The following is a 57,260-nucleotide window of genomic DNA, read 5'->3' on the forward strand; positions in this document are numbered from 1 at the left end:
GGAGCCATCCTCTGTCAGGTCCAACGCGCTCTCGGCGTTAGCACGACCGAAGTTTTTGCGCAGAAAATAGACAACCTTTCCCTGAGTTGCCTTTCGTTTGACGAAGGCTGGCGGGCGACCAGCATCAATCAAATTATGTGATACCAATTATTCGATTAATTCGCTTCGTGAACCGCGGAATTCTAGCTACAGTTTTGGCATGACATATTTACTTGCATTGGGCGATCGCGCCTACTCCAGTTGGTCCCTCAGGGGATGGCTGCTCTTTGAAAAATTTAACATTCCTGTGCAAACTCGGTTCGCGCGTCTCTATTCAGACGCCTTCCCAAAGATGCTAAAAGAATTCGCGCCCGCGCGGCTAGTGCCAACGGTGAAAACGCCCGATGGCGTGGTTATTTCCGAGTCCCTCACCATTGCCGAAGAACTCGCTAGCCGCCACCCAGAAGCCAAGATATGGCCGAGCAACCCAACGCATCGCGCCATCGCGCGCAGTTTAGCCGCGGAAATGCACGCCGGATTTGGCGCGCTTCGCGACGCTTGCCCGATGAACATGCGTGTTTCCTATAGTGATTTTGTACCCTCCGAGGCCGTCGAAAAAGACCTTCGCCGACTTGAAGTCATCTGGGATCGCGCCCGCGAGGAAACCTTAAGCGAAACACCATGGCTCTGTGGAGAATATAGCGCCGCCGACGCGTTCTATGCGCCAATTGCCGCGCGCATTGCGGGCTATGGCCTCAAAGTTTCGCCCTCGGCACAGGCCTATGTCGATGCACATTTGAGTGACCCTGCCTTTCGCCGCTGGCGAGCAATGGGCATGGTCGATGGCCCTGATCAACCCTTCTATAAGCGCGATTTTGCATTACAGGATTGGCCACATGCCTCATCGCTGGCCGTCGAAACCATTGAGCACGGCCCCTCAGAAAACGCCATGTGCCCCTATTCTGGAAAACCTGTAACCCATTTTGCAAAAATTGAGGGGCGTATCTTTGGGTTCTGCAATGCGTTATGCCGCGATAAAACGGTTATAGACCCCGCAGCATGGCCAGCATTTATGGCACTTTTGGCGGACTAAAAGGTCGCATCCGAACATGCGTTAACTCTTCGTAAACTATGATCATCGTAGTCCTAAAGGAGAGTTAACACTTGTTAAGGCGGATAAAATGGTCGCGCGCACTTACACAGTTGCATTTGAAGGTATCGACGCGCGACTGGTCGAGGTGCAATGCTCCCTTGCGCCTGGCCTGCCTGCTTTCTCAATTGTCGGCCTTCCGGGAAAGTCCGTGTCCGAAGCGGGAGAGCGGATTCGCGCGGCGCTTACGGCGATGTCTGTGGCCCTGCCGTCCAAGCGGATCACCATTAATCTTACGCCTGCTGACCTGCCAAAATCAGGGCCGCATTACGATCTCCCGATTGCAATCGCCCTCCTCGCCGCGCTGGATATTATCCCCCAAGACACAGCACAAGACTATGTTTCGATTGGAGAACTTTCACTGGATGGCACCCTTGCCTATGTGAATGGTTCCCTGCCTGCGGCCCTAACAGCAGCGGCCGAAGACAAAGACCTTTTGTGTCCAATTTCATGTGCCTCCGAGGCGGCATGGGTCAGTACAACCCGCGCCCTTGGCGCGACAAACCTTACGGCTTTGGTTCAGCATTTCACGGGAAAAACACTCCTAACGGCCGCAGAACCCGGACAATCCACACATACCCCCGCTCTAAAAGACATGCGGGATGTCAAAGGCCAAGAACGCGCCAAACGCGCGCTGGAAATCGCAGCGGCAGGGCGTCACCACACGTTGCTTCTTGGCACGCCTGGATCGGGAAAATCGATGTTGGCGGCCCGTTTACCCGGAATTTTACCGCCTCTCACTCCGCGCGAAGTCCTCGAAACGTCAATGGTGCATTCCGTCGCGGGCTTGCTTTCGGGAGGTGGCCTTCATCGCGACCGCCCCTTCCGCGACCCGCATCATACAGCGTCAATGGCGGCGATTGTCGGCGGGGGCCGCACCGCTTTGCCCGGCGAAATTTCCCTCGCGCACAACGGGGTCCTGTTCATGGACGAATTCCCTGAGCATAATCGAAATGTTTTGGATTCTTTGCGCCAACCTCTCGAAGCGGGCGAAGTCATGGTGGCGCGGGCGAATGCACACGTGCGCTACCCATGTCGGTTCATGCTGATTGCCGCGGCGAACCCATGTAAATGTGGCTATCTTCCTGACCCCTCTCGAGCCTGCAGCCGCGCACCTATTTGTGGCCAAGACTATCTCGGGAAAATTTCTGGCCCGTTAATGGATCGGTTCGACTTGCAAATCGAAGTCCCGCCGGTTCCGTTTTCGGATTTTGATTTGCCACAAAATGGAGAGAGCAGCGCGGCCATTGCAGAACGTGTAAGTGCCGCACGGGAAATTCAAGCCGACCGGTTCAGCACAATTGACGGGATGTATCAAAATGCCGATGCCCAAGGCGACATCCTTGAGAAGATCGCCGCCCTAGATACCGAAAGCAAAGAGTTGCTATCCAGAGTTGCCGATAAATTTGGGCTTTCGGCGCGAGGATACCACCGCGTATTACGCGTGGCGCGTACGATCGCGGATTTAGGCGAGCAGGAAAACGTTCAAAAACAACATGTTTCCGAAGCTGTCAGTTATCGTTTCCCTGCCCAACGGCGTCATTAAGAGCACTTCGCCTCAATTGCTTCCCAAACTTGAGCCGCAACATTCCCACCATTGAATTTTTCAAGCTCAAGAATGCCCGTGGGCGAAGTCACGTTAATTTCGGTGAGGTAATCGCCGATAATATCAATGCCCACAAAAATCTGCCCTTTTTCGCGCAGCAACGGGCCGATTGCCGCACAGATTTCCAAATCGCGCTCCGTAAGTCCAATTTTCTCAGGGCGCCCACCAACATGCATATTCGACCGTGTTTCTCCCGCCGCAGGAACGCGGTTGATGGCTCCAACAGGAACCCCATCAACCAAAATCACGCGTTTATCGCCATTTGAAACATCGGGTAGAAACTTTTGAACGATCAGCGGCTCGCGATTAATGCCCGAAAACAACTCATGCAGGGAAGCCAAGTTTCGATCATTTGCATCCAACCGGAATACGCCCGCCCCGCCATTTCCATAAAGCGGCTTAAGAATCACATCTTTGTGGCGCTCTTTAAAGGCGCGTATCGTGGCCAAGTCGCGCGCGATTGTGGTTGGCGGAGTCAAATCGGGAAAATCCAAAACCAATAGTTTTTCGGGATAATTCCGCACCCAAAACGGGTCATTTACCACAAGGGTGGTCTCTTTGAGGCGATCCAAAAGATGCGTTGTTGTGATGTAGCCCATGTCAAACGGAGGGTCCTGACGCAACCAGACCACATCGAAATCAGCAAGATCAACTTCTGTTTCTTCACCCAAAGAATAATGATCGCCAACGACACGCTGAACTGTGAGAGGCCAACCCCGCGCTGTGATTTTCCCCTCTTGGTAGGCGAGTTTGTCCGGCGTGTAGTAAAACAACTCATGCCCGCGCGCTTGCGCTTCTTCTGCAAGCCGAAAAGAACTGTCCCCAGAAATATCGAAATGCTCGATTGGGTCCATTTGAAACGCGATTTTAAGTGCCATGTGAAATCTCCTTGTTGGCCAATAGATGGCCTAGCAAGGGTGTATTTTCAATGGGAGATTACATCTGGCCGAATGCGTTTTCCAAGATGCGGATTTCCCCAACGCCATTCACCAAGGCAACGTCAAATCGCACATCCGTGTTTTGCCCTTTAGGTTCCCCTGCGAGAAATTCGGACGCTGTTTGATAAATTCGCTGCATTTGCCGCCGTGAGAGACGTTCCGCCGCAGCGGAGAAACTCTTGCTCTTTTTCACTTCGATAAAAACGACGCCGTCCCCATTTCGAGCAACAAGATCAATTTCGCCCGCGGCCCCTCGCCATCTTGTTTTATCAATCTGCATCCCTCGACGGACATATGACCGCGCGACAGCCTCTTCGGCGGCAAAGCCCGCGTGGTAATTCATTTGTCCGTTCATTCAGAGCGACCTTTGTTCATGGCAAGCGCGGTTTGATACACATCCCGACGTGGGATATTCAAAGCTTCGGACACAATAGTTGCAGAATCTTTAACCGAATGAGACTCGAGGGCTTGTTTCAAGGCGTCTTCAATCGACGTCGTGGAAATTTCTTCCTGTGCACCACGATCGACCACGACGACAATCTCGCCCTTTACGCTTCGCTCGGAAAAGCTGGCGGCAAGTTCGTCGAGTGTTCCACGGGACACCTCTTCGAATTTCTTGGTGATTTCGCGACAAACCGCGGCTCTTCGCGCGCCCCCTAGGACTTGGGCAAGATCTGCCAGCGCTGCGGCAATCCGTTTGGGGGATTCATAAAAAACCAACGTGGCGTCAATTTTCGCCAAAGACTGCATATAGGTTTGGCGCGCTTTTTGCGTATTCGGGGAAAAGCCTGCGAAGTGAAACTGATCGGTGGGAAGGCCCGCAATTGTGAGGGCTGCAACAACCGCACTAGGGCCAGGCGCTGACGTCACTGTAAATCCAGCTTCAATCGCGGCCACCGACAGACCGTATCCGGGGTCCGCAACAAGGGGCGTTCCGGCTTCTGAGGCATAAGCCACAGATTTCCCCTCCTCCAGATACCGCATCAGGCGTGGACGCGCTTGGGCACCGTTGTGATCATGGTACGCAACAAGCTGCCGTTCGCCCAAGGGCACCCCGTGAATGTCCATCAACTTGCGCGCGGTACGGGTATCTTCTGCGGCGATCACATCCGCATTCGCCAAGACATCCAACGCCCGCAACGTGATATCACGCGCGGTTCCAATCGGAGTCGCGACAAAATACAGCCCAGCAGCGAGCTTCTTTGTTTCAAAATTCATGATTTGGCGCCTTCCATGACGTTTACTAATGAGGCGCAAGCGCTTAAGTTCGTTCCAAACGTGGAAACTGCTTTGCACACTTTTGCAATTTGGAGCGAGACCAACTTATGTTTGCTTTTTTAAAGAATGCCCGCAAGGGTTTTAGTCTTATTTTTCCCATATTTATTGTGCTTTTTGTGGCCGCGTGTCAGCCATCGTCGACAAGTTCGGGTCCGACGATCAATACGTCGAAGCCTGTGCGCGTTGCTCTGCTGATTCCCGGAGAATCAGCGAGTGCGGGCGACAACATCATTGCACGCTCCCTTGAAAATGCCGCGCGCCTCGCGATTTCGGACCTTGAAGGGGTTCAAATCGATCTGAGAGTTTATAGTACTTCGGGCAATGCCGAGAAGGCTGCCTCCGTGGCCGTGGCTGCAGTGGATGACGGCGCTCAGATCATTCTGGGGCCTCTATACGGTGAGTCTGCCAATGCTGTTGGCTTGGCTTTGTCCAACAAAAACATAAACATCCTCGCGTTTTCAAATAAACCTTCCATTGCAGGCGGAAACGTTTTTGTTTTGGGCAACACCTTCCAAAATACCGCCGAACGCATCGTTTCATATAGTGTAAATCAGGGCCGCCGGAACGTCATGATCGTTCACGGCGCCGACAATGTTTCAGAAGAAGCGGGCCGCGACGCCTTGGTGCAAGCCGCGAACCGCAATGGCGCAACGATCACCGGCGTGCCCTCCTTTGAGATGAGCCAGCAAGGCGTGATCAATGCGATTCCTAACATTGCCGCACAAGCGCGCAATTCGGGGACCGACGCAATTTTGTTCGCGTCAGGGACGGAAGGGGCACTCCCGCTTCTGACGCAACTTCTTCCTGAAAATGGCATAAACACGGAAACGACCCAATTTATCGGCCTCACGCGGTGGGATATTCCAACCGCGACGTTGTCCCTCCCTGGAGTTCAGGGAGCATGGTTTGCCTTGCCCGATCCAGGTCTTTCAAACCGTTATATCGCACGATATTCAGCCGCCTTTGGCGAGCCTCCCCATCCGATCTCGGGCCTTGCCTATGATGGAATCGCGGCTATTGGGGCGCTGGTTAAGAGCGGAAGTTCCAATGCCCTCACCTCGGCAGCCCTCACACAATCCTCCGGTTTTGTGGGTGTGAACGGTGTCTTCCGCCTTCTCCCCGATGGAACAAATCAACGTGGCCTCGCAATTGCGCAGGTCCAAGAAAATCAGGTAATCGTCATTGACCCCGCTCCAAGAAGCTTCTCCGGCTCTGGTTTCTAGTACCGCCGACAAAAACGCCTCAATCACATATCCTGCCAAAAAGCTGATCTGTGACCCTGCTGACATCTTCAATCTTGAGGAATCACGCAGGGCGCTTTTTAAACAACTTGAAGAGATCAGCGATAACTCTGAGAAACGCACCCTCACGGTTGCGTTTCTTTTGGAGGCTCGCTCCAAAGGAACGGCAGCAATTGAAGCCGCGTTTTTGGCTCGCCCATTTGACGCGAAGCCCGTCACCAGCGCCTATAGTTACCTAACCGATTGCATTGTGATTTTGACCCATGGGGTCGCTACGCAATTGCTTCATCCAAACCCGAACCCCACCGAGGGCGAACGCCTCGCCTTACTGGCGGTGGGCGGGTATGGACGCGCAGAAATGGCACCGCACTCGGACGTCGATCTGTTGTTTTTGACACCCTACAAGATAACACCTTGGGCCGAGAGCGTGATTGAAAGCATGCTCTATATTCTTTGGGATTTGCATTTCAAGGTCGGCCACGCCAGTCGAACGATCAAAGATTGTATCCGTCTGGGCCGCGAGGATTTCACCATTCGCACCGCTCTTTTGGAGCATCGCTTCATTGCAGGCTATGAACCCTTGCTTGGGGAGTTCGACGAAAGTTTAAAAAAGAACCTCTTCAAAGGAACTGCTCCGGAATTCACGGAGGCAAAACTTGAGGAACGCGACCGGCGTCACAAAAAACAAGGCGGACAGCGCTATGTTGTTGAGCCGAACGTCAAAGAAGGCAAAGGGGGTCTTCGCGACCTTCAAACGCTGTTTTGGGTGGCGAAATACCTACATGGTGTGGATTCTACCGCCGAGCTCGTTGAACTGGGCATGTTCAACCAAGATGAATATGACAGCTTTGAACGTGCAGAATCTTTCCTTTGGGCCATTCGTTGCCACCTTCACTTGATCTCGCGGCGCGCGATGGACACGCTGAGTTTTGACATGCAAGTCGAGGTTGCCGCCCGCATGGGGTATGTCGACAAAGCCGGACGTCGGGCGGTTGAAATTTTCATGCAAGACTATTTCCGGCACGCAAACCGCGTAGGTGAATTGACACGTATTTTCCTCACGTCGCTCGAAGCGTCGCAGGTTAAAAAAGAACCTCGGCTCGTAGGCTTTTTCCGCCGCAAACGCAAAGTCCGCGATGGCTTCGAAATTGAGCAAAACCGGCTTACATTTTCCCCCGACATGGAACTCGCTGAAAACAAGCTTAATATCCTGCGGATATTTGAAGAAGCCCTGCGCACAGGGATGCTGCTCCACCCGCAAGCGATGCGGTTGATTGATGCAAACCTTGGTTTAATTGATGACGAGGTGCGCAACGACAAAGAAGCCCGCCGAATTTTCCTCGACCTTATGCTCAAACATGGCAATCCGGAACGCGCCCTGCGGCGGATGAATGAAATTGGCGTTTTGGGGGCCTTTATCCCTGAGTTTCAAGTCATTGTCGCAATGATGCAATTCAATATGTATCATCACTACACGGTCGACGAACACACGATCCAATGTATCAAAACACTTGCAAAAATTGAGCGTGGAGAGTTGATCGAAGAATTGCCCGTGGCAAGCGGAATTCTGAAAGGGGGCGTGGATCGTAAAGTTCTTTATGTTGCCCTTCTCATGCATGACATCGGTAAAGGTCGCGACGAAGACCACTCGATTTTGGGGGCCAAGATCGCACGTAAAGTGGCCGAACGGCTTGGTCTCAAACCTGCCGATTGCAAAACCGTTGAATGGCTCGTGCGCAACCATCTGGTGATGTCAGACATCGCCCAAAAACGCGACATTTCCGATCCCCGTACTGTGCGTGGGTTCGCCAAATCGGTCCAAAGCAAGAAACGGCTCGACCTTCTCACCGTTTTGACGGTTTGTGATATTCGCGGTGTTGGGCCGAATACATGGAACAATTGGAAAGCCGTGCTCATTCGCGATCTCTATGCGCAAACCTCCATGGCGCTTGAGAACGGACTCGAAGAGGTGAATCGATCCACGCGAGAAGAGGTCGCCAAAAAAGCGCTCCGCATCGCGCTTTCGGATTGGGACAAAAAAGATATTCGCAAGGAAACCTCGCGCCATTACCAGCCCTATTGGCAAGGGGTGCAGTCTGCGGATCACATCGTATTCGCCAATCTTCTAAAGAACCACAACGATAGCGAAGTCGGTATCGACCTAAGCCTAGATGTAACTCGCGATGCCACGCGAGCGTGCTTCTGTATGGTCGATCATCCCGGAATTTTTTCCCGTCTCGTGGGAGCTTTGGCCCTTGTTGGGGCGAATGTTGTCGATGCGCGCAGTTACACCACCAAGGACGGTTATGTGACCGCGATTTTCTGGATTCAGGACGCCGAGGGGCACCCCTACGCGAGTAATCATATGACGCGGCTACGCAATATGATCCAGAAAACCCTCAAGGGCGAAGTGGTTGCTCGCGATGCACTCGCAGGGCGAGACAAGCTGAAGAAGCGGGAAAAAGCCTTCCGCGTGGCGACCAATATCACCTTCGACAACGAAGGCAGTGAAATTTACACAATTATCGAAGTCGACACGCGCGACCGTCCGGGTTTGCTCTATGATTTGTCGCGCACGTTGGTGAATGCGAACGTGTATATTGCCTCGGCAATCATCGCGACCTTTGGGGAGCAGGTGGTCGACACCTTCTATGTAAAAGATATGTTTGGCATTAAATATCACACGGTCGCCAAGCAAAAAGCCCTTGAAGATAAAATTCGCGCCGCGATTTTGAGTGGCGCCGAGAGAGCAAACAAAGAATGAAATCCAGAGGGATGATGTCGGGCTTTATGACGGTCGGTTTTTGGACCCTCATGAGCCGTGTTTTAGGCTTTGTACGCGATATACTTATTGCGAGCTATCTGGGAACGGGGCCCGTCGCAGAGGCGTTTTTAGTCGCTTTCTCGCTGCCCAATATGTTTCGTCGGTTCTTTGCCGAAGGGGCTTTCAACATGGCCTTTGTACCGATGTTCTCCAAGAAGCTGGAGGGCGGCGAAGGCGCACATACATTCGCGCGGGACGCGATGTCTGGGCTTGCGGGAATCCTCATTGTCTTCACAATTATCGCCCAGTTTTTCATGCCTTGGCTGGTGCTTGCGATGGCCAGCGGATTTGCCAATGATGCACGGTTTGACTTGGCTGTTTTCTATGGTCGGATCGTTTTCCCCTACATCCTGTTTATCTCCCTCGCAGCACTTCTGTCCGGCGTTCTAAATTCGTCCGGACGGTTCGCCGCCGCCGCCGCTGCGCCTGTTTTACTCAACATTCTTTTGGTCACCTCCATGCTGACGGCACATAGGGCGGGATGGGACATGGGGACGACCATTTCCATCACGGTGCCCATTGCAGGTATCGCACAAATGGCCATCGTTTGGGTGGCCGCTTCGCGCGCGGGATATCGGTTGATCCCCCGCCGTCCACGCATGACGCCTGACCTTAAACGCCTGATGATTATCGCCGCCCCCGCCGCCCTCGCGGGGGGCGTCGTACAGATCAACTTGCTGGTGGGACGCCAAGTCGCGAGCCATTTTGAAGGCGCCGTTGCGTGGCTATCTTATGCGGATCGCCTGTATCAATTGCCCCTTGGCGTTGTCGGAATTGCCGTTGGAATTGTGCTGCTGCCGGAGCTTTCGCGCAGATTACGCGCCGAAGACTTTGCGGGCAGCCGCGACGCCTTGAGCCGCGCGGGCGAGATTTCCCTCGCCCTCACCATTCCTTCCGCCGTGGCGCTAGTTGTGATCCCAATCCCCCTAGTGAGGGTATTGTTTGAACGCGGTGCATTCGGCACGGACGATACCGCAGCGACCGCCGTCGCCGTTGCGATCTACGGCCTTGGCCTGCCTGCGTTTGTCCTGCAAAAGCTGCTGCAACCCGTTTATTTCGCGCGGGAAAACACGAAAACACCGTTCTACTTCGCGCTGTTCGCGATGGTGTTAAATGCCGCCATTGCCATCGGTCTTGCGCCGTTCATTCAGTTTTGGGCCGCTGCCCTTGCGACAACAGTCGCAGGGTGGACCATGGTGCTTATGCTAGCGCTTGGTGCGCGTCGCTATGGCGAAACCGTGCGTTTTGACCGCCGGTTTTGGCGCCGCTTAATCCGCATTGTCATCGCCTCGCTGTTTATGGGCGTATGTCTTTGGGCCGCAAACCTTATGCTCGGGCAGCTTTTTGGCACGGGTGGATTTGAAGTCTTAGCGCTACTCTTGCTCATCACAGCCGGAATAGTCAGCTATTTCGGCTTCGGGCACCTGATTGGGGCCTTCCGCCTTGGGGATTTCAAAGCATCATTGCGCCGCTAGCCTAGCTCCGGCGCAACTTCACCAAAATCGCCTTCGCCCCTCCGGGCACCAAAACGAATGACAAGAAAAACCCCACAAAGAAGCCAATAAGCTCGGCAACCCAATCGTTGGATCCGCCAAAAAGCATGCCAAAAACTAACCGCAGCCCCATAAACATGCCGATGAGATAGAAGGCTTGATACTGTTTGCTCCCCTTCAACGACAAGCTCACCCAACGCACAAAGGTAAAGGCTCCGATAAGGCCAAATGCCCCCACGTAGCCGCCGATCAACACGGCCTCTTCGCGGAAAATCATCCAATAGAGCACCGCACCAACGATGGCCGAGGCAAAGTAAATGAGCAGAAACGCGAAGTTACCAAAGGCTTCAGCGGTCATTTTCCCCAACGCCAAGATAAATACCGCGACGAAGGCCATGGACGTGAAGTTTTGGTGCACGAAAGAATAGGTTAGAAAACGGCCAAGGACTTCTGGCTCGTAGCGCCCCGTTTCAAGGTAGGGGGTGATGATTTGGCCAAGGACGCTATAATCCAAAATCGCGTCGCGACGCCATGCAATGGCCTCCGGTCCGCCAATCAAACCGCTACTAGCCAAGCTCAGGATGATTTCGACCGCGACAATCACCATCACCAAACCGACAACCGCGATGGGCAGGGCATTGAACGGCGATGCATTGTGATCGAAATCGTTGTCGTTTTGGGGTGTGCTCATTTACTGACCTCATGAAACAGGCTTACATTGACGTGCCTTTGTCCTATCGGTAAGCGAAAGGACATTAAAAATCCAGATGGAGTATTCATTATGACCGAGGTGGTCCAAACACCCTCGCAGCCCGGCACTCAGTTTGTACCGCGCGTTTTTTCAGGTATCCAGCCAACAGGCGGACTGACCCTTGGCAACTATCTCGGGGCGATCAAACGCTTTGTGGATATGCAAGCAAGCGGCAGTGAGACGTTTTATTGCATGGTCGATTTGCACGCGATCACGACGCCGCAAAAACCGGATGACCTGCGACGCGCGACGCGCGAGTTGGCCGCAGGCTATCTTGCAGCTGGCCTTGATCCCGCCAAATCGTCGCTGTTCAATCAAAGCCAAGTCCCCGAGCACACTCAACTCGCGTGGGTTTTCAACTGTGTAGCACGCATGGGTTGGCTGAGCCGTATGACCCAGTTCAAGGACAAGGCTGGCAAAAACCGCGAGGCCGCTTCTGTAGGTCTATTCGCCTATCCGAATTTGATGGCCGCCGATATTTTGGTGTACCACGCCACACATGTTCCCGTGGGCGAAGACCAAAAACAACATATCGAATTGACCCGCGACATCGCGACAAAGTTCAATCACGACTACGGTGTCGACTTTTTCCCGATCCCCGAACCCGTTACCGAAGGGGCAGCGACGCGCGTTATGAGTTTGCGCGATGGGTCCAAAAAGATGTCGAAATCTGATCCCTCTGCAGCCAGCCGGATTAACATGACGGACGATTCAGACATGATCGCCCAGAAAATTCGCAAAGCCAAGACGGATCCTGATGCGCTGCCAAGTGAAGCCTCTGGCCTGAATGAACGTCCAGAAGCGCGCAACCTCGTCAACATTTATGCCGGTCTTGCCGACATGACTGTGGATGATGTGCTTGCGGATGTTGGTGGCAAAGAGTTCTCGGTGTTCAAACCGATGTTGGCTGAACTTGCGGTCTCTAAATTGTCTCCGATTGCAGCCGAAATGGCGCGTTTGATGCAAGACACCGCCGAGATCGACAAAATCCTGCGTCAAGGGGCCCAAAACGCTCGTACTGTTGCGGGACCAATCCTTGAGAAAACCTACGATATCATTGGCATGGTGCGCTAAACCACGCCTTATACAATTTCCACAGATTACGGGGTGCCTTCGGGTGCCCCGTTTTTGTTTTCACATCCCACGCTATGTGCAAAGATGAACCAACCCTGCGCGCCAATCGGCATTTCGTTTCCCTGCGCACATCCCTAAATTGACATGTGAAAACAGGAGCAAGCCATGACATCGAACAAACACTTCGAAAATAAGCCTGTCCATCCCCAGACCCGGATAGGCCACGTTCATCTAAAAGTTTCGGACCTTGACCGCGCCATTGCCTTTTACAGCGGCATTTTGGGGTTTGGCATTGTGCAACGTTACGGCCCGCAAGCGGCCTTTCTCGCGGCGGGTTCCTACCATCATCATATCGGCCTCAATACATGGGAAAGCCTCGGTGCGACTCCGCCCCCCAAAGGGCATACGGGTCTGTATCATACGGCGTTTCTCTATCCCTCCCGCGCAGAACTTGCCGATGCGCTGCACCGTTTGATCGCAGCCGATTGGCCCCTCACGGGGGCCGCAGATCATGGCGTCAGCCAAGCGATCTATCTTGACGATCCCGATGGAAACGGGGTCGAACTTTACTGGGACCGCGCCGAAAACGAGTGGCCACGGGATAAGGACGGCACGCTGACAATGAACAATACACCGTTCGACCTTGACGCATTGCTGGCCGAATTCCCCCGCTGAACTGTCACAAAAAAGATTCAGAATCGGCCTACCTTAAACCTGTGGGTTGGAAAACTTTGCCCAAGTCCCAACCAGCCCCACATCGCCCTACCGCCTCTGGTTCCCCGACCAGAGGCGGCTTTCCTTTCGCCAATGAGACTACGACGCAGTGGTATCTTTCATTGTGCTTGCAGCAGGCCCCCAAAATCGGCCATCATCACGCCGTTAAGGGAGAATTTTATGCGCAAGTTTTTGGTCGTACTCGATGATAGCCGCGAATGTTTAAACGCTATGCGTTTTGCGGCGATGCGGGCAGCCCATACTGGGGCCGGAGTGGAAATCCTATCTGTGATCCCGCCAGACGAGTTCAATCACTGGATTGGCGTGGCCGACATCATGCGTGCCGAGGCCCGCGAGCGGATTCAAGTTCATTTTGACGTTTTCGCAAAATGGATGCGCGACCGCCAAGGCATTGATCCATCGTTGATCATTCGCGAGGGCGAACCTATGCACGAAATATTGGCACAAATCCGCGACGACCCACAGATCGGTGTCTTGGTTCTTGGAGCAAGTACTGGGAAAAGTGGCCCCGGCCCCTTGGTCTCGGCGCTGTCAAAATCGGCGGGCAGTTTGCCCATTCCCGTGACTATTGTTCCTGGTGACTTGACTAAAGAGCAACTTGAAGCCATCACATAAGTACCGTAGTGTTTCTGTCAGAATAGGATGTTTAGAACAGTTCTAAACCTTGACACTTAGGACGCGCAGGCGCATATCTAGGTTCAAACGGAGGCCCCTATGTTTATTCAAACCGAGTCCACACCAAATCCCGCGACCTTAAAGTTCTTGCCCGGCCAGACCGTGCTTGAAGTTGGAACGGCGGATTTCCCAAGTGCTGAAACTGCAAATACCTCTCCTCTTGCCCAACGCATCTTTGCGGTTGGCGGCGTGACGGGTGTGTTTTTCGGCTCTGATTTTGTGACTGTCACAAAAGACGACGCAACTGAGTGGGATCATGTCAAACCTTCGATCCTCGGCGCGATCATGGAACACTACCAATCCGGCCAATCCGCGCTTAGTGGTGATGTGAAACCAGCGTCTGGACATGCCGAACATGAAGGCGAAGATGGCGAAATTGTTGAGCAAATCAAGGAGCTCCTCGACACGCGCGTCCGCCCTGCGGTTGCCCAAGATGGTGGCGATATTACGTTCCACGGCTTTGATCGCGGCATCGTATATCTTCATATGCAAGGGGCCTGTGCGGGCTGTCCAAGTTCGACGCTGACGTTGAAAATGGGCATCGAGAACCTGCTGAGGCACTATATCCCCGAAGTTCTTGAGGTGCGGCCTGTTGCTGCCTGATCGACTGGTTTTAGGATTTGATACGTCGGCCGCCCATTGTGCGGCCGCGTTGCTGTTTGGCGACCAAGTTTTGGCGCAAACCTATGTTACGATGCACAAAGGACAGGCCGAAAACCTCGTGCCCATCCTTGAAGACGTCCTCGCGCAAGCGGGACACAAGTGGGCTGACCTTGCCGCGATTGGTGTGGGAACCGGCCCCGGAAATTTTACCGGCATTCGGATTTCCGTCGCCCTTGCCCGTGGGTTGGCGATGACCCTTGGTATTCCGGCGGTGGGCGTCACGGCGCTCGAAGCACAGGCCGATGGTCTAGAGCGCCCGATCTACTCCTTGATCCCTGCCCCGCGGGATACATATTACATCCAAAGTCTCGGTGCTGATGTGGACGTTATCGAGCAAATTCCCCTCGTTGAGGCTCAGGCGCGTGTCTTGGAAGAGCCATCGGTCGGCCCCGTTGATACCACCGAATTTACACCCTCAAATGTCCCACTCGCGGTCGCAATTGCCAAAATCGCGGCACGTCGTTTTGAGTTCCAATCCGAAGGTCAACGACCAACCCCGTTTTATGTACGCTCCGCCGATGCTGCTCCCGCAAAGGACGCGCCGCCGGTGCTCCTTGACTAGCCTCAAAACACCACAGGCCCTCGCGGCGCTGCACGCGCGCTCCTTCACGTCGCCGCGTCCATGGTCGGCGGACGAGTTTGCCTCGCTACTTTCTCAAAAATTGGTATTCCTCGTGACGGTCCCATCGGGCTTTGCTCTTGGGCGCGCCATCGCGGGAGAGGCCGAATTGCTTACGATTGCCGTCGAGCCAAATGCACGTCGAACAGGCGCGGGAAGCACCTTGATGGAACTCTTTGAAAACGAGGCCATCGCACGCGAATCCACAGAATCATTTCTTGAGGTCGCCGAAGATAACCTAGCGGCACTTTCCCTATATCGGGGAGTGGGTTACCGCGAATCTGGGCTTCGACGCGGATACTACCGTTCGCAAAGCGGTACTATTTTAGACGCTCTGGTTTTTCGAAAAACCATAGGAGCCTGAAAACACGGCACTTAACCCAATATTTTCACGGGTATTTCAAGTTTTATTACCAAATGGTAAAATTTTTGTTGACCAACGGTCGCCTCTCTCCCCTAAATACCCGATGATCTTCTTGTGATCTGCTCTTAACAAAGGGTAACGTCATCCATGGTATGACACCCTAAAAAAACACAACTGGGAGAGTATAATGACCCTCATGAAATCCATTCTCGGCGCAACCGCGACTTTGGCCCTATCGGCTGGCGCTGTTTTGGCTGATCCCGCGATCATTTTTGATCTTGGCGGAAAATTTGACAAATCCTTCAACGAAGCGGCCTTTAATGGTGCTGAGCGTTGGGTAAAAGAAACAGGCGGCTCTTACGATGAGTTCGAACTTTCTGCTGATGCACAGCGCGAACAGGTTCTTCGTCGCTTCGCTGAAGGCGGCAACAACCCTGTTGTTATGGCCGGCTTCTCGTTTGCTTCTGCGCTTGAAACAGTTGCTCCCGACTTCCCAGATACAAAATTCGTTTTGATCGACATGGTTGTAGACCAGCCAAACGTGCGCAGCATTGTTTTTGACGAGCACACAGGCTCCTACCTTGTGGGTGTTCTGGCGGCCTTGGCGTCCGAAACTGGCACTGTTTCCTTCGTTGGTGGCATGGATATTCCATTGATCTCCAAATTTGCATGTGGCTATGCACAGGGCGTCAAAGCGACGAACCCTGACGCGAAAGTCATCGTCAACATGACAGGCACAACGCCTTCTGCTTGGAATGATCCCGTAAAAGGTGGCGAGCTTACACGCGGCCAAATCAGCCAAGGCTCCGACGTTGTGTTCGCAGCAGCTGGCGGCACCGGTCTTGGTGTGCTTCAAACTGCGGCCGACGAGGGTATCCTTTCGGTTGGTGTCGATAGCAACCAAAATTACCTTCAGCCAGGGTCGGTTTTGACCTCCATGATGAAGCGCGTCGATAACGCTGTATACGAAAGCTTCCTTGCTGGCGAAGCCGTTGAGCCAGGTTTCAACGCAATGGGCCTTGCGAACGATGGCGTGAGCTATGCGATGGACGAGCACAATGCGGCACTCATCACCGAAGACATGATCGCGCAAGTTGAAGCGGCAAAAGCTGGCATCATTGCTGGCGACATCACGGTACATGACTACATGTCCGACGAAACTTGCCCAGCGTACTAAGCTAGAATGGCTTTGGCACCAGAAAAGGGGCGGCAGGAAACTGCCGCTCCAACATCCCCCGCTCCCGCTATCGAGTTGCGCGGCATTTCCAAGGCTTTCGGCCCTGTTCAAGCCAACAAAGACATCTCGATCACCGTCCAAAAGGGCACCGTTCACGGAATTATTGGCGAAAACGGCGCTGGTAAGTCGACGCTGATGTCGATCCTCTATGGGTTCTATAAGGCCGATGCGGGCGAGATTATTATTAGCGGAAAACGAACGGTCATTCCTGACAGTCAGGCCGCCATCAAGGCTGGCATTGGCATGGTGTTCCAGCACTTTAAACTGGTAGATAATTTCACGGTTCTTGAGAATGTGGTCCTTGGGGCCGAAGATGGCTGGCGCCTGACGCCGTCGTTGCGCAAGGCGCGCAAGCTGCTCACGGAATTGGCAGAAGAATACGAGTTGAATGTTGATCCGGACGCGTTGATTGAAGACCTCTCGGTGGGGCATCGTCAGCGGGTTGAGATCCTGAAAGCTCTGTATCGCAAGGCGGATATCCTTATTCTCGACGAGCCCACGGGGGTTTTGACACCCGATGAGGCTGACCACCTGTTCCGCATTCTCGAAGGCCTTCGCGCCTCTGGAAAAACCATTATTCTCATTACGCATAAGCTGCGCGAGATCATGGATATCACCGACACCGTGAGCGTCATGCGCCGTGGGGAAATGACCGCGACGGTGAAAACATCGGAAACGAGCCCTGAGCAGTTGGCCGAACTGATGGTCGGCCGCAAAGTGCTGCTGCATGTCGACAAAGCCCCCGCGCAACCGGGTGAGGAAATCCTCTCGGTCGAGAACCTTGTGGTCGTTGACGAAGATAAGGTCACCCGCGTCAAAGGCATTTCCTTCAATATTCGCGCAGGCGAGATTTTGGGAATTGCTGGTGTCTCGGGGAACGGCCAATCAGAACTTCTTGAAGTTCTTGGCGGTTATGCCAAGGCCACCGGAAGCATCCGCTTGCACGGCAAAGAACTCGACCTAACAGGCTCCAAAAGCGACGGCCAATCTCGCCGCGCCAATGGCATTGCCCACGTCCCCGAAGATCGTCACGAAGAGGGTCTTATCCTTGACTTTGAAGCGTGGGAAAACATGGCCTTTGGCTACCACAACGACGCAAAATACAACAAAAACAAGTTCTTGATGGACAACAAAGCCATCCTTGAAGACACTCAAGGCAAGATGGACCGCTTTGATGTTCGCCCCCCGAACCCGCATCTTCACGCGGCGAACTTCTCGGGTGGGAACCAACAGAAAATTGTTCTGGCACGCGAAATTGAGCGCAACCCTGATTTACTCCTCATTGGCCAACCGACCCGTGGTGTGGATATTGGAGCGATCGAATTCATCCACCAGCAAATCGTTGCGCTTCGGGATCAAGGCAAGGCGATTTTGCTGGTCTCGGTTGAACTTGAAGAAGTGCTCTCGCTTGCGGACCGGATTGTCGTCATGTTTGACGGAAAAATCATGGGCGAACGCCTTGCGGGCGAAACGAACGAGCGCGAATTGGGGATGATGATGGCCGGTATGACACCAGACAAGAGTGACGGAGCGGGCGCATGAACAAGATGCCAAGATGGGCGGATGTTGCCCTAATCCCCTTCATAAATTTGCTCATTGCATTTGTAATTTCTGGCATTGTTCTCGCAGCTATCGGAACCAACCCGTTTGACGCGCTCGCCACGATGATCGAAGGATCGTTCGGTAGCTCGCGCGGTGTGGGCTACACGCTTTATTACGCGACGAACTTTATCTTTACCGGCCTCGCAATGGCCATCGCGTCACACGCTCGGATGTTCAACATCGGCGGCGAGGGCCAAGCGGCGATTGGCGGCCTTGGAGTCGCCGTTATTTTATTGGCAGTTCCGTGGCCACATTGGACGCTCGCCCTTCCCGCAGCTATTGTTTTTGGTGGCCTGTTTGGCGCTGCATGGGCCTTTATCCCCGCTTATCTTCAGGCAAAACGGGGCAGCCATATCGTAATCACGACGATCATGTTTAACTTCATGGCAGCGGCCTTAACGGGATATCTGTTAACCGGCCCAATGAAAGTGAAAGGCAAAATGGCTGCCGAAACAGCCGCGTTCCCACCAGGTACGCATTTGCCAACCTTCCACGAGATGCTCGCTCCCTTTGGCATTGAGTTTTCAAAACACGCCCCCGCGAATATCAGCTTCCTCGTCGCTCTTTTGTGCTGTTTGTTCTTTTGGGTTTTGATGTGGCACACGCGCTTGGGTTATCAAATCCGCGCCCTCGGACACTCGGAGACTGCCTCCAAATATGCAGGAATTTCACCCGCCAAAATCATGATCATCACCATGTTGATCTCCGGCGCGTTTGCTGGACTTATGGCCGTAAATAACGTCATGGGCGAAGCCGAGCGCATGATCCACAACGCGGTCGAAGGGGCAGGCTTCATCGGCATCGCCGTGGCCTTGATGGGGCGCAATCATCCCATTGGCGTCATTCTCGCGGCGATTTTGTTTGGCTTCTTGTGGCAAGGCGGCGCGGAATTACAGTTTGTCTATGGCATCCCGCGCGAAATGGTCACCGTGATTCAAGCCATCGTCATTCTGCTAACCGGCGCCCTCGACTATATGGTCCGTGGCCCCGTCGAGCGGATTTTTCTCATGCGCGCAAATTCGAAGAAGAGGGCTTAGGACATGGAATTCTTTCACATCTTAATCCCGATTCTCGACTCAACTTTGCGCTATGCAACGCCACTCCTTTTGGCGTGCCTCGCGGGCCTCTACTCTGAGCGCGCGGGGATCGTGGACATTGGCCTTGAGGGTAAAATGCTCGGCGCAGCCTTCCTCACGGGGGGTGTTGCGTTTGTAACAGGCTCGATCTGGCTGGGCCTTTTGGCGGGAGTTGCGGGTTCCGTGGCGCTTTCGATGTTGCACGGAGTTGCATCGATTACCTTCCGTGGCGACCAGCTCATCTCAGGTGTTGCGATCAACTTCCTTGCGGCGGGCCTTTCGATTGTGATTGGCTCTGCGTGGTTTGGTCTTGGTGGGCGCACGCCCTCTCTGCCAAGCAGCGCCCGATTCCACGACATCACACTGCCCTTTGCGGATTCCGTTGCGAACGTGCCGATACTGGGGCCAATTTATTCGGATTTGCTCTCTGGGCACACCATATTGGTCTATGTGGCGTTAATCGCCGTGCCTGTTACATGGTTCGTTTTATTTCGCACACGCTTTGGGTTGCGCCTGCGCGCAGCGGGTGAAAATCCGGCGGCCGTGGATACAGCAGGGGTTTCTGTGGTTAAACTCCGGTATAGCGCGATCATTATTGCTGGCGTTTTGTGCGGGCTAGCAGGTGTATATCTGGCGAGTTTTGCCGCTAATTTCGTGAAGGATATGACGGCAGGTCGGGGGTATATTGCCCTTGCTGCGCTTATTTTTGCGAAATGGCGCCCTTGGCAGGCGATGGGAACGTGCATTTTGTTTGGCTTCCTCGCAGCCGCGGCGCCCTATCTAGAAAACAAATCGTTTATGGGGTTCGAAGTACCGTCCCAATTCATCGACGCTCTGCCCTATTTGCTCACAGTTATCATCCTCGCAGGGTTTGTTGGCAAAGCCATTCCGCCGCGCGCTGGGGGGCAGCCCTACGTAAAAGAAAAATAAGTGCGGCTTTGCACAGATGTGATCCGATTTGTCGCATGCGGGGGTCTACAACCGGCGTGCGACATCTTATACTGACTGTGCGACTAGCAGGGTAACCAAATGCAGATTTATCTCCCAATCGCCGAAGTATCGGTCAGCGTCTTCCTATTGTTAGGCCTTGGGGGATTGGTGGGAATCTTGTCGGGAATGTTTGGTGTGGGCGGTGGCTTCCTTCTCACGCCGCTGCTGTTTTTCATTGGTATCCCGCCCGCCGTGGCTGTGGCGACAGGGGCCAACCAAATCGTAGCGTCTTCGATTTCCGGCGTCCTTGCGCATTTTAAGCGCAAAACCGTCGACCTTCAGATGGGGACAGTTTTGCTCATCGGCGGCCTGATCGGCGCGGCTTTTGGTATTTATCTTTTCAACCTGCTGAAATCTTTGGGGCAAGTAGATTTGCTTGTCACCCTCTGTTACGTGGTTTTCCTTGGCATCATCGGTGCGCTCATGTTTATCGAGAGCGTTCGTGCGATCCTTCGGTCCAGAAGACCCGGAGCAGTACCAATACGACGCAGACACAACTGGGTACACAACCTCCCGTTCAAAATGAAATTCCGCACGTCTGGCCTGTATATCAGTGTAATCCCCCCGATCCTTGTGGGTGTACTTGTTGGAATATTGGCGGCCATCATGGGCGTCGGCGGCGGCTTTATTATGGTGCCTGCCATGATCTATCTTCTGGGGATGCCCACCAAAGTTGTGATCGGAACCTCGCTGTTTCAGATCATTTTCGTAACCGGATTCACCACACTGTTGCACGCAACAACAAACCAAACCGTCGACATGCCCCTTGCGGTTCTCCTGCTTATTGGTGGGGTTGTTGGCGCCCAATTTGGCACTCACATTGGCCTCAAACTCAAGGCCGAACAATTGCGTGTGCTCCTGGCACTTCTGGTGTTGGTCGTTTGCGGAAAACTTGCGCTTGATTTGCTTCTCCAACCCAGCGAACTTTACTCTTTGGGCAAGGTGGGAAGCTAATAATGCGGTCACTTCTACTCGCTACCATCCTGCTTTTAACAAGTGTTGTAACCGCCCCGGCGCGCGAAGAAGTCATCGCCGCTCTAAGCCATAATAACGTCGCCATCACAGCTAATTTTGACGGCTCTGAAATCCTCATTTTTGGCGCGATTAAACGCGACTCACCGATTCCCGAGGGCGAGGAATTGGACATTATCATTACGATTGCAGGCCCCTCGTTACCAGTCCTCGTCCGCCGCAAGTCGCGTGTATTGGGAATTTGGGTAAATACGGATGCGGTCGAAGTTGATGCCGCACCCAGTTTCTATGCCGTGGCAACGACGTCTCCCCTACAAGACATTCTTTCTCAAACCTCTGACTTGCGCCACGATATAACGATCAACAAAGCTGTGCGCTCGGTTGGCGCGCCGAGCAACATCACTGATTCCGAAACTTTCACGGAAGCTCTGATACGCATTCGCGACAAAGAAAAACTGTATCAACTCCTTGAAGGCGCGGTCGAACTTTCCTCTGATACCCTGTTTCGCACTTCAATTGCTCTGCCCGCGAATTTGACAGAAGGCACATACAAAACGCGTTTTTTACTGGTGCGCAACGGAAGAGTTGTCAATCAAACAGAGGCCTCCATTGAGGTGCGTAAAGTGGGTGTCGAACGCTGGCTGTATAACCTCGCGCATCAACACTCTCTGATTTACGGAATTATGTCGCTCTTTATCGCAATTTTTGCGGGCTGGGGTGCCAGTGCAATCTTCCGGTATTTCCGCGCTTAAAGCCTGTGCTAACCGCGACCAACAAACGGCATATCGGTCGCCATAACCGTTACGTTTAGAATGTTCGCATTGAGCGGTAGACTCGCCATGTGAAAAACCGTTTCCGCAACATTGCTCGCGTCCATTACAGGTTCGGGCCGAATTGAGCCATCAGCTTGAGGCACGCCACCCGACATTTTTTGCGTCATTGCACTGGCCGCATTGCCGATATCGATTTGGCCACAGGCAATGCCAAAAGGACGGCCATCGAGCGCCAGTGTTTTGGTGATCCCAGAAACCGCATGTTTGGACGCCGTATAGGAAATCGCCCCCGGACGCGGTGTTGTTGCAGAAATCGAACCGTTATTGATAATGCGCCCACCTTGTGGCGACTGCTTGCGCATCCGACCGAAAGCAGCACGTGCGCAGAGGAACATCCCTGTCACATTGACCTCCATAACCTGTTGCCAATCGGCAAGGCTAATCTCATCAATAAGACCCGTAGCGCCAAAGCTTCCGGCATTATTAAAGAGCGCATCAAGGGGGCCATCAAAGCTGTCGAAAGCCTGCGCCACTTGCACCTCGTTGGTTACATCACAGGGTAAAAGAACAGCGTTTTCAAAGCCATTGGCAACCTCGGCAAGTTTATCTGCGTTGCGCGCCATCAACCCAACGCGCCAACCACGTGACAGGAAAATACCCGCTGTCATTGCGCCCAAACCACCGCTGGCACCCGTAATAATTATCGACTTCATGCCTCTGTCCCTTCGTTTTCAATCGCCAATTTCAGCACCGATGGCTTTACCGTCAAGTCTGACGTTATCAGCGGACCACTTGGGCGGGCCAAACGATTACGCACTACCCAAAAAAGGCGTTTTTCCGCCCGTGTAATAGCGACATAAGCCAACCGTTTCCACAAAGGTTGCCCCGCCTCGACCCGTCCCATGCGCGCAGCGGCATAAATATCTGGTCCAAAAACCTGCACATCTTCCCATTGCGACCCTTGCGCCTTGTGCACGGTTACCGCGGCCCCGTGCAAAAACGCGGCCCCCATACGAGCAGCAAAGGGAATGAAGGGCTCTTCTTCGTCTGGGAATTCAATTTTGATGATCGAAGCCGCACTGACCTGCGGGTCTTCGGCACCCATTACGTGAATGCGCGAAAAACCCGGATTGCGACCTGGTCCCAGATAGACCACCTGCGCCCCTTTAATTAGGCCACGCGCCTCGAGATCAATGCGTTTTTTTCGGTGTTTCGCGGGCAGTTCAATCCCGTCACAAATTAGCGGCTCCCCCGGCAAAAGCGCATCCCCCGGAGCGCCAAAAGCACCGCGAAAGGCCTGAATAAGCCGCACGCGAGTCGCGTTTCGCCACACAAGGACAGGAGAGCGCGCCATCAAGTCGCTTTCGACACGCTGTGCCCAAACCACGCGCTCGTCCTTTTTTGACGCCTCTTCTATCATCCGCTCAAACCCCTCAAACGTGAGGTTTTCATCGGCAAGAGCATGCGCGAGATCCAGGATAGGATTATCTTGGGTTTGACGGTGAACGCGTGAAAGAACCATCTTCTGACGGCCTTTAAAACGGTCAAAAATCATCTCGCCCGACTGCCCTACGGGTGCGAGCTGGGCTGGATCTCCAAAAAGAACCAGCGTGGGGAAAATTTCACGCAGATCATTGTATTGTTTTTCATCCAGCATCGAACTTTCGTCGATGAACCCAATATCGAGCGGGTCATCGCGGCGCTTCCAGCCGGTAATAAAGTCCGATCCACGAAGCCCTGCGGCGGCTAATGCCCCCGGAACCGATTTATTATTCTGGAAAAAAGCGAAGGCGCGATCGAGGGCCGCATCGGTCAGCCCCTCGACTTGCGGCCTCTCCCCCTCGCCCGCCAACCATTCGGCGATTTTCTCGTATTCGGGATCATAAACGGGGGTATAAAGGATGCGGTGAATTGTTGTCGCTGGCACCCCACGATTGCGCAAAACGCTCGCGGCTTTGTTCGTGGGGGCAAGGATTGCAAGCGTGCGCCGCGATTTGCGTTTCTTGCCTTCGTAATCGCCTGAGACAACATCAACGCCTGCGGCCTCAAGCGCCTTATACAGTTCCGCCAATAAAAGGGTTTTGCCGGATCCGGCCTTCCCAATCACGGCCAAAGCCTTTTGTTTCCTATCACTTAACGGTGTCATTACTGAATTTTCAAGATCAACGCCTGCCTCCCGCAACACTTCGGTTACGCGGTCAAACGCTTCGGCCTGATCTTCGGAATAGGTAATGGTTGGCAGGGTCATGGGGCGACATTACAGGGCCGCCCCAGAGGTTGCCAGTCTATATCACATAGCGAAGGTTAGAGATTTTTCCGCATCGCCACCTTGTGCCGATGGGGTACCAAAGGCACGATTAAACCATTGCGCCGACTGTGCCGCTGATATGCCCGATTTCTCGTACATTTTTTCGCGAATTTCTTTGGAATATTCCCAAAAACCGAGACTAATAGCATCACGCCCCTCTCCTTGAGTTCCCATAATGACGGGGCCCCAGCCAAGGCGTGAATAGATGCGTACCATTCGTTCATCAAAAACCCCAACAGCGTGGCTGAGATGGAAATTCACCCCCACTTCGGAGCCCCCCAACATCAAAGCCGTAGCCGTGCCAGTAGGCGCATTTGGGGCAAGGCAAAACCGCGTGCATTCCCAAATAAGCGGGCTTTCGATATGCACCCCATCAGACAGCTCGTTAAAATGATCGTTGACCATTGTCGGGCCTGTCGTTGGTAGAAAACGCATGGAGCCACCGTGGGTTCCGTCGGTATTTTCCCAAATCACATAAAGAGGGTTGAGGGCATCATAGTCATCACATTCTTTGCCATTTGCATCGACTTCGACCTCCCAACCAAGGCGGTTTTTAAACTGAAGAGCGCGATCGCGGAACATTCCGTCGCGCAGTTTTGGGTAGGTTGAGAGTTGGTCTGCATAAAGATAATGGATCATGGTGCCCTCCGTCGTTATTGGCACCTTGATGTCTATTTCGTAGGGCTAAAGATTCTCAAACATAGGCGAGCGCCCTGCCCGCGAATTGCGCAACACTCACACGACGAGCAACCCCTGCGCCATCGCGCGCGCCACGGCATGGGTTGTATTGGCGGCTCCGAGTTTGAACTGGGCTGCTTCGATGTAAACGCGCAAAGTATGGGGGGAAATGGAAAGGCTTTCGGCGGCCTGAGCACGACTATACCCGAGCGCAAGCATAGTTAGCGCATCTTTTTCGCGAGGAGACAGCGCGCGGGTCGCCATTTCATCTGTTCCACGTTCAATGCGCAGGGCAGTTTGGTTAAGGTAATGTGCAACCAGAATTAAATCTTGAATGCTGCGGTCTGTAAACTTCTCCCATTCCTCGTCGCCGCATTTCTGATTCACCGAAAAGAGAGCAAACTGCCCGTTTGGACCGCGTATTGGAACGGAAAACCCTTGGTTGCCGACGCCTTCAGCAACAGCTTCCCCCAAAAAGTCACGGGATTTTTTGGACGACCAATCCAATCGCTTCCAGTCGACGGGATGAAACCGCTGGAAACACCCTTTGACCACGGGATCAACCCGCGCCAAATCGGTCTCGATGTAGTGATCGACCCAGGCGTCCTCATAGGTGAGCGCAGCGTATTGCTGACCCGTAGAATTGACTGAATGATAAACCAAATGCTCGACCTCATAGAGGTCCCTGATCTGGAATACCTGATCCTGCAGAGCCTCAAGCGATTGCGCTTGGCCCAACTGATCGATAATACTCTCCAACTTCCGCTTCATACCCGTTAAACGCCCTTGTTGGGTTTTCCGGATTCTGAGAGAGCTCGGCGGCTGCCAATATTTTCGTCTCTATAAGCTGTAAGGCGAGCCGAGGCATATCGTTTGCATCAGCAAAAACTTGTAGGTCGGTGAGAACGCTCAGTATCCAGTCGTTTGTCATGACGAGTCTCTTTCACAGTGGTTAACAGAGTATTAACACAACCGTAGCACGAGTTAAATAATTGGGGTATTCGCATATTATTCCTCCCCTAAAATAGCGAGGCGGCCTCTTTTAACGTTTTGAAAGCTATGGGGGCCTGTTCGTCTTCTAGGTTTGTGCCCGCAACACAGGTGAGTCGCGGGCACAATCAGGATTAGAGATTCGCGTCTAAAGTGTCTTCGAGTGTACGCAACCCAGTACGAGGTGCCTGAACCAACACAGCCATATTCCCAGGCTGGTGCTGGTTTCGCAGCATCTTGAGATGCGCTTGTGGAATGTCGTTCCAACCAAAGACTTCACTCATGCATGGATCAATACGCCGCTCACACATCAATTTGTTCGCCGCGGCTGCTTGTTTTAAATGCGCGAAATGGCTGCCTTGAATGCGTTTTTGGTTCATCCATACATAACGCGCGTCCATCGTCAGATTAAAGCCGCTCGTTCCTGCGCAAATAACGATCATACCGCCCTTCTTGCAAACAAAGGTTGAAACTGGGAACGTCGCTTCGCCCGGATGCTCGAAAACCATGTCAACATTCACGCCTTTACCCGTGATATCCCAAATGGCCTTGCCGAATTTGCGCGCCTCATTGAACCAGTCTTTGTATTCGGGGCTATTTACCGTCGGGAGTTGCCCCCAACAGTTGAAGTCTTTGCGATTAATGACCCCTTTTGCCCCCAGCCCGAGCACAAATGCGCGTTTTTCTTCATCGGAAATGACCCCAATTGCATTCGCCCCAGCGGTATTAATGAGCTGAATAGCAAAGCTGCCCAACCCACCAGAGGCCCCCCAAACCAAAACATTTTGGCCCGGTTTCAACTCATGTGGATGATGCCCAAACAGCATCCGGTAGGCGGTGGCGAGAGTGAGTGTGTAGCACGCACTTTCTTCCCACGTCAGGTGCTTGGGGCGTGGCATCAATTGCTGCGCTTGCACGCGTGTGAACTGCGCGAAACTCCCATCGGGTGTCTCGTATCCCCAAATCCGCTGGCTCGATGAGAACATAGGATCGCCACCATTGCATTCCTCGTCGTCGCCGTCGTCTTGGTTACAATGGATCACAACTTCGTCGCCAACTTTCCAGCGCGTAACTTTATCCCCAACCGCCCAAACAACGCCTGAAGCGTCGGAACCAGCAATGTGGAAGTCCTGTTTGTGAATATCAAACGGGCTGATCGGAACGCCAAGCCCCGCCCAGATACCATTGTAATTAACGCCTGCGGCCATCACCAAAACCAAAACTTCGTAGCTGTCAATTTCGGGAACAGCCACAGTTTCAAGTTGGAAAGATTTATCCGGTTCGCCGTGACGCTCGCGCCGGATCGCCCAAGCATACATCTGTTTTGGGACATGCCCTAAAGGCGGCATTTGACCGACCTCATATAGGTCAAGCTTAGCACCGTCGTTGCTAGGAAATTTGCTTTCTGTATCTAGAGCCATGGCGGCCTCCATCGGTTTCTGCGGCGCAGAATCACGCGCCTTAAAGAAAGGATTACCGACCTCAAAGCAAGATTACAACCATTTTGGCATCATTTTTGAAACTTTATAACCGAGCAGATGCGGCACATTTCCATCAAATAACAAGCTCGCCGTCCACCAAATGCTCAATTGAGGCCGCATAATACGCCGTAAACTCTTTGGAATCCTCCGTAATTGTAAAGGTTCCAGATGCCTCACGGATAAATTGTCTTAGCAACAGGATGCGCAAACCAACGTCGGTAGCATAGGAAATATTTTCCCGTGGGATATGCACATGCGCACCAATCTCTTTAAGGCCCTGAATGATCTCCCCCATTTGCGCTTCTATTTGTTCGCGACTCAACGGCTTGGTTGATCTGGTTAAAATCAGAGCAACCAAGGGAACAGGAAGAACCGGCACAACCTCGCGCACACGTTTCATCATTTCCCGCCCCACAGTTTTCGTGAGCTCATCATGGGTTGCCTTTGGTACTTCGGCTGCAAACTCCCGCAAAGACAATGGCTGCCCAAAACTCACTGCGGCGTAGCCAAAGCGGTGGAACCGACCCGTTAGGAAAAAGCGGAACTGGCGAAGAACAAATCCGAGCATCTTAAAAAAACTGAACCCAAATTTGCGCGACCCCGTGGTCGCAGCTTCAATTAAAACACGATCTTCCAAAACACGATCATAGTTCAAAGCGATGGGAACAAACACAACATCGCGGCCATCATCACCGTGAAAACCAGAGATCACATAACTGAGGATTCCGAGCTTTGGTGGCCCCACTTTTCCCGAGAGAGAAAGCCCCCCTTCGGGGAACACGGCCTGTGCAACACCAGCTTCAGTCGCCATCTGAACATACCGTCCAAGAACGCGGCGATAGAGTAAGTTATGCGACTTTCGCCTAATAAAATAGGCTCCCATAAAGCGGAGAAACCCCTGTAGAGGCCATACGCGCGCCCACTCTCCAACGGCATATGACAAGGCGCTACGCTCGGCCGCGAGGTATGTCACGAGGAAATAGTCCATGTTCGAGCGGTGGTTCATAACGAAAACCACCGTTGCCGTAGGCGCAATCTGAGCGATACTTTCCTCATCAGAATATCCAAGACGGACACGATAAAAGCTACGGGAAAACCAACGTGTAATTTTTATCGCGAAGCCAAAATAGGCTGTCGCCGAGAATGACGGTACGATCTCGCGCGCATATCTATGCGCCGCTTCAAAGGCGACATTTTCGGGTATACCTTTAGCCTCCGCATGCTCTTGAATTGCCTCTGCGACCTTAGGGTCATAAATCAACCTTTGGATCATATCGTGACGTCTCGCGAGCTTGAATGGCTCAATTGGACGCTGAAGCCGGAGATTTATCCGCGCGACGACCCGCTCCATACGACGGCGAAAAAACCAGCGCACGGAGGGTACTAGAATGCGATCAAGCGTCGATATCGCGGCCAAGAGGGCAACGAGAACAACTAGCCAAATTGGAAATTCAACGGTTTGAAACATTGTGCCAATGTTTCAGTCGCAGACCCCTAGGTAAAGCCCAAGATGCCGCAACGCAGCGATTGACAGTGAAACTATATATCAATTATAAGCATAATAACGCATCAAAATTACGCGAAGGTTTGATTATGCCAATTTCCGAGAAATCCAAGCCATGGCTTTTCCGCACCTACGCAGGACATTCCACGGCTCAGGCGTCCAACGCGCTCTACCACTCGAACCTTTCCAAAGGGCAAACTGGATTGTCTGTGGCTTTTGATCTGCCGACGCAAACTGGGTACGATAGCGACCACGAACTTGCCCGTGGCGAAGTGGGAAAAGTTGGCGTCCCAATCAACCACCTCGGTGACATGCGCGCCCTCTTTGATGCAATCCCGCTTGAGAAAATGAACACGTCCATGACGATCAACGCCACGGCCCCATGGCTTTTGGCGTTGTATATCGCCGCAGCGGAGGAGCAAGGGGCGGATGTGTCGGCCTTACAAGGGACCGTCCAAAACGACATCATCAAGGAATACCTCAGTCGCGGCACATATATTTGCCCACCCGAGCCATCCCTTCGCATGCTCACGGATGTCGCGGCCTATACGCGCGAATTCCTACCGAAATGGAACCCAACGAACGTGTGCTCCTATCACCTTCAGGAAGCCGGAGCGACGCCCGAAGAAGAACTGGCTTTTGCCCTTGCAACGGCGATCGCGGTTTTGGATGATTTACGCACGAAAGTCCCAGCCGAGCATTTCCCCGCAATGGTTGGGCGCATCAGCTTCTTTGTTAACGCAGGTATCCGGTTTGTGACCGAACTTTGCAAGATGCGCGCCTTTGTGGACCTTTGGGACGAGATCACCCGCGAGAGATATGGCATTGAGGAGCCAAAATTCCGACGTTTCCGCTATGGCGTGCAAGTCAACAGCCTCGGGTTGACCGAGCAGCAGCCGGAAAACAATGTCTATCGCGTTCTCATCGAAATGCTCGCGGTGACCCTTTCCAAGAACGCGCGCGCCCGTGCGGTGCAACTCCCTGCGTGGAACGAAGCCCTCGGTCTGCCGCGCCCCTTCGATCAACAATGGTCCCTCCGGATGCAGCAAATTTTGGCTTATGAAACCGATCTTTTGGAATTCGATGATTTGTTTGACGAAAACCCAGCCATCACGCGCAAAGTGGAGTCCCTCAAAGAAGGCACTCGCGCCGAATTGGCCCAGATCGACAAAATGGGCGGGGCAATTGCGGCGATTGAATACATGAAATCCCGCCTTGTTACGAGCAACGCGAACCGTTTGAGAAAAATTGAAACGGGGGAAACCACGGTCGTCGGGGTAAACCGATGGACCGAAACGGAAGAAAGCCCCCTTACCGCAGGGGAACGCGCGATTATGGCCGCCGATCCCGCCGCAGAAACGGACCAAATCGCCCGTCTTGTGGCCTTCAAGGAAGCGCGCGATGACACCGCAGTACAAGCCGCAATCGCGGCTCTTCGCGCGGCCGCAAAATCCGGCGCCAATATCATGCCACCCTCCATCGCCTGCGCAAAAGCCGGCGTTACGACGGGCGAGTGGGGCGACGTTGTGCGCACTGCCTTCGGGCAATATCGCGCCCCCACTGGTGTGCGCAAAACCGTCTCGAACCAAACGGAAGGCCTTGAAGAAATTCGCGCTGCCGTTGAAGGCGTAAGCGCGTCCCTTGGTCGTCGCCTCAAGTTCCTCGTCGGCAAACCGGGGCTTGATGGTCACTCAAACGGGGCCGAACAAATCGCAACCCGCGCACGTGATTGTGGCATGGAAATATGCTACGAAGGCATCCGCCTCACGCCAGAGGAAATCGTTGCAGCAGCCCTGCGCGAGGAGCCGCATATTGTAGGATTGTCGATTCTATCTGGCAGCCACATTCCCCTATTGAGGGAACTCGTTGAGCGCATGCGGAATGCTGGTCTTGGGCATATCCCCATCGTCGCTGGCGGCATTATTCCCGAAAACGATGCAAAAACGCTGCTCGCAATGGGACTTACCCGAATTTATACGCCGAAAGACTTCGAAATGAACAAAATCATGTTTGATATTGTCGCCCTTGTTACGCCTGTAACGATCGCGGCACAGTAAGACACTACTTGCGCTCGCTCCAAGCTTTGTGCAGAGATTGACCATCCAGTCAAACTTAAGAGGTCCGAATGACAGTCCATATTGGCGCAGCCCCCGGTGACATTGCAGAAACCGTTTTATTACCGGGCGATCCCTATCGTGCAAAATGGGCCGCTGAAACCTTTCTGACCGACGTTAAACTGGTCAATGAAGTGCGTGGCATGCTTGGATATACTGGCATGTGGAACGGTAACCGCGTGACCATCCATGGCACCGGAATGGGCATGCCCAGCCTTTCAATTTACGTTAACGAGTTGATCACAACTTATGGAGCAAAAACCCTCATCCGCATTGGATCCTGTGGTGGCATGCAAGAATCCATCAAGGTCCGTGACGTTATCATCGGCATGACGGCAACGACCCTTTCGACCCCGTCACGCGGGATTTTCAAAGAGATGAACTTTGCGCCCTGTGCCGATTACGGCCTTTTGCGCGCGGCCGCCGATGCGGCGCAATCCCGCGGCACGCCCACCCATGTTGGTGGCATCTACTCAAGCGACGTGTTCTATGACGAGCGCCCCGATTTGAATGAACAGATGATCCGTCACGGCATTCTGGGCGTGGAAATGGAAGCGGCCGAACTCTATAATCTGGCTGCGCGCCACAGTTGCCGTGCCTTGGCGATCCTGACGGTTTCTGACCACCTTTTGACAGGCGAAGCCCTTCCGAGCGATCAACGTGAAAAAAGCTTTGGCGACATGGTAGAAATTGCCCTTGAAGCCGCATTTGCCTAAATCGGCTTAGAAGCCAGAACACAAAAGGGGCCGACAGATTGTCCGGCCCCTTTTTTAAACATTTTGTATTTTTTAAACTGCGCGTTCGACCATCATCTGTTTGATGTGGCTAATTGATTTTGCGGGGTTAAGGCCCTTGGGACAAGTTTTCGCGCAATTCATAATCGTGTGGCAACGGTACAGTTTGAACGGATCTTCAAGATCATCCAAACGCTCGCCCGTGGCTTCGTCACGGCTATCTACAATCCAGCGATAGGCATGCAGCAACGCCGCCGGTCCAAGATATTCATCACTGTTCCACCAATAGCTTGGGCAGGATGTTGAGCAACAAGCACACATCACACATTCGTATAAGCCATCTAGCTTTTTGCGGTCGTCAATCGACTGTTTCCACTCTTTGGCGGGGCGGTTAGATTTGGTTTCCAACCACGGCATAATGCTCGCGTGCTGTGCGTAGAAGTGTGTCAGGTCTGGAATAAGATCTTTGACCACTTCCATATGTGGCAACGGATAAATCTTCACGTCGCCCTTCACTTCGTCCATGCCATAGATACAGGCGAGCGTGTTGATCCCGCCGACGTTCATCGCACAGGACCCGCAGATGCCCTCGCGACAGGAGCGACGGAACGTGAGGCTTGGATCGATCTCATTCTTGATTTGAATAAGCCCGTCCAAAATCATCGGACCACAAGCATCCAAATTGACAAAATAGGTGTCAACTTGGGGGTTTTTGCCATCGTCTGGATTCCAGCGGTAAATCTGAAATTTCCGCAAATTCGTCGCACCAGCAGGTTTGGGCCAAGTTTTGCCCACTTTGATTTTGGAGTTCTTTGGAAGTGTAAACTCTACCATTATAGCACCCGTTTCTTTGTGGCTCGCTCGACCATATCAACACCAAGCTTGCTGTAATTCGGAGCGATTTTTGCGCTCATATGACTGTTCCGCATTATAGGCCTCCCTGAAGGGAAGGCATAAATGCGCCCCCCGAAGACAAGTAAGACTGCACGCGTTTTTGTTGTGATTGTGACAAGGTGGACCAAAGGTCCGCTCCACCAGAAATTCCGGCATACTCAAGCGGGAGCGGCTCTGTTCCCGTGGCCGAAGCGCTCGCGATCATGCCAGGGCCCTCAGATCGAAAGGAGACGATCTTGTAGCCAGCTCCGCCCGACATCACGTCACTGCGGTTTCCAGTGCGCTCGCCAATAGGAATAGACCCCGATTGGCCCACAGAGTTCACGCCTTCTGGAAGCGCGCCAATTTGGTCCAAGCAGCCAAGGTATGTGGAGCGTACCGTTTTGTTGTCGCCATGTGTATCGGTCACAACTTTACTAAAATACGCCTGTTTTGCCCCAACCGATGAAAAACTCAGCCCAGCGCGGCTTGCAGCATAGGACTGGCATTCATCCGTGTTTTTCGGTGTCTTCAATGGAGTGGGACCGCAAGCGGCAACCCCCAAAAGTCCCAAGACGGCCCAAGACAAACGCATTAGAACGTCCTCTCTTTGGGAGCGATTCTCGCGAGGTTAATCCCGCCCTCGGCTTCCGTGGAGAGTGGAGTCGTAACAACGGGGCGATATGCCAGGTCAACTTTGTTGCCGTCAACCCGACTGATGGTGTGAACCCGCCATTTTTCGTCGTCCCGCTTGGGGTAATCTTCGTGTGCGTGCGCGCCACGGCTCTCTTTGCGAGCTTCGGCGCCGACAATTGTGGCCATCGCATTGGGAAGGAGGTTGGTCAATTCCAACGTCTCCATCAAGTCGCTGTTCCAAACAAGGCTACGGTCGGTGACTTTGAGGTCATCCACTTTACCTGCGATGGCGGTCATTTTCTCAACACCCTCGGCCAAGGTTTTGTCCGTACGGAATACGGCGGCATCGGCCTGCATTGTTTTCTGCATTTCGAGGCGCAACTCGGCGGTGGAAACGTTGCCTTTTGCGTAGCGCAAGCCGTCAAAACGATCCAAGGCCGCATCGACGGACGCTTGGTTCAGGACAGGATTGGAAGCTTCTGGATCAACAATTTTGCCAGCTTTGATTGCCGCCGCGCGGCCAAAGACGACAAGGTCAATCAGGGAGTTCGACCCCAAACGGTTGGCCCCATGCACAGACGCACAGCCAGCTTCACCAACGGCCATCAGGCCCGGCAAAATAGCGTTAGGATCTTTGGCAGTTGGGTTCAGCACTTCGCCGAAATAATTCGTTGGAATTCCGCCCATGTTGTAATGCACCGTTGGCAAAACGGGGATCGGTTCCTTGGTCACGTCAACACCCGCAAAAATTCGCGCACTTTCCGAAATACCAGGGAGGCGTTCGGCCAGCGCTTCTTTGGGCAGGTGGCTTAGATTAAGGTGGATGTGATCTCCATCTTTGCCAACACCGCGCCCTTCCCGAATTTCCATCGTCATCGAGCGCGAAACATAATCGCGCGGCGCGAGGTCTTTGTAGGTGGGCGCATAGCGCTCCATGAAGCGTTCGCCTTCGGAGTTGGTCAAATAACCGCCCTCTCCGCGTGCGCCCTCAGTGATCAAACAACCAGAGCCGTAAATGCCAGTTGGGTGGAACTGAACGAATTCCATATCCTGCAAAGCAAGCCCAGCGCGGGCAACCATGCCGCCACCATCGCCCGTACAAGTGTGCGCGGAGGTCGCACTAAAGAAGGCACGTCCATAGCCGCCCGTCGCAAGAACAGTCATTTTGGCGTTGAAGACGTGGATTGTACCATCGTCTAGCTTCCAACAAACAACGCCTTGGCATTGGCCGTCTTCGGACATGATCAAATCAATCGCGAAGTATTCAATGAAGAATTCTGCGTTATGCTTCAGGGATTGGCCGTAAAGTGTGTGGAGAATAGCGTGGCCGGTCCGGTCAGCGGCGGCACAGGTCCGTTGCACGGGAGGGCCTTCGCCGAATTCAGTTGTGTGGCCACCAAAGGGGCGCTGATAAATCTTGCCTTCTTCGGTGCGCGAAAATGGCACACCGTAATGCTCAAGCTCGTACACGGCCTTGGGAGCTTCGCGGGCGAGGTATTCCATCGCATCGGTATCACCAAGCCAGTCGGAGCCTTTAACGGTGTCAAACATGTGCCACTGCCAGTTATCCGGCCCCATATTGGAAAGGGACGCAGCAATGCCGCCCTGTGCCGCAACAGTATGGCTTCGTGTTGGGAAAACTTTGGTTACGCAAGCGGTACGGAGGCCCTGTTCGGCCATCCCAAGGGTTGCGCGCAGACCTGCGCCACCGGCACCAATAACAACCACATCATAGTCGTGGGTTTCGTATTCATATGCAGACATGGAGCCAGCTCCTTAAAGCGCGATTTTAGCGAGGGCGAAAAGGCCAGTAGCCATCAACCCGTAGGAAAAGAGGATCACCGCGATAATCGCGATTTTGCGGCTTGAACCGCGCATGTAGTCTTCGATCATCATTTGCGCACCTTTGCGGAAATGCAGAAGACCAAAAACCAACACAAGGGCGGAAAGGATCGCAGGGACGGGGCGCGCGAAGGTGGCGAGCACCTCTTCATAGCTACCACCGAAGGCACGACCAAAAATGAACAAGAATGTTGGGACCAACACCGCCAAGCCAACGGCGCTGACTTGCATGAACCAATGGTCTTGGGTGCCGGTGCCCGAAGCGCCTTTGCCTTCTGCACGTTTACGATCAGTTATATAACTCATAGTGGCCTCCTAAACGATGACACAGGTTAACAGGGTAAGAACGACGGAGCCAATGATACAGCCCCAGCCCAATTTATCCGCAGTCACAGGATCAAGCCCGCGCCCAGAGTCGAAATACAAGTGCCGAAGTCCCGCTAGATAGTGGTACCAAATACCCCAAAGCGAAATCACCATCACGAATTGCCCCAGCCAAGACGTCAGGACGCCATTAGCCACCGCAAAATATTCTTCGCCAGTTGATGCCGCAAAGAGCCACCACACAACGAGGACAAAACTCACAAGGAGCGCGTTGCCCGTAATCCGCGTCAGGATCGACGTCATGGAGTTAAGTTGGGGGCGGTAGATTTGGAGATGCGGAGAGAGCGGGCGCTTGCTCTGCTTCATGTCAGCCATGGGTTCACCCTTTCAGGATAAGATGCCTTTGGATCGGTTTCACAACTAATACCGCATTTTTTACACATGTCACTCTTTCAGAGTCGTAAATATGCTTGAAACATAAACAAACGGTATAAATTTGAGTTTTGTGATCACGCATCCAATTGCCGTGATCACAAATCGAGTAACAATTGCCGCGCAGGTTTATGATCTGCCCCGACTCCTATAATAATCCAGTGGAATGCAAAATCAGCGTGGGACAAGCACCCAGTAGTCAAGATCGAGCAGAATATCGGTCAAGTACTTGCCATCCGCGTCACGCAACCCTCCTGCCCTGCCTTTTGTTGCGACTAGCCGCAAACGAAGCGCACCAACATTAGGGGCGGAGGTCTCAGCTTTATCCAAAACCTCACTCCAGGCGCGGATCGTATCGCCTGCATAACACGGATTTACATGTGCGCCGCTGTTGATGGCCGCGATGAGTTGCGCGTTGGCAAGGCCGTTGAAAGACAGCGCCCGCGCCATTGAAATCACGTGTCCGCCATAAATCAACCGCCGCCCCTCGGGGCGCGCCGTGGTATCAAAATGAACTTTAGCGGTATTTTGCCACAGCCGCGTTGCCAGCATGTGTTCAGCTTCTTCGATGGTTACGCCGTCGACGTGATCGATGACTTCTCCGACGGAATAATCCGCCCAGCGATGCGGCTCCCCTGCCAGCGCGAAGTCGTATTCTGTAAAATCCAGCCCGTCTGGAATGGGTAAATCAACTGGCGCAACATGATCCGCAAGGTCGGGGATCACGGTTTGTGGGGGGCGTGATGCAAAGTCACGTTTACGCACCATAACCCAGCGCACATAGCTCAACACGGTCTCGCCGCGCTGATTTTCGCCGCGAGTACGCACATAAACGACGCCGGATTTCCCGTTGCTATTCTGCTTTACGCCAATGACTTCGGAGGTCGCCGTTAATGTGTCGCCAGCAAATACTGGCCGCAAGAAACGCCCCTCCGCATAGCCCAAATTGGCGACAGCATTGAGTGAGATGTCAGGCACTGTTTTGCCGAAAACCGAGTGGAACGCGATCAAATCGTCCAGCGGCGCTTCACTATACCCAACGCTGCGCGCAAATTCATCCGAGGATTGCAACGCATGGCGGGCGGGATAAAGCGCGTGATACAACGCGCGTTCCCCGCCCGACAGAGTGCGTGGCACCGCGTGGACAATCTCTTGGCCCACGGCGTAATCCTCAAAAAAGCGCCCAGCGTTGGTTTTGCTCATTGCTGGCCGAGTTTCATGTCGGGAGTATAGGGCGTATCGACCTCTTTTGTGACCCCTTGACCACAACGCATAACACCGTTTGCCGCATCAAATGCATAGGTTGGGCTGCCGTAAAGCTCCCATCCTTTGCTCAGCGCCAGCGAGACTTTGTGACAAAAGGCCGAAGTGTCTTCTTCGGTTAGGAGACGATAAATTTTCATCCGTAGGTTCCTAGAAACGGGCTGTATCCAAGCCAAATGTGAATGCCAGAAATGATGCCATAGAGGATCAGTGTGATAAAGACGGTGCGGATATCTTTGTTAATTGGGCCAGCCACTGGCCGTGCCCAGACACCCTCGGCGCGGTTGATGAGAATCATTTGCACCAACGCCCAAATCCCCATTCCGCCGAATAAAACAACCGATGCATAATCACCGTTAACCAGCAGATGGGCAAAACTCCAGACAACAACGCCCCACAACATTGGGTGACGGATTTTACTAGCGGTAACGCCCTTGGCGCTCCCAGCCCCAAATAGGAAAATGGAAACAAGCATCAGAAGGTTATTCGCGTGCCCCATACCCGCCATCGGCGTATAAACTGGGATAATTGACGCGCTGCGATAGCCAATAACCATGGCAACAATACCAAGCAATGCGGCCACCGCAACGCCGCCTTTGGCCTTGTCGCCCAATTTGGCGCGCAGAGCGGGATGTAAGCGTTTAAAAAAGTGGGCAATGATCCAGAGCGCGAGGCCAAGGTAAAGTAAAGTCATGAGAATCTCCAAAAGCTGCGCCGACACGCAATGTAAATCCGCTTCACATTGCCTTTAATCTTGGGCCTGTGCAATGGCCTTCGCTTGAGAAAGAATTTGGCGTGCCGTAACCACATGGAGGTTCTCCACAATTTTCCCATCTACGACCGCAACGCCCTGCCCCACTGCCTCGGCGGTCTCATAGGCTTCAATTTGGCGATTTGCCAAGTCGACTTCCGCAGCGCTAGGCGAGAAAACCCTGTTCGCGGTGGCGAGTTGTGCGGGATGTATGAGAGTCTTTCCGTCAAATCCAAGGTCGCGCCCCTGCTCACACTCAAGTGCAAGACCGGCGTCATCCTTGAAAGCGTTATAGACGCCATCAATGGCGATCACCCCATGCGCGCGCGCCGCCAGTAGAGCCGATTGAAGGGCCCCCATGAGTGGCAATCGGTCCGCCCGAAAACGACATCGAAGTTCCTTGGCGAGATCGTTTGTACCCATGACAAACCCTTCAAGGGCGGGGTGCGCCGCAATTTCTTCGGCGTGCAAGATGCCCTTCGGCGTCTCGATCATGGCCCACACTGGGATGTCTGGCAACGCGGAATTCACGTTCGAAATATCCGCCGCATTTTCGACTTTTGGCAATAAAACCGCATCGAAATCCATTGTTTTAAGAGCTTCAATATCAGCTTTACCCCACTCCGTTTCCGCTCCGTTAATGCGCACGATGCGCAATCGGCTCCCATACCCGCCTTGTGTCAAAGCTTTGCGTAGGACGGCCCTTGCCGTTTCTTTCTCGTCAGGAGCCACGGCATCTTCAAGGTCAAAGATTATGGCATCGGTCTCCAGTCCTCGCGCTTTTTCCAAGGCGCGTTCCTTGGAAGCTGGGATATATAAAACGGAGCGGGTAAGAGAGGTTTCTACTGGCATGCTATAATTGTCCTCGCAATATTGTTGCGCAATCAATCCCCATACCGCATCAAATGACAAGGGAAAAATTGCCGCGGTGCAGAATTTTACCCATCGAGACTTCACAGCAGACGAAATTAACCTTTTGAAAAGGATCACAGTACGGCGGCTTAACCACTTATTTGCTAAGCTAATGCAAGCTGTTTCCAACGTTGGGCATTAGGAGGTCCGTCAGGCATGGCCGCCAAAACGACGGAACGAAACGACCCGACCCCTGCAACCACACGGGCAAAGCCCCTGCCGCCAGAACCTCTCTGGATTGGCCCGGCATAGGGTTTAGCACCTTTTGAAAAAGGAAGAGAAACATGAAGAATCAGTTTTTAACACTTACTCTTGCCGTTGGTGCGATGTTGATCGTTGCACAAGGCGCACAGGCACAACAACGCGTAAATTGCGGCGACCGGATAGCAATTGTTGACCGGCTTGCAAATAAGTACGGCGAGACCCGCCAAAGCATAGGATTGGGCGCAAATAACGCAGTTGTCGAAGTTTTCGCCAGCCAGACGTCCGGCACTTGGACCATTACGGTGACGATGGCCAACGGAAAGACATGCCTTGTCGCGTCCGGCCAAGCCTTCGAAACCATGAACGAAGATCTCGCGTCCCTCACTGGTGACGAAGTTTGATAATCTAAACCAAACTGTCCCAAATGAGTTTGCCGCCAGTAATGAGCAAAAAGACATAAGTCACGCGGAAGAATAGTGTTTCGGGCATCTTGCGGTGGCCGATGACACCCAAATACACGCCCAAAAATGCAACGGGTGCCAGATAGGCAACCGCAACCGCCGTTTCCTTGGTAAACATCCCAAGCATGTAGTACGGCGGAAATTTCATCAAGTTTATAGCCCAAAATACAATGACGGTCGTCGCTTGAAATTCTGTTTTGTTCATATTTTTGGACAACAGATAAACAGCTGCGGGAGGTCCGCCTGCATGACTGATGAAACTTGTAAAACCCGAGACAGCGCCAGCGAGATACCCCTTCCATTTAGGCATCTCTTTCGTGGAAATTCGCAACAACCCGGTCGAGCGCGACACTTGATAAACGACGAATCCGACGGCAACCATTCCAATCAAAAACTTAAACACATTTGGGTTCGCCACACCAAACAAGGCCCCACCAATCGCGATTCCAGGGAGTGATCCGAGGATCATAATCTTGGCCGTGGCCCAATTCCATTTCCCCCAAAATGCTTTCAAAGCTCCCAAGTCCATCAACATCAAAAGAGGCAACATAAGCCCGACCGCTTGCCCAGGCGTGAGAATCAGCGCCAGTAATGGAGTCGCCGCAAAGGCCGCCCCACTGCCGAATCCCCCCTTGGAAATCCCCGCAAACAACACCGCAGGTACCGCAAATGCGAAAAATGTTGGGTCCAGTTCCATGTTGTCTCCGAATGAAATGCGCATGTTTTAGCACGGTTACCTGCACCTTTATATGGTTGTTAGCGCTATCTAAACCCTCAAAGTTCCCCCCTGCCGCAGTGCAGCACCCTTGCGTGATGCTCCGCAAATGGATAGGCAAATGGCGGATTAAACAGACCAAGGATCAATTTCATGGCTAGACCCAAAATCGCACTTATCGGCTCAGGGCAAATCGGCGGCACGCTCGCTCACCTTGCTGCAATGAAAGAACTGGGCGACGTCGTCCTTTTCGACATCGCAGACGGAACGCCCCAAGGCAAAGCTCTCGACATCGCAGAATCCGGCCCCTCCGAGGGTTTTGATGCGGCCATGTCTGGCACCACAGATTACGCAGATATCGCAGGCGCGGACGTTTGCATCGTCACCGCTGGTGTCGCACGCAAACCCGGCATGAGCCGTGACGACCTTTTGGGCATCAACCTCAAGGTTATGAAATCCGTCGGCGAAGGCATTGCAAAACACGCGCCAAACGCATTCGTCATCTGTATCACAAACCCGCTTGATGCGATGGTTTGGGCACTGCGCGAATTCTCTGGTCTTCCGCACCACAAAGTTTGCGGCATGGCGGGCGTTCTTGACTCCGCACGTTTCCGCCACTTCCTTTCAGCGGAGTTCAACGTCTCCATGCGCGACGTGACAGCTTTTGTTTTGGGTGGACACGGCGATACAATGGTTCCGCTCATTCGGTATTCAACCGTTGCTGGCATCCCTTTGCCCGACCTCATCAAAATGGGTTGGACAACACAAGAAAAGCTCGACGCGATCGTCCAACGCACCCGTGATGGTGGCGCCGAAATCGTCGGTCTTTTGAAAACTGGCTCCGCGTTCTACGCGCCAGCAACTTCCGCAATTGAAATGGCTGAAGCCTACCTCAAGGACCAAAAACGTCTACTGCCTTGCGCGGCCTACGTTGATGGCGCGTTTGGCCTCAATGGTTTCTATGTTGGGGTTCCGACCGTGATCGGCGCGGGCGGCATTGAACGCATTGCCGACATTCAGTTGACCAAAGAAGAGCAAGAAATGTTCGACAGCTCAGTCAATGCGGTCAAAGGTTTGGTTGCAGCATGTAAAGAGATCGACCCTTCCCTCGCTTAAGACTTTAAGGGAAATGAATGCGAAAAGGGCTGGGGAGACTCAGCCCTTTTTCTATTTCCCCACTCCCCATACATCTCCGCGCGCCGCGACACGCGCACGCAATTGATCTAGAAGTGGTGCGATTTTTTTGTCGAAATGCTGGGTGGTAAGATCAACAACCTCATTCGAAAACTGCGTATTTAGCGCCTGCGGAATCTGCAGATCTAACATGCGCAGCATTCCCTCGCCCGTTAAAACCTCTGCGCGTTCGGGCGAAATATACGTCACTTCGTTTTGAAGCTTAGCAAGGTTTGCTGGATCGCCGCATGTTTGCGCCGCCAAGTAAATCTGCCGCAACCTTTTCCCACGATAGTTATTCCGCACGTATTCTGGGCCTTTTTCTGCACGCCGAAGCAGTTTGCTCGCCCAATGCAACGGCGTCAAACCATCAAAATGAAGCAGGTAGGCGTTGTCATCCTCGAAGGATTTTGGAATACTTCTTTCCTTGACGGGGCCGATCCTTGGGTTGTGAAGCGTTAGGGCATACCCTCGGCCGGTTCTCACACAAGCTTTACCGACCAAATGCCCCGTGAAACCACCCTCGGTGAGTGGCCTTTCGGACGGAAGCACATGTAGTCCCAGAAATCGCCCGTCAAAAAGCCCTTCAGCACGACCAGCAAAACGCCGCCTTTCCCATGGCCGGAGTTTTATCCAGCCCGCAGACTCGGGGACTGTGGTCAAAATGTCCGCGAATCGACCCTCACACCACAAAAACTCATCGGCATCGATATTTAGCAACCATGCGGCGCGAGTCGTCTTGGCTGCCAGATCGGCATTCAGGGTTTGGCGGCGCGTATGTCGCGCAGGAGGTTTTTTCATCCCGTGTTGGACTTGCCAATAGGCGGCGTCACACAAGGCGACATGACAAGCCGGATGCGCAGCCAAAACCGCTTCAAGCTCCGCGTCCGGCGTATCCAAATAGACGAAAATCTCACTTGCCCCATGCGTGAGATGATGGGCGACATTCGCCAAAACCAATTCACTCGGCTCGCTCACGGTTATTACAACGGCCCATTTAGACGCGAAATCTTCTGTTTTCATTCATCAATCCTTCTGGCGACCCTTAAATTACACATTTACCACCTCTCGAATCCACCACAAGCATTCTCGGCTTCCGCATTTTGTGATCACACCAATTATTGGTGTGATCACAAAATGGCGAAAATTCCCTATATTGCATCCAAATGTAATGAAAACCGTTTATTTACACCTTACATGCGTGTTTAGGTACTTAGGAACGTAGCATTAAGATTGGATTCTTTCATGAATATTCATGAGTATCAGGCCAAAGCCCTTCTTCGCAGCTTTGGCGCACCTGTGTCAGATGGGCGTGTCGTCCTCAAAGCTGAAGATGCGAAAACCGCCGCAGGCGAACTCGACGGCCCTCTTTGGGTAGTAAAAGCGCAAATCCACGCAGGTGGACGCGGCAAAGGTAAATTCAAAGAAGAGTCCGCAGGCCCCGCTGGCGGTGTACGTCTCACCAAATCTGTGGCCGAGGCCGCTGCAGAAGCCGCAAAAATGCTTGGACGCACTTTGGTCACGCACCAAACTGGCCCAGCCGGCAAACAAGTCAACCGTATCTACATCGAAGATGGCTCTGGCATTGAAACTGAGCTGTACCTTGCGTTGCTCGTTGATCGCCAAACATCGCGTATCTCCTTCGTTTGCTCCACCGAAGGCGGCATGGACATCGAAGAAGTCGCTGCAGCGACCCCTGAAAAAATCCTCTCCTTCTCGGTTGATCCGGCAACGGGTTACCAAAGCTTCCACGGCCGCCGTGTTGCTTTCACCCTCGGCCTTAAGGGCGCGCAGGTTAAGCAATGTGTCGGTCTGATGGGGCTGCTCTATAAAGCTTTCGTTGAGAAAGACATGGAGATGCTGGAAATCAACCCGCTGATCGTTACCGACAGCGGCGACCTTAAAGTGCTCGATGCGAAAGTCTCGTTTGACGGCAATGCTTTGTATCGCCACGCCGATATCATCGCATTGCGCGACGAAAGCGAAGAAGACGCCAAAGAGCTTGAAGCCTCGAAATACGATCTCAACTACATCGCCCTCGACGGCGAAATCGGCTGTATGGTCAACGGCGCGGGTCTGGCGATGGCGACAATGGACATCATCAAACTCTACGGTGCTGAGCCTGCAAACTTCCTTGATGTTGGCGGCGGCGCGACCAAAGAGAAAGTCACCGAAGCCTTCAAAATCATCACGTCCGATCCCAACGTCAAAGGCATCCTTGTGAACATCTTTGGCGGTATCATGCGCTGTGATGTGATCGCTGAGGGCGTGATTGCTGCCGTGAAAGAAGTGGGCCTCAAGGTTCCATTGGTTGTTCGCCTCGAAGGCACAAACGTGGCCGAAGGCAAAGCAATCATCAACAACTCCGACGTGGACGTAATAGCCGCCGACGACCTCAAAGATGGCGCACAGAAAATCGTCAAAGCGGTGAAGGGCTAAAATCATGGCAGTACTCGTAAACGAAAATACCAAAGTCATCTGTCAGGGTCTTACTGGCTCGCAGGGCACTTTTCACACCGAACAAGCCATCGCATATGGCACGAAAATGGTTGGCGGCGTCACTCCGGGCAAGGGTGGGCAATCCCACTTGAACCTGCCTGTGTTCAACTCCGTCCACGAAGCGCGTCACATCACTGGGGCCAACGCCTCCGTGATCTATGTGCCGCCCCCCTTCGCGGCAGATTCGATCCTAGAGGCGATCGACGCCGAGATGGAACTCATCATTTGTATCACTGAGGGCATCCCTGTTCTCGATATGATGCGTGTGAAACGGGCGCTTGAAGGTTCCAAATCGCGTCTTATCGGCCCTAACTGCCCGGGCGTGATTACACCAGATGCGTGTAAAATCGGCATTATGCCCGGTTCGATCCACAAACGTGGTTCCGTCGGTGTTGTTTCCCGCTCAGGCACACTTACATATGAAGCCGTGAAACAAACTTCTGACATCGGCCTCGGCCAATCCACAGCTGTTGGCATCGGTGGTGACCCCATCAAAGGCACAGAGCACATTGACGTGCTGGAAATGTTCCTTGCCGATCCCGAAACGCATTCGATCATCATGATCGGTGAAATCGGTGGTTCCGCAGAAGAAGAAGCGGCGCAATTCCTTGCGGATGAGCGCAAAAAAGGCCGTTGGAAACCAACAGCTGGCTTCATCGCGGGTCGCACAGCCCCTCCCGGCCGCCGTATGGGCCACGCAGGCGCGATTGTTGCCGGTGGTAAAGGCGACGCAGAGAGTAAAATCGAAGCGATGAAAGCCGCTGGAATCATCGTCGCAGATAGCCCCGCCACACTCGGCGAAGCTGTTCTCAAGGCGATCGGCTAACAAAATGGGCCTGCGCGCACCCCTTGCACATTGGGTTGTTCCCGTAGCATTTGCTGCGGGACTTTCCCTAGTTGCGGGTAGCGCGCCGGCCGCCCCCCTCACCGCCCAAGAGGCCGCCGCCACCGCAATTTCGCGCTGCGCAGCCCTCCCAGAAGTGAAGCTCCTTTATTCCACTACCTTGTTGGACGAAGGCTGGCAGCGTGTCGAAAACACAAAAACACTGCCGGACATACTTACTGCAAGCAATCTTATCGCCACGCTTGACCCCGCCGCGACAAAGGCTTCGGTGCAAACAGCGCAATTCCTCACAATGTCGGTGCTCGGTGGGTCCAACTTAGCCCCAAACCAGCCCGTCTATCAGCACGGCGATGTCTTCTTTGCCCCTCTAGGTCTGGAAACAAAAAAACCGTGGTGCGTCCTCGCAGGTCCAAGCTGGCTTGCCATCCTCGCCGAAGAAACCCTTACCCAAACGCTCGTCCCATGGACTGGCTTGCCCGATGTTCCTAGCCGCCACCTTCTGCGCGAAGCCACGGAGCGCAGCCGTATCCTGCTGAGCGAAATTGACGTACAAACCGTCACCGATCTTTTAACGCCCATCGAAGAAACCGATGGCGCACCCGCCAAAACTCCCGCGCTCTATGCGGTAAATATCACGATTACAACAACCCCCATGTCACTCGGAAAGCTATCAGAATGACCGACCAAAGCTCTAACGACCAGTTCCACGCGTCCTCCTTCCTTCAAGGCCATAACGCGGAATACATTGAGCAACTTTACGCGCAATTTGCCAAAGACCCGACGGCTGTTGATACGGCTTGGCAGGCGTTTTTTGCGGGTTTAGGCGACAACGGCGATGATGTCGTTGCAGAAGCTTCTGGCCCAAGCTGGGCACGTGCCGATTGGCCTCCGATCCCACATGATGACCTCACGCAAGCGCTCGACGGTCAATGGGCCGCTGAACCCGAAGCTGCGGGTGCGAAAATCAAAAGTAAGGCCGCCGAAAAGGGTGTGGAAGTCTCCGACGATCAACTAAAGCAAGCCGTTCTCGATAGTATCCGCGCGTTGATGGTTATCCGCGCTTATCGCATCCGTGGCCACCTTGCGGCGGACCTAGACCCCCTTGGCATGACCGACACCACGACCCATCCTGAACTCGATCCAAAAACCTATGGCTTCCTTGAGGCCGACATGGACCGCCCGATCTTTATCGACAATGTTCTCGGACTTGAGATCGCGTCGATGCGCCAGATCATCGATATCGTCAAACGGACATATTGCGGCACGTTTGCGCTGCAATACATGCACATTTCCAACCCCGAAGAAGCAGGCTGGCTCAAGGAACGGATCGAAGGCTACGGCAAAGAAATCCAGTTCACCCGCGAAGGGCGCAAAGCCATTCTCAACAAGCTGGTTGAGGCCGAGGGTTTCGAAAAATTCCTGCACGTCAAATACATGGGCACCAAACGGTTTGGTCTGGATGGTGGCGAAAGCCTCATCCCCGCGATGGAGCAGATCATCAAACGCGGCGGCTCGCTGGGCGTCAAAGACATCGTGATCGGCATGCCCCACCGTGGTCGTCTATCCGTTCTGTGTAATGTGATGAGCAAACCATACCGCGCGATTTTCAATGAGTTTCAGGGCGGCAGCTATAAACCAGAAGACGTCGACGGTTCTGGCGATGTGAAATACCATCTCGGCGCGTCTTCGGACCGCGAGTTTGATGGCAACACGGTTCACCTCTCGTTGACCGCAAATCCAAGCCACCTTGAGGCCGTGAACCCCGTCGTCTTGGGCAAAGTGCGCGCCAAGCAAGCACAAATGAAGGATGTCAATCGTACCGAATCCTTGCCGATCCTTCTACACGGCGACGCGGCCTTTGCGGGCCAAGGTGTTGTGGCGGAATGTTTCGGTCTATCTGGTCTCGTGGGCCACAAAACTGGCGGCACAATCCACATCGTTGTGAACAACCAAATTGGCTTTACAACCGCGCCGCATTTTAGCCGGTCAAGCCCCTACCCCACGGATATTGCCTTGATGGTTGAGGCGCCGATTTTCCACGTGAACGGCGACGATCCCGAGGCGGTTGTTCATGCAGCCAAAGTTGCCACTGAATTCCGCCAAAAGTTCCACAAAGACGTGGTCCTCGATATATTCTGCTATCGTCGTTTTGGGCACAACGAGGGCGACGAGCCCATGTTCACCAACCCGATCATGTACAAGCGGATCAAAAAACAAAAGACCACTTTGCAGCTCTATACAGAGCGTTTGGTCAAAGACGGCTTGATCCCCGAAGGCGAGATTGAGGATATGAAGGCGAGCTTCCAAGCTTACCTCAACGCCGAATTCGAAGCTGGCAATGATTACAAACCGAACAAAGCCGACTGGCTTGACGGGCGCTGGAAGCACCTCAACGCGCAAAAAGAAACCTATCAGCGTGGGAAAACGGCAGTGTCTCCCAAAGTCTTTGCCGAAGTTGGCAAGGCGATCTCAACCGTTCCAGATGGGTTTCCAGTCCATAAAACAGTGGCACGCTTGATGGAAGCCAAGGCCAAAATGGTTGAAACTGGCAAAGGGATCGACTGGGCCACAGGCGAAGCCTTCGCATTTGGCTCCCTTGAGGTCGAAGGATACCCCGTGCGCCTTTCAGGCCAAGACGTGATGCGTGGCACCTTCAGCCAACGTCACTCAGGCATCGTAAACCAAGATACCGAAGAGCGCTATTTCCCGCTCAATCACATCCGCGAAGGCCAAGCACATTTTGATGTCATCGACTCGATGCTGTCCGAATACGCCGTGCTGGGGTTTGAATATGGCTACTCACTGGCCGAACCCAATGCTCTTGTGGCTTGGGAAGCGCAATTTGGCGATTTTGCCAATGGTGCGCAAATCATGATCGACCAGTTCATCTCATCTGGCGAGAGCAAATGGTTGCGCATGTCGGGCCTCGTGATGTTGTTGCCGCACGGATACGAAGGCCAAGGCCCAGAACACAGCTCAGCCCGCCTTGAGCGTTTCTTGCAAATGTGTGGACAGGACAACTGGATCGTCGCCAACTGTACGACCCCAGCCAACTATTTCCACATTCTGCGCCGCCAGATGCACCGCAGCTTCCGCAAGCCGCTGGTATTGATGACACCGAAATCACTGCTGCGCCACAAACTCGCGATTTCAACCGTCGAAGATTTCACGACAGGAAGCTCCTTCCACCGTGTCCTTTGGGATGACGCGCAAAAAGGCAATAGCGATACAACCTTGGCAGCAGACGATAAAATAAAACGCGTTGTCATGTGCTCTGGCAAGGTCTACTTCGACCTCCTCGAAGAGCGTGATGCCCGTGGAATCGATGATATTTACCTGATGCGTGTGGAACAATTCTACCCCTTCCCCGCCAAATCTCTGGTGAATGAGTTGAAACGGTTCGAAAACGCGGACGTCATCTGGTGCCAAGAAGAGCCAAAAAACCAAGGCGCTTGGACCTTCATGGAACCCAATATCGAATGGGTCCTCGGACGCATCAAAGCAAAACATCGCCGTCCCGTATATGCAGGACGCGCCACCGCGGCCAGCCCTGCGACGGGCCTCGCCTCTCAACATAAAGCTCAACAAGCGGCGCTCATCAACGAAGCGCTCACACTGCAAGGATAAGCTATCATGTCCACAGAAGTCCGTGTCCCCACTCTAGGCGAAAGCGTCACCGAAGCCACCGTCGCCACATGGTTCAAAAAGCCAGGCGACGCGGTTGCCGTCGATGAAATGCTCTGCGAACTGGAAACCGACAAGGTAACCGTCGAAGTCGCTGCGAGCGCTGCCGGTACTATGGAATCCATCATTGCCGCCGAAGGGGAAACCGTTGGCGTCGATGCACTCCTCGCAACAATCGATACAGGAGCTGGCGCGGCAAGTGCCCCCGCAGCCAAATCCGCAGCACCCGAAGCCGCGCCAACGGCGTCAAAACCCGCGTCAGAAACGACAACAAGCGTTGATGTCATGGTCCCTACCCTTGGCGAATCCGTAACCGAAGCAACGGTTTCCACATGGTTCAAAAAGGTCGGAGACACTGTTGCCCAAGATGAAATGCTTTGTGAACTCGAAACCGACAAAGTTTCCGTTGAAGTTTCTGCTCCCGCAGCTGGTGTATTGAGCGAAATCCTTGCACCTGAGGGCACCACTGTCGACGCGAAGGCCAAGCTCGCCGTTATCGGCGGAAGCGGCGCATCTTCTGCTGCGACCGCCGCCGCCGCGGCAACTGCACCGGCCGCAACCGCCGGCAAAAGCATCGAGGACGCCCCGAGTGCAAAAAAACTTATGGCCGAGAACAACCTTTCTGAAGGCTCCGTTCAAGGCACAGGCCGCGATGGCCGCGTTATGAAGGATGACGTGCAAAAGGCACTGGCATCAGCTTCGGCCGTTACCGCTCCATCTGCTGCCGCCGCACCACGCGCCCCAAGTGTCCCTGACGACGCCTCACGCGAAGAGCGCGTGAAAATGACACGCCTGCGCCAGACAATCGCGCGTCGCCTAAAAGAGAGCCAAAACACAGCGGCCATGCTGACCACTTATAACGAAGTGGACATGACCGAAGTGATGGGGCTTCGTAACGAATACAAAGACCTGTTCCTTAAAAAGCATGGCGTCAAGCTGGGCTTCATGTCCTTCTTCACCAAGGCATGCTGTCACGCCCTGAAGGAAATCCCAGAGGTCAACGCAGAGATCGATGGCACAGATGTCGTCTACAAAAACTTTGTGCACATGGGTATTGCAGCGGGCACCCCAACAGGTCTTGTTGTTCCGGTAATCCGTGACGCAGATGCCATGTCATTTGCTGAAATCGAAAAGGCCATCGCCGAAAAAGGCGCCCGGGCACGGGATGGAAAACTTTCCATGGCCGAAATGCAGGGTGGAACGTTCACGATCTCAAACGGCGGCGTCTATGGCTCGCTTATGTCCTCGCCCATCCTCAACCCGCCCCAAGCTGGCATCCTCGGCATGCACAAAATCCAAGACCGCCCCATGGCGATCAACGGACAAGTTGTCATTCGCCCGATGATGTATCTCGCGCTGTCTTACGACCACCGCATTGTGGACGGAAAAGGCGCAGTGACTTTCCTTGTGCGTGTTAAAGAAGCCCTCGAAGATCCCCGTCGCTTGTTGATGGATCTGTAAATTCAGACCGCCCCCGCTTCTCAAAGAGCGGGGGCGTCCGAACCACAAAGTAGGCCGCAAAGATGACCCCAGAACTTACCGCTCTTGCCCTCGCTGGCCTCGTGCAAAGCGCACAATACTTTTCCTATATGATCGCAGGGCAGCGCCAACTTGGTCGCAACGTCGCAATGGGGACGCGCGATAACGCGCCCGACTTGTCTGGAAATGCGGCCCGTATCAAACGCGCGCTGGACAACCATTTTGAGGGGCTGGTTATGTTCACCCTCGCTGTGGTTGTTGTCACGCTCGGCAATCAATCCTCCGTTCTCACGGCAACTTGCGCGTATATCTACGTCGTCGCGCGCATCTTATATGTGTTTTGCTATGTTTACGGGCTGACGCCTTGGCGAAGCTATGTTTGGTTCGCGGGCCTCGTTGCGACCATTATGATGATTATCGCAGCACTCATTCCCTAAACCCCTACATTCCAAACTTAAACCGCTTAAGCTTGGCCAGAAACACACTTTAGATTATTGAAATTCCTACCCAAGGAGAGACCCATGGCACATTATGATGCGATCGTTATCGGCAGCGGCCCCGGCGGCTATGTCTGCGCTATCCGCCTTGCCCAACTCGGCTTGAAAACTGCTTGCGTCGAGGGCCGCGACACACTCGGAGGCACCTGCCTCAATGTGGGCTGTATCCCCTCCAAGGCCCTATTGCATTCCAGCCACATGCTGCACGAAGCCGAACACAACTTCACAAAAATGGGCCTCATGGGAAAATCCCCTTCGGTCGATTGGCCCAAAATGAAGGCCTATAAAGAAGACGTTGTCAGCCAAAACACTAAAGGCATCGAGTTTCTATTTAAGAAGAACAAAATCGACTGGATCAAAGGTTGGGGCAGCATCCCCGCCGCAGGCCAAGTCAAAGTTGGCGACGAGGTTCACACAGCGACATCTATCGTCATCGCAACGGGATCCGAAGCCAGCAGCCTACGCGGCGTTGAAGTCGACGAGAAACGGATTGTCACATCAACTGGCGCGCTCGATTTAGCCAAAATCCCGCGCTCCATGGTTGTGATTGGCGCTGGCGTCATCGGGCTTGAGTTGGGGTCGGTTTACGCCCGCCTTGGCACCGAAGTGACCGTGATCGAGTTCCTCGACGAAATCACACCCGGCATGGATAAAGACGTACAGAAAACGTTGAAACGGATTCTCAGCAAACAAGGGCTGAACTTCATTATGGGTGCTGCAGTTCAAAACGTTGAAGCGACCAAAACCAAGGCAAAAGTCACCTATAAACTGCGCAAAGACGACAGCGAAGTGAGCCTTGATGCAGACGTCGTTTTGGTTGCAACGGGCCGTCGTCCTTATGTCGACAATCTTGGCTTTGAAGCCCTCGGCGGCAAAATGACGGAACGCGGACAAATCGCGACCGGTGCCCATTGGGATACAAATATCGAGGGCATTTACGCCATTGGCGACGTCATCGAAGGACCCATGCTGGCCCATAAAGCCGAAGACGAGGGCATGGCCGTCGCTGAGCAAATCGCAGGCAAATCAGGCCACGTGAACTATAACGTGATCCCCGGCGTGATCTACACGAGCCCCGAAGTGGCCAGCGTTGGCGCGACGGAACAGGTCCTGAAAGAAAAAGGCGTAGACTACAAAGTCGGGAAGTTTTCATTCATGGGGAACGCCCGCGCTAAGGCCGTTTTCCAAGGCGAAGGTTTCGTAAAAATCCTTGCAGACAAAGACACCGACCGCGTTTTAGGCGCTCATATCATCGGCCCCGCTGCTGGCGACATGATCCACGAGATTTGTATTGCTATGGAGTTTGGCGCCAGTGCTCAAGACATCGCGCTCACGTGCCATGCGCACCCAACCTACTCCGAAGCTGTACGCGAAGCCGCACTGGCCTGTGGCGACGGTCCGATCCACGCCTAATCCGATGTACCCGGCAATCAAAAAGGCAGCCCTGTGGTTGCCTTTTTGCGTTCTAAAGAAAACTAAACGCCCGTCTTGACGATATGAAGAGGAATGCTGAAGGACAGGACAAGCCCTAAGGCGCGCAGCCAGCTCAGACCGAAGATGGGCAAAATTCGGAAGCCATCGACCAGACAAGAAAACCGTGATCATCGCCGTCAAAAGGTTAGGACAGAAACCCCCTGCCCCTCCCGAAGTTACGCGGTGAAATAAAGGGGGTTTGCCAAGTTTTGCCCCGCAAACAGTACCCCCATAAAAGAAGCATACGTGCTTACGAACAAATACAGAGGGCTGCCGTTTGGGACCTTAACGAATTCGGGTACAATCATAAGGATCGGAAAGGGGCCGAGCGAGCAAGGCTCACCAAAAACCGTTCAGGTCAGCGTTTCGGTCCCAAATGTTCCGCGAGAGAATTGCGCCGGTTGTTTTCAAAATGATAAACAGGCTCTTGGTCATCGAGATAGCGAGGGGGCGGCGCATGAGCGGTTACGTTGTTAGAACAATTTAGAAAGCACGATTTTTGCGCGACGGATACTTGCGTTCAGGCGTGTCACGCAGGGGAGCCAACATGACGCGAAACCGAGGAAGGCGATTCACAACTTCCAGAAACGGGTAACGCACGAGGAGAACAAGCGGCGCAACAGTGGTGAGGAAGGAGGCTTGTCCGGACGTATACCCAAGAAGGTGACTGGCAAACATAATCATCATGCCACCGACCATCTTATCTTTGAGGGCATCTCGGTATATGACGCCTTAGTAAGGCGGGGGTGGCCATCAATATACCTCCGCTTGAAATATGGGTTGGCCACAGCCCAGAAAGGCTGTGGCCGCGCTGCTTAAGAGAAGAGCAAGCCGCCATTTATGTCGACGTTTGCACCCGTGATAAAGGAAGCTTCGTCGGACGCGAGGAATACGGCCAAGTTTGCAACCTCGTCTGGCGTGCCTTCGCGTTTCAAGGGGGTGATGCCAGCGACATGCGTACGCACTTCTGGCTTGGAGAAGATGTTGTGAAAATCAGTGTCGATCATGCCCGGACACAATGCATTCACGCGAACTTTCGGCCCAAGTTCTTTGGCCAAGCCACGGGTCAAGGTTGTCATCGCACCTTTGGACGCCGCATAAACTGCAGCCCCCGGTCCACCACCGTCGCGGCCCGCTTGCGACGCAATCGACACAATAGAAGACCCTTCATTGAGGAACGGAATGACTGCATTTACGGCGAGGAAGAACGACGTTGTGTTCAACTCCATAACCTTGTTCCAGTGCTCCAAAGTCATGTCCGCGATAGAAACACGCTTAACGATCCCGCCAGACACATGCATAAGTGTATCAACGCTTCCGTAAGCTTCAACAGTCGCCGCAACGAGCGCTTTTACTTCGTTTTGTTTGGTCATGTCGCCTTGCATTGCGAAGGCATTGCCACCCGCGGCTTTGATTTCAGCAACGGCTGAATCTGCACCTTCGGAAGACTGGAAATAGTTGATCGCAACGTTCGCGCCTTCTTTAGCCAAACGCATAACGCAAGCACGACCAATATCGCGTCCGCCGCCAGTTACAATCGCGGTTTTTCCTTTGAGATTCATAGTAAGCTCCTGTTATTCACCCAACATCGGGTGATTCCTTAGGCTTTCGCCAGTTTTTGGATGGTGATTTTAAACGCGTTTTCATCCGCGTCGGTGAAGTAAAAATCGCGATCATACCCTTGATCATCAAGGAAATGGAAAACCCGTTTTGGGGCCTCCATTGAATATGAAACAAGCAGAATTGCTATGCGATGACGTTTTTCTTTGGGGAATTTCACGTGAAGGGCCGTCGAAACAGCAAGCCCGTCATACTCGCTTGGGCCAACATCGGGAAAACCAGTTTTTTCAACATTGCAGCGGAAGTTGGATTTTCCGAGGTCATATTCGCCATTTGTTTGGCACAGCCAATTTATGTCAATGAACACATAATAGCTGTCACGCACGAAATGGACTTCGCGTTGAACCTTCGTCTCGGAGAAGTTGAAATGCTTATAGGCTTCGGTCGTGTCCCCCTTGATATAAATGTGGTTTTCCCGCTCTTCGGCGAAACCTGCTAGGCAGAACGCATTTTGGTCGCCGTGACTGTGGGAAGCGGAGCCGTAAGGTGAGGACTTAAACACAAATTGAATGTGCTCCTTTGGGTCGCCCAAACGGTGCTGAATGGCGGCGCGGCGCGTATCCGGGCTGTTGGTATAGGCGGGGAAGTCACCCGTTTGTTGAATAAACGGACGCTGGTACAGGTCGATCCCGAAATTGGGTCTCACGAGATTTGCCGCTTCTGTCAAATGGGCCGTGCTCGACATCCAATAATGCGGTCCTTCGGCCCCCCTCCCCGCGTTATCGCCCCAAGGGGTATAGCTGGTCGAAAGGAAATTGATGGAAGGATCGAGCCATTCTTTTGCTTCCGCCCCCTCGCCCCTCATCGTGATACAGGCAGGAATAGGTACGGCGGAAACCCCACACACAGCATGACTGTTGCAGAGAAAAGGCTGAATTTTGGCGTGTTTTATAAGGTGGTCCACCGTCTGACGGGTGCGCTCAAAAAGGTGGTGGCGGGCGAAGACACGTTCCTCCTCCGGCGGTAAATCATGCAGCCAGTAAAAGCCCCGAACCAAGGCAACGCTAACGCAAAACGCCCACTCATCGGTATAAGGCCGCGACGTTGCGCTATCAATTTCCCACGGACAGGCCGGTAATTGCCACTCTTTTACCCGCCGCAAGTAGGCGGGGTTTTCAAGAACCTTCCCCGCGATGGCCAAGTGGCGAATGGCATAGACCAATTCTTGGTAATCAATATTGGGTTGGCGCCAAGCAGGCGGCGTGCGTTGATCGTTTTCATAGCGTGAAGGCTCGGCCATGATGTCGTGGTCCATCCCCCCCTTGGCGGACTTTTTAACGAACACATGCCATGAATAATAGCTCAGGTCCTTGGCAACATCCTTCTTGAAGGTCGCTAGAGTTCGCGAATTTGTCCACAACCGAGGGTGGCTCGCTTCCACCCATCCATACCGCACCGTACGGTCAGAAGGCGGCACATTGGTTTGGGCATCAATCACTGTAAACGCACGGATTTTGGACCAGTTCGCCTCAGTCTTACCCGCGGCTTCATCCCAGACATCGAAGCCCCAAAAACAATATCCTGTCTCCAATCCGGTGCCGCGGGTGAAAAACTTCCACGGAAGATTTTCGAAAAACTGTGTCTTATGCGCGATTTCCTCGCCAACCGGCAACCATTTGAATCGGGGCTGATTTTCAGCGAGTTCACCTCCTTGGGTAAAAGTTTCGGGGTCAATCAAACCTTCGGCGTTCCATTTAGAGAAGTTCTTGATGCCTTCTTTGACGCTGTTTTCCATGTAGTCATGACAGATTTGATCATCATTGAGATAAAAATCGTTGTGGGAATCCGCCCCAGATGTGTGGCCGTCCCACATTGTCACAAGGCGCTGCATTTCCTCCCACTCCCGGTTAAAAACGGGGATTTCATCCTTTAGGCCGTTGCTATTGAGAACTTGAGCGCGAAACTCTGTCAAAATCGCATAAATTTCATCGACGTTCCGAGGAGCTTCTAGGCCCAGTTGGTTGAAGCTTTCCTTGAGCGCTTGGCCACCAACAATGTCAGGAGTATCATCCGATGCGAGCATGATATTGAACGCATCTTGGGTCACGTTTGATGCGGCAGCGGTGGCCAATTCAATCGGCCAATTGTCATCATAGACGAATAGTTTTTTGTGGGAAAAAATGTCCAATGTGATCGGTTCTTCCGACGCAAGGTACTCCCCCCCCGCCAAAACAGGACGTGCTGGTCCGATTGCCGTTGACAACAACGCGGCCCCAACCAAAGTAGTTTTCCGCATATAATTTCCATAATGCTTTGACTTCATTGTTCTTTTACGCCGCCTTTAAAAATACCTTTGTTGAAGGATTTCTGGATGAACGGGTAAACAATCAAAACCATAAGGATCGAGCAGACCATGACCGCGGCATTGACGGCTTCGAACGAAAAGGCGGATGTAAGCAATACAGCCCCGAAGTCATTGTCGGCCTGAAGCTCTACAATAATTTTGCGCATATTGACTTGAAACGACGACTTATCTTCGTCGCGCACCAAGATCATCGCACAGAAAAACCCGTTCCACCGCACCACAATACAGAACAGACTGATCGTCGCGATTGCCGGTTTTGAAAGCGGGATGAACACTTTCCAAAGCCCTTGGAACTCCTTGGTGCTATCCAAACGTGCCGCTTCCCCAGAGGGAGCAAGGAGTGCCTCAAAAAATTTGCGCAAAAGGGTAATGTTGAAAGCGTTCACCAGCGCCATGTTCAAATAGGCAAATGCTTTGTCGCCGCGAGAGTAAAGGTTCATGTTTTTCTGCAAGTATTTATCCTCACCACAATGAAGCGCGCGAAACGGGTTTGCTGATTGTGGCGGCAGTCGCAACAAGGACAAATGCGACGACAGCGTTGAACAGGCCCGCGGCGGGAGCCGCATCATATTGCGCCCCGGCAAGACCCTGAGGATAAATGAAGCTCGAAATCACATCGGAGATTTCATAAGCCGTGGGTTGATACAGCAGGAAGATGAACTCGAACCAGATCTCAAGAATATTGCCGATCCGAATAATCAACATGACGAGGACTGTTGGCAAAATCGAACTAAAGCCAGCCTCTTGCTAAATACCAGAACGACGGTTGAGATAAAATGCGGCAAATACACAATGGTTTGCGCGATTTTCTTCAGGCCAGGGATTACGAACTCATTGAAAGCCAAGGCTAAGATGATCGGTATCGGGAAGGCAATCTGGAGGCCGTACATAGGTTTGCACAAGAAAATCAGAAACCAGATGACCGTGGGCGCAAGCAGCAGATATATTTGCCATTTCCGCCGCATGTGAAGACAAACCCACATCGCATTTTCAGAGAGTCGTCGCATAGGCCGCCCCCTCTGTGTGTTTTTAGGGAGGCCGATGGCACGGCCCGTTTTTATACCAAAAACTTTGATCCGAGACGTATCGACATAGAGTGCTTTGAGATGGGGAGTTTCCCCATGCGTTTGAACTTTGGGCACGAAGGAAACATCGTCAACTTGCGAATGCAAAAGCGCTTCAGAGCCCAAGGTTTCTACCGAATCCAACGCAATTGGCATGGCTACACCACCACTGTTTTGCCCAATGCGCCCATTGCACATAACGACGATACGATCCGCCGAAGTTATGGCTTCGGCCTGATCGTGCGTCACGTATATGGAGGTCGCGTCAAGACGTTTGTGAAGCCGTTTAAGCTCGGCGCGCATTTGTGTCCGCAGCTTGGCGTCCAGATTTGACCGAGTTTCATCAAACAGAGAAACTTC

General features: G+C 53.3%; 56 protein-coding genes (2 of these 56 cut by a window edge). 29 read left to right on the forward strand and 27 right to left on the reverse strand.

Going from position 1 to position 57,260, the window contains the following annotated elements; genetic code table 11:
• The 3 genes from AB9F29_RS16265 to AB9F29_RS16275 all read left to right on the forward strand — a co-directional run.
• Positions 1–141: the final stretch of a histidine phosphatase family protein gene (locus AB9F29_RS16265; RefSeq protein WP_369756416.1), read on the forward strand. The gene continues 432 nt to the left of window position 1, outside the view; the window shows 141 of its 573 coding nt (coding positions 433–573); its start codon lies off the left edge, out of view; the stop codon is at positions 139–141.
• A 58-nt stretch (positions 142–199) separates the two neighbouring features.
• On the forward strand, positions 200–1,072 hold the full coding sequence (locus AB9F29_RS16270; protein WP_369756417.1) for a glutathione S-transferase: 873 nt from the start codon (positions 200–202) through the stop codon (positions 1,070–1,072).
• An 88-nt stretch (positions 1,073–1,160) separates the two neighbouring features.
• Entirely contained in the window at positions 1,161–2,675 is a 1,515-nt protein-coding gene (locus AB9F29_RS16275) for a YifB family Mg chelatase-like AAA ATPase (protein ID WP_335584089.1), read from the forward strand.
• On the opposite strand, the gene gshB is transcribed toward AB9F29_RS16275, so the two are convergent.
• The 3 genes from gshB to rsmI are packed head-to-tail and all read right to left on the reverse strand — an operon-like array spanning position 2,672 to position 4,891.
• The gene (gene gshB, locus AB9F29_RS16280) at positions 2,672–3,613 is read right to left on the reverse strand and encodes a glutathione synthase (protein WP_369756418.1); all 942 of its coding nucleotides are present in this window, start codon (positions 3,611–3,613) and stop codon (positions 2,672–2,674) included. The genes AB9F29_RS16275 and gshB overlap by 4 nt on opposite strands.
• A gap of 58 nt (positions 3,614–3,671) precedes the next feature.
• On the reverse strand, positions 3,672–4,028 hold the full coding sequence (locus tag AB9F29_RS16285) for a YraN family protein (RefSeq protein WP_369756419.1): 357 nt from the start codon (positions 4,026–4,028) through the stop codon (positions 3,672–3,674).
• Entirely contained in the window at positions 4,025–4,891 is an 867-nt protein-coding gene (gene rsmI, locus AB9F29_RS16290; protein ID WP_369756420.1) for a 16S rRNA (cytidine(1402)-2'-O)-methyltransferase, read from the reverse strand. Before rsmI ends, AB9F29_RS16285 begins: the two co-directional genes overlap by 4 nt.
• A gap of 107 nt (positions 4,892–4,998) precedes the next feature.
• Between rsmI and AB9F29_RS16295 the strand changes: the two genes are divergently transcribed.
• From AB9F29_RS16295 to murJ, 3 genes are read left to right on the forward strand one after another with little or no spacing between them, the layout of a single operon-like run.
• A complete protein-coding gene (locus AB9F29_RS16295; protein WP_335584093.1) occupies positions 4,999–6,174 on the forward strand; it encodes a penicillin-binding protein activator in 1,176 nt (391 codons plus the stop codon).
• The gene (locus tag AB9F29_RS16300) at positions 6,134–8,956 is read left to right on the forward strand and encodes a [protein-PII] uridylyltransferase (RefSeq protein WP_369756421.1); all 2,823 of its coding nucleotides are present in this window, start codon (positions 6,134–6,136) and stop codon (positions 8,954–8,956) included. The genes AB9F29_RS16295 and AB9F29_RS16300 overlap by 41 nt, the downstream gene beginning before the upstream one ends.
• Positions 8,953–10,491, forward strand: coding sequence for a murein biosynthesis integral membrane protein MurJ (murJ, locus tag AB9F29_RS16305; RefSeq protein WP_369756422.1), 1,539 nt, complete (start codon positions 8,953–8,955; stop codon positions 10,489–10,491). The genes AB9F29_RS16300 and murJ overlap by 4 nt, the downstream gene beginning before the upstream one ends.
• A gap of 1 nt (position 10,492) precedes the next feature.
• Here the strand turns inward: murJ and AB9F29_RS16310 are convergent, their stop codons facing one another.
• Positions 10,493–11,200, reverse strand: coding sequence for a rhomboid family intramembrane serine protease (locus AB9F29_RS16310; protein WP_369756423.1), 708 nt, complete (start codon positions 11,198–11,200; stop codon positions 10,493–10,495).
• A gap of 90 nt (positions 11,201–11,290) precedes the next feature.
• On the opposite strand from AB9F29_RS16310, the gene trpS reads away from it, so the two are divergent.
• The 12 genes from trpS to AB9F29_RS16370 all read left to right on the forward strand — a co-directional run bounded on the left by trpS (position 11,291) and on the right by AB9F29_RS16370 (position 22,019).
• Entirely contained in the window at positions 11,291–12,334 is a 1,044-nt protein-coding gene (trpS, locus tag AB9F29_RS16315) for a tryptophan--tRNA ligase (protein WP_335584096.1), read from the forward strand.
• A gap of 165 nt (positions 12,335–12,499) precedes the next feature.
• A complete protein-coding gene (locus tag AB9F29_RS16320; RefSeq protein WP_369756424.1) occupies positions 12,500–13,009 on the forward strand; it encodes a VOC family protein in 510 nt (169 codons plus the stop codon).
• Positions 13,010–13,228: 219 nt separating this feature from the next.
• Entirely contained in the window at positions 13,229–13,684 is a 456-nt protein-coding gene (locus tag AB9F29_RS16325; RefSeq protein ID WP_335584098.1) for a universal stress protein, read from the forward strand.
• A gap of 99 nt (positions 13,685–13,783) precedes the next feature.
• Positions 13,784–14,347 carry a NifU family protein gene (locus AB9F29_RS16330; protein ID WP_335584099.1) on the forward strand — a complete coding sequence of 188 codons (564 nt, stop codon included), beginning with the start codon at positions 13,784–13,786 and terminating at the stop codon, positions 14,345–14,347.
• Positions 14,337–14,969, forward strand: coding sequence for a tRNA (adenosine(37)-N6)-threonylcarbamoyltransferase complex dimerization subunit type 1 TsaB (tsaB, locus tag AB9F29_RS16335; protein ID WP_369756425.1), 633 nt, complete (start codon positions 14,337–14,339; stop codon positions 14,967–14,969). The genes AB9F29_RS16330 and tsaB overlap by 11 nt, the downstream gene beginning before the upstream one ends.
• On the forward strand, positions 14,962–15,390 hold the full coding sequence (locus tag AB9F29_RS16340) for a GNAT family N-acetyltransferase (RefSeq protein ID WP_335584101.1): 429 nt from the start codon (positions 14,962–14,964) through the stop codon (positions 15,388–15,390). The genes tsaB and AB9F29_RS16340 overlap by 8 nt, the downstream gene beginning before the upstream one ends.
• 187 nt (positions 15,391–15,577) lie before the next feature.
• Positions 15,578–16,567, forward strand: a complete 990-nt coding sequence (locus tag AB9F29_RS16345) for a BMP family ABC transporter substrate-binding protein (protein ID WP_335584102.1) — start codon at positions 15,578–15,580, stop codon at positions 16,565–16,567.
• A 6-nt stretch (positions 16,568–16,573) separates the two neighbouring features.
• Complete coding sequence (locus tag AB9F29_RS16350) at positions 16,574–18,169, forward strand: ABC transporter ATP-binding protein (protein ID WP_039001399.1); 1,596 nt, start codon at positions 16,574–16,576, stop codon at positions 18,167–18,169.
• The gene (locus tag AB9F29_RS16355; protein ID WP_039001400.1) at positions 18,166–19,266 is read left to right on the forward strand and encodes an ABC transporter permease; all 1,101 of its coding nucleotides are present in this window, start codon (positions 18,166–18,168) and stop codon (positions 19,264–19,266) included. Before AB9F29_RS16350 ends, AB9F29_RS16355 begins: the two co-directional genes overlap by 4 nt.
• 3 nt (positions 19,267–19,269) lie before the next feature.
• Positions 19,270–20,235, forward strand: a complete 966-nt coding sequence (locus AB9F29_RS16360; RefSeq protein ID WP_335584105.1) for an ABC transporter permease — start codon at positions 19,270–19,272, stop codon at positions 20,233–20,235.
• Positions 20,236–20,334: 99 nt separating this feature from the next.
• A complete protein-coding gene (locus AB9F29_RS16365) occupies positions 20,335–21,249 on the forward strand; it encodes a sulfite exporter TauE/SafE family protein (protein WP_369756426.1) in 915 nt (304 codons plus the stop codon).
• Between the two features lie 2 nt (positions 21,250–21,251).
• Positions 21,252–22,019: a TIGR02186 family protein gene (locus tag AB9F29_RS16370; RefSeq protein ID WP_369756427.1), complete on the forward strand. Its 768-nt coding sequence runs from the start codon at positions 21,252–21,254 to the stop codon at positions 22,017–22,019.
• A gap of 8 nt (positions 22,020–22,027) precedes the next feature.
• Here AB9F29_RS16370 and AB9F29_RS16375 read toward each other — a convergent pair whose 3' ends face one another.
• The 6 genes from AB9F29_RS16375 to AB9F29_RS16400 form a co-directional block, all read right to left on the reverse strand.
• Complete coding sequence (locus tag AB9F29_RS16375) at positions 22,028–22,753, reverse strand: SDR family oxidoreductase (RefSeq protein WP_369756428.1); 726 nt, start codon at positions 22,751–22,753, stop codon at positions 22,028–22,030.
• On the reverse strand, positions 22,750–24,288 hold the full coding sequence (locus AB9F29_RS16380) for an AAA family ATPase (protein ID WP_335584109.1): 1,539 nt from the start codon (positions 24,286–24,288) through the stop codon (positions 22,750–22,752). Before AB9F29_RS16380 ends, AB9F29_RS16375 begins: the two co-directional genes overlap by 4 nt.
• Before the next feature lie 42 nt (positions 24,289–24,330).
• Complete coding sequence (locus tag AB9F29_RS16385; protein ID WP_369756429.1) at positions 24,331–24,987, reverse strand: acyl-homoserine-lactone synthase; 657 nt, start codon at positions 24,985–24,987, stop codon at positions 24,331–24,333.
• Between the two features lie 96 nt (positions 24,988–25,083).
• Complete coding sequence (locus tag AB9F29_RS16390; RefSeq protein ID WP_335584111.1) at positions 25,084–25,797, reverse strand: LuxR family transcriptional regulator; 714 nt, start codon at positions 25,795–25,797, stop codon at positions 25,084–25,086.
• Positions 25,798–26,150: 353 nt separating this feature from the next.
• A complete protein-coding gene (gene ccrA / locus AB9F29_RS16395; protein ID WP_039001407.1) occupies positions 26,151–27,437 on the reverse strand; it encodes a crotonyl-CoA carboxylase/reductase in 1,287 nt (428 codons plus the stop codon).
• A 133-nt stretch (positions 27,438–27,570) separates the two neighbouring features.
• Positions 27,571–28,965: a 1-acyl-sn-glycerol-3-phosphate acyltransferase gene (locus AB9F29_RS16400; RefSeq protein WP_369756430.1), complete on the reverse strand. Its 1,395-nt coding sequence runs from the start codon at positions 28,963–28,965 to the stop codon at positions 27,571–27,573.
• Between the two features lie 125 nt (positions 28,966–29,090).
• Between AB9F29_RS16400 and AB9F29_RS16405 the strand changes: the two genes are divergently transcribed.
• Both AB9F29_RS16405 and deoD read left to right on the forward strand, forming a co-directional pair.
• Positions 29,091–31,058, forward strand: a complete 1,968-nt coding sequence (locus AB9F29_RS16405) for a protein meaA (RefSeq protein WP_369756431.1) — start codon at positions 29,091–29,093, stop codon at positions 31,056–31,058.
• Positions 31,059–31,126: 68 nt separating this feature from the next.
• The gene (gene deoD / locus AB9F29_RS16410) at positions 31,127–31,831 is read left to right on the forward strand and encodes a purine-nucleoside phosphorylase (RefSeq protein WP_039001409.1); all 705 of its coding nucleotides are present in this window, start codon (positions 31,127–31,129) and stop codon (positions 31,829–31,831) included.
• Positions 31,832–31,903: 72 nt separating this feature from the next.
• On the opposite strand, the gene AB9F29_RS16415 is transcribed toward deoD, so the two are convergent.
• The 9 genes from AB9F29_RS16415 to AB9F29_RS16455 all read right to left on the reverse strand — a co-directional run bounded on the left by AB9F29_RS16415 (position 31,904) and on the right by AB9F29_RS16455 (position 38,822).
• Positions 31,904–32,683 (reverse strand): succinate dehydrogenase iron-sulfur subunit, encoded by a 780-nt coding sequence (locus AB9F29_RS16415; RefSeq protein ID WP_369756433.1) that lies wholly within the window; start codon positions 32,681–32,683, stop codon positions 31,904–31,906.
• A gap of 94 nt (positions 32,684–32,777) precedes the next feature.
• Positions 32,778–33,317 carry a hypothetical protein gene (locus tag AB9F29_RS16420; RefSeq protein ID WP_335584114.1) on the reverse strand — a complete coding sequence of 180 codons (540 nt, stop codon included), beginning with the start codon at positions 33,315–33,317 and terminating at the stop codon, positions 32,778–32,780.
• Positions 33,317–35,122: a succinate dehydrogenase flavoprotein subunit gene (sdhA, locus tag AB9F29_RS16425; RefSeq protein ID WP_369756434.1), complete on the reverse strand. Its 1,806-nt coding sequence runs from the start codon at positions 35,120–35,122 to the stop codon at positions 33,317–33,319. Before sdhA ends, AB9F29_RS16420 begins: the two co-directional genes overlap by 1 nt.
• A gap of 12 nt (positions 35,123–35,134) precedes the next feature.
• On the reverse strand, positions 35,135–35,506 hold the full coding sequence (sdhD, locus tag AB9F29_RS16430; RefSeq protein WP_369756435.1) for a succinate dehydrogenase, hydrophobic membrane anchor protein: 372 nt from the start codon (positions 35,504–35,506) through the stop codon (positions 35,135–35,137).
• 9 nt (positions 35,507–35,515) lie between these two features.
• Positions 35,516–35,899 carry a succinate dehydrogenase, cytochrome b556 subunit gene (gene sdhC, locus AB9F29_RS16435; RefSeq protein ID WP_369756436.1) on the reverse strand — a complete coding sequence of 128 codons (384 nt, stop codon included), beginning with the start codon at positions 35,897–35,899 and terminating at the stop codon, positions 35,516–35,518.
• 231 nt (positions 35,900–36,130) lie between these two features.
• Entirely contained in the window at positions 36,131–37,159 is a 1,029-nt protein-coding gene (locus tag AB9F29_RS16440) for a MaoC family dehydratase (RefSeq protein ID WP_369756437.1), read from the reverse strand.
• Positions 37,156–37,359, reverse strand: a complete 204-nt coding sequence (locus AB9F29_RS16445; RefSeq protein ID WP_039001416.1) for a DUF1737 domain-containing protein — start codon at positions 37,357–37,359, stop codon at positions 37,156–37,158. Before AB9F29_RS16445 ends, AB9F29_RS16440 begins: the two co-directional genes overlap by 4 nt.
• A complete protein-coding gene (locus AB9F29_RS16450) occupies positions 37,356–37,913 on the reverse strand; it encodes an NnrU family protein (protein ID WP_369756438.1) in 558 nt (185 codons plus the stop codon). The genes AB9F29_RS16445 and AB9F29_RS16450 overlap by 4 nt, the downstream gene beginning before the upstream one ends.
• A gap of 54 nt (positions 37,914–37,967) precedes the next feature.
• Positions 37,968–38,822: a CoA ester lyase gene (locus AB9F29_RS16455; RefSeq protein ID WP_369756439.1), complete on the reverse strand. Its 855-nt coding sequence runs from the start codon at positions 38,820–38,822 to the stop codon at positions 37,968–37,970.
• Positions 38,823–39,166: 344 nt separating this feature from the next.
• Between AB9F29_RS16455 and AB9F29_RS16460 the strand changes: the two genes are divergently transcribed.
• Positions 39,167–39,487 carry a hypothetical protein gene (locus AB9F29_RS16460; protein WP_335584120.1) on the forward strand — a complete coding sequence of 107 codons (321 nt, stop codon included), beginning with the start codon at positions 39,167–39,169 and terminating at the stop codon, positions 39,485–39,487.
• Between the two features lie 4 nt (positions 39,488–39,491).
• On the opposite strand, the gene AB9F29_RS16465 is transcribed toward AB9F29_RS16460, so the two are convergent.
• Positions 39,492–40,244, reverse strand: coding sequence for a sulfite exporter TauE/SafE family protein (locus AB9F29_RS16465; protein WP_335584121.1), 753 nt, complete (start codon positions 40,242–40,244; stop codon positions 39,492–39,494).
• A 171-nt stretch (positions 40,245–40,415) separates the two neighbouring features.
• Here AB9F29_RS16465 and mdh point away from each other — a divergent pair, with 171 nt between their 5' ends.
• Complete coding sequence (gene mdh, locus AB9F29_RS16470) at positions 40,416–41,378, forward strand: malate dehydrogenase (protein WP_039001421.1); 963 nt, start codon at positions 40,416–40,418, stop codon at positions 41,376–41,378.
• A gap of 51 nt (positions 41,379–41,429) precedes the next feature.
• Here the strand turns inward: mdh and AB9F29_RS16475 are convergent, their stop codons facing one another.
• Positions 41,430–42,458, reverse strand: coding sequence for a glycosyltransferase family 2 protein (locus AB9F29_RS16475; protein WP_369756440.1), 1,029 nt, complete (start codon positions 42,456–42,458; stop codon positions 41,430–41,432).
• A 222-nt stretch (positions 42,459–42,680) separates the two neighbouring features.
• Between AB9F29_RS16475 and sucC the strand changes: the two genes are divergently transcribed.
• The 7 genes from sucC to lpdA all read left to right on the forward strand — a co-directional run bounded on the left by sucC (position 42,681) and on the right by lpdA (position 51,851).
• Positions 42,681–43,874, forward strand: coding sequence for an ADP-forming succinate--CoA ligase subunit beta (sucC, locus tag AB9F29_RS16480; protein WP_335584123.1), 1,194 nt, complete (start codon positions 42,681–42,683; stop codon positions 43,872–43,874).
• Positions 43,875–43,878: 4 nt separating this feature from the next.
• Positions 43,879–44,760 carry a succinate--CoA ligase subunit alpha gene (gene sucD / locus AB9F29_RS16485; RefSeq protein ID WP_039001423.1) on the forward strand — a complete coding sequence of 294 codons (882 nt, stop codon included), beginning with the start codon at positions 43,879–43,881 and terminating at the stop codon, positions 44,758–44,760.
• A 4-nt stretch (positions 44,761–44,764) separates the two neighbouring features.
• Positions 44,765–45,457: a hypothetical protein gene (locus tag AB9F29_RS16490; RefSeq protein ID WP_335584124.1), complete on the forward strand. Its 693-nt coding sequence runs from the start codon at positions 44,765–44,767 to the stop codon at positions 45,455–45,457.
• Positions 45,454–48,405, forward strand: a complete 2,952-nt coding sequence (locus tag AB9F29_RS16495; RefSeq protein ID WP_369756441.1) for a 2-oxoglutarate dehydrogenase E1 component — start codon at positions 45,454–45,456, stop codon at positions 48,403–48,405. The genes AB9F29_RS16490 and AB9F29_RS16495 overlap by 4 nt, the downstream gene beginning before the upstream one ends.
• Before the next feature lie 6 nt (positions 48,406–48,411).
• Positions 48,412–49,923 (forward strand): 2-oxoglutarate dehydrogenase complex dihydrolipoyllysine-residue succinyltransferase, encoded by a 1,512-nt coding sequence (gene odhB, locus AB9F29_RS16500; RefSeq protein ID WP_369756442.1) that lies wholly within the window; start codon positions 48,412–48,414, stop codon positions 49,921–49,923.
• 62 nt (positions 49,924–49,985) lie between these two features.
• Positions 49,986–50,378, forward strand: coding sequence for an MAPEG family protein (locus AB9F29_RS16505; protein WP_335584126.1), 393 nt, complete (start codon positions 49,986–49,988; stop codon positions 50,376–50,378).
• An 84-nt stretch (positions 50,379–50,462) separates the two neighbouring features.
• Positions 50,463–51,851, forward strand: coding sequence for a dihydrolipoyl dehydrogenase (lpdA, locus tag AB9F29_RS16510; protein ID WP_369756443.1), 1,389 nt, complete (start codon positions 50,463–50,465; stop codon positions 51,849–51,851).
• 543 nt (positions 51,852–52,394) lie between these two features.
• Here the strand turns inward: lpdA and AB9F29_RS16515 are convergent.
• The 6 genes from AB9F29_RS16515 to AB9F29_RS16540 all read right to left on the reverse strand — a co-directional run.
• A complete protein-coding gene (locus tag AB9F29_RS16515) occupies positions 52,395–52,598 on the reverse strand; it encodes a hypothetical protein (protein WP_335584128.1) in 204 nt (67 codons plus the stop codon).
• 128 nt (positions 52,599–52,726) lie between these two features.
• Positions 52,727–53,473, reverse strand: a complete 747-nt coding sequence (locus AB9F29_RS16520; RefSeq protein WP_039001430.1) for an SDR family NAD(P)-dependent oxidoreductase — start codon at positions 53,471–53,473, stop codon at positions 52,727–52,729.
• Between the two features lie 38 nt (positions 53,474–53,511).
• Entirely contained in the window at positions 53,512–55,767 is a 2,256-nt protein-coding gene (locus tag AB9F29_RS16525; RefSeq protein WP_369756444.1) for a hypothetical protein, read from the reverse strand.
• A gap of 23 nt (positions 55,768–55,790) precedes the next feature.
• A complete protein-coding gene (locus AB9F29_RS16530) occupies positions 55,791–56,276 on the reverse strand; it encodes an ABC transporter permease subunit (RefSeq protein ID WP_369756445.1) in 486 nt (161 codons plus the stop codon).
• A gap of 22 nt (positions 56,277–56,298) precedes the next feature.
• Positions 56,299–56,541 (reverse strand): hypothetical protein, encoded by a 243-nt coding sequence (locus tag AB9F29_RS16535; RefSeq protein ID WP_369756446.1) that lies wholly within the window; start codon positions 56,539–56,541, stop codon positions 56,299–56,301.
• A protein-coding gene (locus AB9F29_RS16540) for an ATP-binding cassette domain-containing protein (RefSeq protein WP_369756447.1) crosses the window boundary here: on the reverse strand, positions 56,535–57,260 show its 3' portion. It continues 324 nt past the right edge of the window; 726 of the gene's 1,050 nt are visible here — the last part of the coding sequence; the start codon falls outside the window, past its right edge — the gene reads right to left on this strand; its stop codon occupies positions 56,535–56,537. Before AB9F29_RS16540 ends, AB9F29_RS16535 begins: the two co-directional genes overlap by 7 nt.

This window comes from Falsihalocynthiibacter sp. S25ZX9, assembly GCF_041205405.1.
Taxonomy (GTDB): Bacteria; Pseudomonadota; Alphaproteobacteria; order Rhodobacterales; family Rhodobacteraceae; genus Falsihalocynthiibacter; species Falsihalocynthiibacter arcticus.

Coding starts and splice junctions, on each gene's coding strand:
- AB9F29_RS16270 (WP_369756417.1), top strand. CDS start 200: ATGACATATTTACTTGCATTGGGCGATCGCGCCTACTCCAGTTGGTCC.
- AB9F29_RS16275 (WP_335584089.1), top strand. CDS start 1,161: ATGGTCGCGCGCACTTACACAGTTGCATTTGAAGGTATCGACGCGCGA.
- gshB (WP_369756418.1), bottom strand. CDS start 3,613: ATGGCACTTAAAATCGCGTTTCAAATGGACCCAATCGAGCATTTCGAT.
- AB9F29_RS16285 (WP_369756419.1), bottom strand. CDS start 4,028: ATGAACGGACAAATGAATTACCACGCGGGCTTTGCCGCCGAAGAGGCT.
- rsmI (WP_369756420.1), bottom strand. CDS start 4,891: ATGAATTTTGAAACAAAGAAGCTCGCTGCTGGGCTGTATTTTGTCGCG.
- AB9F29_RS16295 (WP_335584093.1), top strand. CDS start 4,999: ATGTTTGCTTTTTTAAAGAATGCCCGCAAGGGTTTTAGTCTTATTTTT.
- murJ (WP_369756422.1), top strand. CDS start 8,953: ATGAAATCCAGAGGGATGATGTCGGGCTTTATGACGGTCGGTTTTTGG.
- AB9F29_RS16310 (WP_369756423.1), bottom strand. CDS start 11,200: ATGAGCACACCCCAAAACGACAACGATTTCGATCACAATGCATCGCCG.
- trpS (WP_335584096.1), top strand. CDS start 11,291: ATGACCGAGGTGGTCCAAACACCCTCGCAGCCCGGCACTCAGTTTGTA.
- AB9F29_RS16320 (WP_369756424.1), top strand. CDS start 12,500: ATGACATCGAACAAACACTTCGAAAATAAGCCTGTCCATCCCCAGACC.
- AB9F29_RS16325 (WP_335584098.1), top strand. CDS start 13,229: ATGCGCAAGTTTTTGGTCGTACTCGATGATAGCCGCGAATGTTTAAAC.
- AB9F29_RS16330 (WP_335584099.1), top strand. CDS start 13,784: ATGTTTATTCAAACCGAGTCCACACCAAATCCCGCGACCTTAAAGTTC.
- AB9F29_RS16345 (WP_335584102.1), top strand. CDS start 15,578: ATGACCCTCATGAAATCCATTCTCGGCGCAACCGCGACTTTGGCCCTA.
- AB9F29_RS16350 (WP_039001399.1), top strand. CDS start 16,574: ATGGCTTTGGCACCAGAAAAGGGGCGGCAGGAAACTGCCGCTCCAACA.
- AB9F29_RS16355 (WP_039001400.1), top strand. CDS start 18,166: ATGAACAAGATGCCAAGATGGGCGGATGTTGCCCTAATCCCCTTCATA.
- AB9F29_RS16360 (WP_335584105.1), top strand. CDS start 19,270: ATGGAATTCTTTCACATCTTAATCCCGATTCTCGACTCAACTTTGCGC.
- AB9F29_RS16365 (WP_369756426.1), top strand. CDS start 20,335: ATGCAGATTTATCTCCCAATCGCCGAAGTATCGGTCAGCGTCTTCCTA.
- AB9F29_RS16370 (WP_369756427.1), top strand. CDS start 21,252: ATGCGGTCACTTCTACTCGCTACCATCCTGCTTTTAACAAGTGTTGTA.
- AB9F29_RS16375 (WP_369756428.1), bottom strand. CDS start 22,753: ATGAAGTCGATAATTATTACGGGTGCCAGCGGTGGTTTGGGCGCAATG.
- AB9F29_RS16380 (WP_335584109.1), bottom strand. CDS start 24,288: ATGACCCTGCCAACCATTACCTATTCCGAAGATCAGGCCGAAGCGTTT.
- AB9F29_RS16385 (WP_369756429.1), bottom strand. CDS start 24,987: ATGATCCATTATCTTTATGCAGACCAACTCTCAACCTACCCAAAACTG.
- AB9F29_RS16390 (WP_335584111.1), bottom strand. CDS start 25,797: ATGAAGCGGAAGTTGGAGAGTATTATCGATCAGTTGGGCCAAGCGCAA.
- ccrA (WP_039001407.1), bottom strand. CDS start 27,437: ATGGCTCTAGATACAGAAAGCAAATTTCCTAGCAACGACGGTGCTAAG.
- AB9F29_RS16400 (WP_369756430.1), bottom strand. CDS start 28,965: ATGTTTCAAACCGTTGAATTTCCAATTTGGCTAGTTGTTCTCGTTGCC.
- AB9F29_RS16405 (WP_369756431.1), top strand. CDS start 29,091: ATGCCAATTTCCGAGAAATCCAAGCCATGGCTTTTCCGCACCTACGCA.
- deoD (WP_039001409.1), top strand. CDS start 31,127: ATGACAGTCCATATTGGCGCAGCCCCCGGTGACATTGCAGAAACCGTT.
- AB9F29_RS16415 (WP_369756433.1), bottom strand. CDS start 32,683: ATGGTAGAGTTTACACTTCCAAAGAACTCCAAAATCAAAGTGGGCAAA.
- AB9F29_RS16420 (WP_335584114.1), bottom strand. CDS start 33,317: ATGCGTTTGTCTTGGGCCGTCTTGGGACTTTTGGGGGTTGCCGCTTGC.
- sdhA (WP_369756434.1), bottom strand. CDS start 35,122: ATGTCTGCATATGAATACGAAACCCACGACTATGATGTGGTTGTTATT.
- sdhD (WP_369756435.1), bottom strand. CDS start 35,506: ATGAGTTATATAACTGATCGTAAACGTGCAGAAGGCAAAGGCGCTTCG.
- sdhC (WP_369756436.1), bottom strand. CDS start 35,899: ATGGCTGACATGAAGCAGAGCAAGCGCCCGCTCTCTCCGCATCTCCAA.
- AB9F29_RS16440 (WP_369756437.1), bottom strand. CDS start 37,159: ATGAGCAAAACCAACGCTGGGCGCTTTTTTGAGGATTACGCCGTGGGC.
- AB9F29_RS16445 (WP_039001416.1), bottom strand. CDS start 37,359: ATGAAAATTTATCGTCTCCTAACCGAAGAAGACACTTCGGCCTTTTGT.
- AB9F29_RS16450 (WP_369756438.1), bottom strand. CDS start 37,913: ATGACTTTACTTTACCTTGGCCTCGCGCTCTGGATCATTGCCCACTTT.
- AB9F29_RS16455 (WP_369756439.1), bottom strand. CDS start 38,822: ATGCCAGTAGAAACCTCTCTTACCCGCTCCGTTTTATATATCCCAGCT.
- AB9F29_RS16460 (WP_335584120.1), top strand. CDS start 39,167: ATGAAGAATCAGTTTTTAACACTTACTCTTGCCGTTGGTGCGATGTTG.
- AB9F29_RS16465 (WP_335584121.1), bottom strand. CDS start 40,244: ATGGAACTGGACCCAACATTTTTCGCATTTGCGGTACCTGCGGTGTTG.
- mdh (WP_039001421.1), top strand. CDS start 40,416: ATGGCTAGACCCAAAATCGCACTTATCGGCTCAGGGCAAATCGGCGGC.
- AB9F29_RS16475 (WP_369756440.1), bottom strand. CDS start 42,458: ATGAAAACAGAAGATTTCGCGTCTAAATGGGCCGTTGTAATAACCGTG.
- sucC (WP_335584123.1), top strand. CDS start 42,681: ATGAATATTCATGAGTATCAGGCCAAAGCCCTTCTTCGCAGCTTTGGC.
- sucD (WP_039001423.1), top strand. CDS start 43,879: ATGGCAGTACTCGTAAACGAAAATACCAAAGTCATCTGTCAGGGTCTT.
- AB9F29_RS16490 (WP_335584124.1), top strand. CDS start 44,765: ATGGGCCTGCGCGCACCCCTTGCACATTGGGTTGTTCCCGTAGCATTT.
- AB9F29_RS16495 (WP_369756441.1), top strand. CDS start 45,454: ATGACCGACCAAAGCTCTAACGACCAGTTCCACGCGTCCTCCTTCCTT.
- odhB (WP_369756442.1), top strand. CDS start 48,412: ATGTCCACAGAAGTCCGTGTCCCCACTCTAGGCGAAAGCGTCACCGAA.
- AB9F29_RS16505 (WP_335584126.1), top strand. CDS start 49,986: ATGACCCCAGAACTTACCGCTCTTGCCCTCGCTGGCCTCGTGCAAAGC.
- lpdA (WP_369756443.1), top strand. CDS start 50,463: ATGGCACATTATGATGCGATCGTTATCGGCAGCGGCCCCGGCGGCTAT.
- AB9F29_RS16515 (WP_335584128.1), bottom strand. CDS start 52,598: ATGATGATTATGTTTGCCAGTCACCTTCTTGGGTATACGTCCGGACAA.
- AB9F29_RS16520 (WP_039001430.1), bottom strand. CDS start 53,473: ATGAATCTCAAAGGAAAAACCGCGATTGTAACTGGCGGCGGACGCGAT.
- AB9F29_RS16525 (WP_369756444.1), bottom strand. CDS start 55,767: ATGCGGAAAACTACTTTGGTTGGGGCCGCGTTGTTGTCAACGGCAATC.
- AB9F29_RS16530 (WP_369756445.1), bottom strand. CDS start 56,276: ATGAACCTTTACTCTCGCGGCGACAAAGCATTTGCCTATTTGAACATG.
- AB9F29_RS16535 (WP_369756446.1), bottom strand. CDS start 56,541: ATGTTGATTATTCGGATCGGCAATATTCTTGAGATCTGGTTCGAGTTC.